Source organism: Roseburia sp. AF42-8 (assembly GCF_003435965.1).
In the GTDB taxonomy this organism is placed as follows: domain Bacteria; phylum Bacillota; class Clostridia; order Lachnospirales; family Lachnospiraceae; genus Roseburia_C; species Roseburia_C amylophila.
On record NZ_QTVB01000012.1, the window covers coordinates 1 to 57,671 of the forward strand.

At 41.7% G+C, this 57,671-nt stretch carries 51 protein-coding genes, 4 pseudogenes and 1 other annotated feature (1 of these 56 running past the window's edge); of the genes and pseudogenes, 11 read left to right on the forward strand and 44 right to left on the reverse strand.

Translation table 11 applies throughout. From position 1 onward, the window contains the following. Positions 1–118 precede the first annotated feature (118 nt). The 20 genes and pseudogenes from DW059_RS06805 to sigK form a co-directional block, all read right to left on the reverse strand. Entirely contained in the window at positions 119–1,825 is a 1,707-nt protein-coding gene (locus DW059_RS06805) for a flagellar hook protein FlgE (RefSeq protein ID WP_117698268.1), read from the reverse strand. 81 nt (positions 1,826–1,906) lie between these two features. Beyond that, positions 1,907–2,305, reverse strand: coding sequence for a TIGR02530 family flagellar biosynthesis protein (locus DW059_RS06810; protein WP_022243307.1), 399 nt, complete (start codon positions 2,303–2,305; stop codon positions 1,907–1,909). Continuing rightward, positions 2,302–2,508: a hypothetical protein gene (locus tag DW059_RS06815; protein ID WP_117698269.1), complete on the reverse strand. Its 207-nt coding sequence runs from the start codon at positions 2,506–2,508 to the stop codon at positions 2,302–2,304. Before DW059_RS06815 ends, DW059_RS06810 begins: the two co-directional genes overlap by 4 nt. Beyond that, entirely contained in the window at positions 2,505–3,056 is a 552-nt protein-coding gene (locus DW059_RS06820; protein WP_117698270.1) for a flagellar hook capping FlgD N-terminal domain-containing protein, read from the reverse strand. Before DW059_RS06820 ends, DW059_RS06815 begins: the two co-directional genes overlap by 4 nt. A 13-nt stretch (positions 3,057–3,069) precedes the next feature. After that, entirely contained in the window at positions 3,070–4,545 is a 1,476-nt protein-coding gene (locus DW059_RS06825; protein WP_117698271.1) for a flagellar hook-length control protein FliK, read from the reverse strand. A gap of 35 nt (positions 4,546–4,580) precedes the next feature. Further along, on the reverse strand, positions 4,581–5,405 hold the full coding sequence (locus DW059_RS06830; protein WP_117698272.1) for a MotE family protein: 825 nt from the start codon (positions 5,403–5,405) through the stop codon (positions 4,581–4,583). A gap of 15 nt (positions 5,406–5,420) precedes the next feature. After that, positions 5,421–5,867 (reverse strand): flagellar export protein FliJ, encoded by a 447-nt coding sequence (gene fliJ, locus DW059_RS06835; RefSeq protein ID WP_117698273.1) that lies wholly within the window; start codon positions 5,865–5,867, stop codon positions 5,421–5,423. A gap of 9 nt (positions 5,868–5,876) precedes the next feature. Beyond that, complete coding sequence (gene fliI, locus DW059_RS06840; RefSeq protein ID WP_117698274.1) at positions 5,877–7,184, reverse strand: flagellar protein export ATPase FliI; 1,308 nt, start codon at positions 7,182–7,184, stop codon at positions 5,877–5,879. 10 nt (positions 7,185–7,194) lie between these two features. Continuing rightward, on the reverse strand, positions 7,195–7,986 hold the full coding sequence (locus DW059_RS06845) for a FliH/SctL family protein (RefSeq protein WP_158552072.1): 792 nt from the start codon (positions 7,984–7,986) through the stop codon (positions 7,195–7,197). Next, on the reverse strand, positions 7,979–8,986 hold the full coding sequence (gene fliG, locus DW059_RS06850) for a flagellar motor switch protein FliG (protein WP_022243314.1): 1,008 nt from the start codon (positions 8,984–8,986) through the stop codon (positions 7,979–7,981). Before fliG ends, DW059_RS06845 begins: the two co-directional genes overlap by 8 nt. Beyond that, entirely contained in the window at positions 8,987–9,865 is an 879-nt protein-coding gene (locus tag DW059_RS06855; protein WP_442969768.1) for a flagellar M-ring protein FliF C-terminal domain-containing protein, read from the reverse strand. 135 nt (positions 9,866–10,000) lie between these two features. Continuing rightward, a pseudogene (locus DW059_RS16455) lies at positions 10,001–10,593 on the reverse strand (flagellar biosynthesis protein); the annotation flags it as partial. A 21-nt stretch (positions 10,594–10,614) separates the two neighbouring features. Beyond that, positions 10,615–10,926 carry a flagellar hook-basal body complex protein FliE gene (gene fliE / locus DW059_RS06860; protein WP_022243316.1) on the reverse strand — a complete coding sequence of 104 codons (312 nt, stop codon included), beginning with the start codon at positions 10,924–10,926 and terminating at the stop codon, positions 10,615–10,617. Positions 10,927–10,953: 27 nt separating this feature from the next. Further along, positions 10,954–11,397 (reverse strand): flagellar basal body rod protein FlgC, encoded by a 444-nt coding sequence (flgC, locus tag DW059_RS06865; protein ID WP_117698275.1) that lies wholly within the window; start codon positions 11,395–11,397, stop codon positions 10,954–10,956. Between the two features lie 22 nt (positions 11,398–11,419). Further along, the gene (gene flgB / locus DW059_RS06870) at positions 11,420–11,809 is read right to left on the reverse strand and encodes a flagellar basal body rod protein FlgB (RefSeq protein WP_117698276.1); all 390 of its coding nucleotides are present in this window, start codon (positions 11,807–11,809) and stop codon (positions 11,420–11,422) included. Positions 11,810–12,035: 226 nt separating this feature from the next. Continuing rightward, positions 12,036–12,809: a GTP-sensing pleiotropic transcriptional regulator CodY gene (gene codY, locus DW059_RS06875; RefSeq protein WP_022243319.1), complete on the reverse strand. Its 774-nt coding sequence runs from the start codon at positions 12,807–12,809 to the stop codon at positions 12,036–12,038. Between the two features lie 91 nt (positions 12,810–12,900). Further along, complete coding sequence (gene topA, locus DW059_RS06880; RefSeq protein WP_117698277.1) at positions 12,901–14,991, reverse strand: type I DNA topoisomerase; 2,091 nt, start codon at positions 14,989–14,991, stop codon at positions 12,901–12,903. A gap of 34 nt (positions 14,992–15,025) precedes the next feature. Continuing rightward, positions 15,026–16,120 carry a DNA-processing protein DprA gene (gene dprA, locus DW059_RS06885; protein ID WP_117698278.1) on the reverse strand — a complete coding sequence of 365 codons (1,095 nt, stop codon included), beginning with the start codon at positions 16,118–16,120 and terminating at the stop codon, positions 15,026–15,028. Between the two features lie 5 nt (positions 16,121–16,125). Further along, entirely contained in the window at positions 16,126–17,664 is a 1,539-nt protein-coding gene (locus tag DW059_RS06890) for a YifB family Mg chelatase-like AAA ATPase (RefSeq protein WP_117698279.1), read from the reverse strand. A 219-nt stretch (positions 17,665–17,883) separates the two neighbouring features. Beyond that, entirely contained in the window at positions 17,884–18,519 is a 636-nt protein-coding gene (sigK, locus tag DW059_RS06895) for an RNA polymerase sporulation sigma factor SigK (protein WP_117698280.1), read from the reverse strand. 119 nt (positions 18,520–18,638) lie between these two features. On the opposite strand from sigK, the gene DW059_RS06900 reads away from it, so the two are divergent. Further along, positions 18,639–19,607: an RluA family pseudouridine synthase gene (locus DW059_RS06900; protein ID WP_117698281.1), complete on the forward strand. Its 969-nt coding sequence runs from the start codon at positions 18,639–18,641 to the stop codon at positions 19,605–19,607. Here DW059_RS06900 and trpS read toward each other — a convergent pair. From trpS to DW059_RS06915, 3 genes are read right to left on the reverse strand one after another with little or no spacing between them, the layout of a single operon-like run. Continuing rightward, positions 19,604–20,608 (reverse strand): tryptophan--tRNA ligase, encoded by a 1,005-nt coding sequence (gene trpS, locus DW059_RS06905; RefSeq protein ID WP_117698282.1) that lies wholly within the window; start codon positions 20,606–20,608, stop codon positions 19,604–19,606. The genes DW059_RS06900 and trpS overlap by 4 nt on opposite strands. After that, the gene (locus DW059_RS06910; RefSeq protein WP_117698283.1) at positions 20,609–21,157 is read right to left on the reverse strand and encodes a DUF5662 family protein; all 549 of its coding nucleotides are present in this window, start codon (positions 21,155–21,157) and stop codon (positions 20,609–20,611) included. A 6-nt stretch (positions 21,158–21,163) separates the two neighbouring features. Next, complete coding sequence (locus DW059_RS06915; protein WP_117698284.1) at positions 21,164–23,011, reverse strand: glycogen operon protein GlgX; 1,848 nt, start codon at positions 23,009–23,011, stop codon at positions 21,164–21,166. A 206-nt stretch (positions 23,012–23,217) separates the two neighbouring features. Between DW059_RS06915 and DW059_RS06920 the strand changes: the two genes are divergently transcribed. After that, positions 23,218–24,237, forward strand: coding sequence for an HD-GYP domain-containing protein (locus tag DW059_RS06920; RefSeq protein ID WP_242986167.1), 1,020 nt, complete (start codon positions 23,218–23,220; stop codon positions 24,235–24,237). Positions 24,238–24,252: 15 nt separating this feature from the next. Next, a pseudogene (locus DW059_RS06925) lies at positions 24,253–24,560 on the forward strand (DUF1292 domain-containing protein). A 7-nt stretch (positions 24,561–24,567) separates the two neighbouring features. On the opposite strand, the gene DW059_RS06930 reads toward DW059_RS06925, so the two are convergent. The 5 genes and pseudogenes from DW059_RS06930 to feoB form a co-directional block, all read right to left on the reverse strand. Continuing rightward, on the reverse strand, positions 24,568–26,403 hold the full coding sequence (locus tag DW059_RS06930) for an ATP-dependent helicase (protein WP_117698286.1): 1,836 nt from the start codon (positions 26,401–26,403) through the stop codon (positions 24,568–24,570). A gap of 17 nt (positions 26,404–26,420) precedes the next feature. Beyond that, positions 26,421–27,884, reverse strand: coding sequence for a glutamate--tRNA ligase (gltX, locus tag DW059_RS06935; protein ID WP_022243331.1), 1,464 nt, complete (start codon positions 27,882–27,884; stop codon positions 26,421–26,423). Positions 27,885–27,908: 24 nt separating this feature from the next. Further along, positions 27,909–29,416 (reverse strand): annotated as a pseudogene (locus DW059_RS17580) (4Fe-4S dicluster domain-containing protein). Positions 29,417–29,563: 147 nt separating this feature from the next. Continuing rightward, on the reverse strand, positions 29,564–29,737 hold the full coding sequence (locus tag DW059_RS06945) for a FeoB-associated Cys-rich membrane protein (protein ID WP_117698287.1): 174 nt from the start codon (positions 29,735–29,737) through the stop codon (positions 29,564–29,566). A gap of 12 nt (positions 29,738–29,749) precedes the next feature. Beyond that, positions 29,750–31,988, reverse strand: a pseudogene (feoB, locus tag DW059_RS06950) (ferrous iron transport protein B). Positions 31,989–32,129: 141 nt separating this feature from the next. On the opposite strand from feoB, the gene DW059_RS06960 reads away from it, so the two are divergent. From DW059_RS06960 to DW059_RS06970, 3 genes are read left to right on the forward strand one after another with little or no spacing between them, the layout of a single operon-like run. After that, positions 32,130–32,345 carry a spore coat associated protein CotJA gene (locus tag DW059_RS06960; RefSeq protein ID WP_022243335.1) on the forward strand — a complete coding sequence of 72 codons (216 nt, stop codon included), beginning with the start codon at positions 32,130–32,132 and terminating at the stop codon, positions 32,343–32,345. After that, on the forward strand, positions 32,345–32,611 hold the full coding sequence (locus DW059_RS06965) for a spore coat protein CotJB (RefSeq protein ID WP_117698289.1): 267 nt from the start codon (positions 32,345–32,347) through the stop codon (positions 32,609–32,611). Before DW059_RS06960 ends, DW059_RS06965 begins: the two co-directional genes overlap by 1 nt. After that, complete coding sequence (locus tag DW059_RS06970) at positions 32,612–33,223, forward strand: manganese catalase family protein (protein ID WP_022243337.1); 612 nt, start codon at positions 32,612–32,614, stop codon at positions 33,221–33,223. A gap of 182 nt (positions 33,224–33,405) precedes the next feature. On the opposite strand, the gene DW059_RS06975 is transcribed toward DW059_RS06970, so the two are convergent. The 4 genes from DW059_RS06975 to DW059_RS06990 are packed head-to-tail and all read right to left on the reverse strand — an operon-like array spanning position 33,406 to position 40,162. Further along, complete coding sequence (locus DW059_RS06975; RefSeq protein WP_117698290.1) at positions 33,406–34,584, reverse strand: hypothetical protein; 1,179 nt, start codon at positions 34,582–34,584, stop codon at positions 33,406–33,408. A gap of 2 nt (positions 34,585–34,586) precedes the next feature. Then, positions 34,587–35,351, reverse strand: a complete 765-nt coding sequence (locus DW059_RS06980; protein WP_117698291.1) for a hypothetical protein — start codon at positions 35,349–35,351, stop codon at positions 34,587–34,589. Between the two features lie 11 nt (positions 35,352–35,362). Beyond that, positions 35,363–36,592, reverse strand: a complete 1,230-nt coding sequence (locus tag DW059_RS06985) for a DUF5716 family protein (RefSeq protein ID WP_117698292.1) — start codon at positions 36,590–36,592, stop codon at positions 35,363–35,365. A gap of 30 nt (positions 36,593–36,622) precedes the next feature. Further along, positions 36,623–40,162 carry a DUF5717 family protein gene (locus tag DW059_RS06990; protein ID WP_147326031.1) on the reverse strand — a complete coding sequence of 1,180 codons (3,540 nt, stop codon included), beginning with the start codon at positions 40,160–40,162 and terminating at the stop codon, positions 36,623–36,625. A 134-nt stretch (positions 40,163–40,296) separates the two neighbouring features. Here DW059_RS06990 and DW059_RS06995 point away from each other — a divergent pair, with 134 nt between their 5' ends. Next, entirely contained in the window at positions 40,297–41,388 is a 1,092-nt protein-coding gene (locus DW059_RS06995; protein WP_117698294.1) for a pyridoxal phosphate-dependent aminotransferase, read from the forward strand. 140 nt (positions 41,389–41,528) lie between these two features. Here DW059_RS06995 and DW059_RS07000 read toward each other — a convergent pair whose 3' ends face one another. The 12 genes from DW059_RS07000 to DW059_RS07055 all read right to left on the reverse strand — a co-directional run bounded on the left by DW059_RS07000 (position 41,529) and on the right by DW059_RS07055 (position 53,774). After that, positions 41,529–42,353, reverse strand: coding sequence for a hypothetical protein (locus DW059_RS07000; RefSeq protein WP_117698295.1), 825 nt, complete (start codon positions 42,351–42,353; stop codon positions 41,529–41,531). Continuing rightward, positions 42,347–43,045, reverse strand: a complete 699-nt coding sequence (locus DW059_RS07005; protein WP_022243344.1) for an ABC transporter ATP-binding protein — start codon at positions 43,043–43,045, stop codon at positions 42,347–42,349. The genes DW059_RS07000 and DW059_RS07005 overlap by 7 nt, the downstream gene beginning before the upstream one ends. After that, a complete protein-coding gene (locus DW059_RS07010) occupies positions 43,042–43,413 on the reverse strand; it encodes a GntR family transcriptional regulator (RefSeq protein WP_022243345.1) in 372 nt (123 codons plus the stop codon). The genes DW059_RS07005 and DW059_RS07010 overlap by 4 nt, the downstream gene beginning before the upstream one ends. Positions 43,414–43,763: 350 nt before the next feature. After that, positions 43,764–45,149: an NADPH-dependent glutamate synthase gene (gene gltA, locus DW059_RS07015; protein ID WP_022243346.1), complete on the reverse strand. Its 1,386-nt coding sequence runs from the start codon at positions 45,147–45,149 to the stop codon at positions 43,764–43,766. Next, on the reverse strand, positions 45,149–46,036 hold the full coding sequence (locus tag DW059_RS07020; protein ID WP_117698296.1) for a sulfide/dihydroorotate dehydrogenase-like FAD/NAD-binding protein: 888 nt from the start codon (positions 46,034–46,036) through the stop codon (positions 45,149–45,151). The genes gltA and DW059_RS07020 overlap by 1 nt, the downstream gene beginning before the upstream one ends. A 133-nt stretch (positions 46,037–46,169) precedes the next feature. Continuing rightward, a complete protein-coding gene (locus tag DW059_RS07025; protein WP_022243348.1) occupies positions 46,170–46,976 on the reverse strand; it encodes an ABC transporter ATP-binding protein in 807 nt (268 codons plus the stop codon). Then, positions 46,976–47,941: an ABC transporter permease gene (locus DW059_RS07030; RefSeq protein WP_022243349.1), complete on the reverse strand. Its 966-nt coding sequence runs from the start codon at positions 47,939–47,941 to the stop codon at positions 46,976–46,978. Before DW059_RS07030 ends, DW059_RS07025 begins: the two co-directional genes overlap by 1 nt. Positions 47,942–47,986: 45 nt before the next feature. Next, positions 47,987–49,042 (reverse strand): ABC transporter substrate-binding protein, encoded by a 1,056-nt coding sequence (locus DW059_RS07035; protein ID WP_117698297.1) that lies wholly within the window; start codon positions 49,040–49,042, stop codon positions 47,987–47,989. Between the two features lie 95 nt (positions 49,043–49,137). Next, positions 49,138–49,377: a binding site (T-box leader), on the reverse strand. A gap of 47 nt (positions 49,378–49,424) precedes the next feature. Further along, the gene (locus tag DW059_RS07040) at positions 49,425–50,372 is read right to left on the reverse strand and encodes a TIGR03943 family putative permease subunit (RefSeq protein WP_117698298.1); all 948 of its coding nucleotides are present in this window, start codon (positions 50,370–50,372) and stop codon (positions 49,425–49,427) included. A gap of 27 nt (positions 50,373–50,399) precedes the next feature. Beyond that, a complete protein-coding gene (locus DW059_RS07045; RefSeq protein ID WP_117698299.1) occupies positions 50,400–51,545 on the reverse strand; it encodes a CobW family GTP-binding protein in 1,146 nt (381 codons plus the stop codon). Between the two features lie 143 nt (positions 51,546–51,688). Beyond that, entirely contained in the window at positions 51,689–53,416 is a 1,728-nt protein-coding gene (locus DW059_RS07050) for an ABC transporter ATP-binding protein (protein WP_117698300.1), read from the reverse strand. 52 nt (positions 53,417–53,468) lie between these two features. Beyond that, complete coding sequence (locus DW059_RS07055; protein ID WP_117698301.1) at positions 53,469–53,774, reverse strand: hypothetical protein; 306 nt, start codon at positions 53,772–53,774, stop codon at positions 53,469–53,471. A gap of 288 nt (positions 53,775–54,062) precedes the next feature. Between DW059_RS07055 and DW059_RS07060 the strand changes: the two genes are divergently transcribed. The 4 genes from DW059_RS07060 to DW059_RS07075 all read left to right on the forward strand — a co-directional run. After that, a complete protein-coding gene (locus DW059_RS07060; protein ID WP_117698302.1) occupies positions 54,063–54,740 on the forward strand; it encodes a response regulator transcription factor in 678 nt (225 codons plus the stop codon). Between the two features lie 78 nt (positions 54,741–54,818). Then, positions 54,819–55,823: a sensor histidine kinase gene (locus tag DW059_RS07065; protein WP_158552075.1), complete on the forward strand. Its 1,005-nt coding sequence runs from the start codon at positions 54,819–54,821 to the stop codon at positions 55,821–55,823. 87 nt (positions 55,824–55,910) lie between these two features. After that, complete coding sequence (locus DW059_RS07070; protein WP_117698304.1) at positions 55,911–56,594, forward strand: ABC transporter ATP-binding protein; 684 nt, start codon at positions 55,911–55,913, stop codon at positions 56,592–56,594. Next, positions 56,591–57,671, forward strand: partial view of an ABC transporter permease gene (locus tag DW059_RS07075; protein ID WP_117698305.1) — the 5' portion only. Its footprint extends 1,529 nt past the window's final position; only the first 1,081 of its 2,610 coding nucleotides appear in the window; its start codon is at positions 56,591–56,593; its stop codon lies off the right edge, out of view. The genes DW059_RS07070 and DW059_RS07075 overlap by 4 nt, the downstream gene beginning before the upstream one ends.

Sequence of the window (57,671 nt, forward strand, 5' to 3'; positions counted from 1 at the left end):
ACAATTATTTTAGAAACAATTCCATTTTCTATTACACCATATATAGGGGAACTATCAAATATAGTCCCCCTATATGTACTGTTTTTATATTATTTTTCGCTATATCTGACTATTTTTATTATCGTTTCAGATTAATCAACTCCTCAAGAAGCGTATCGGATGTAGTAATTACTCTTGAGTTTGCCTGGAAACCTCTCTGCGTGGTAATCATCTCGGTAAATTCAGAAGCCAGGTCTACGTTGGACATTTCCAGTTCTCCGGAATTCATGGTACTTCCGTTTGAAGTAATTTCGACACCAATTCCATCAAATTCACCGGAGTTTAAAGTAGTACGGTAGCAGTTATCTCCTACTTTTTCAAGTCCGGCTGCATTTGCAAAGCGGGCAGATGCAATCTGGCCCAAAAGAACAGTATTACCATTATCGTAAGAACCGTAAATTTTACCATGGGTATCTACAGATACACCGGTTAATGCTCCAAGCTTCTTACCTGTTCCGGTTGTTCCATCAATTGCTCCCGCATCCATTCCAACAGTAGATGTTCCACCGTTATTAGAATTCTTACACTGTGTAAAATCAATGGAAATATTTTCAAACTGGTCGCCTAACTGTTTCATGTTCAATGTGACTGAGCCGTTAGTGCTGTCACCCACGGAAACAAATTTACCTTTTCCAGTACCAGTATCAAACTTCAGTTCGTAATTTACTGCTGTTGCTTCAATAGTAGGTGGATTACCATCAGTAATGCTGTTGATGGTTGCACCAGGCTGTAACCCGGTATAAATATCAGAAAGTGATACGTCCGTTACTGCTTCGTATCCTTTTACTACACCACCGGCTGAAGTAATTGCACGATATACTTTGCTGTCATACTGTCCGGTAGCGGCATTCTGTGTTGTATTGATATAGTACATTTCACCACTGCTGTTACGGAACTGATGATATGTATTTCCGCCAAAGGAATTAGATGCTCCGGTATCTGTCCACTCTGTACTGATTGCATTGTAAGCAGTCTGTGCATTAGTAATTCCACCGCTGGCATTTGCTCCAAATACATCAGAAAGATTTCCACCGTTTGCCAAAAACTCCTCTAAGATATTCTTATTGGAAGAATCATAAATAGCACTTAACTCAACAGTATAAGTTCCGGCATCGGTATCTACACCTTTGACTGCAAATTTTGCTGTATAGGAATATCCCAATGCATCAAAGAAATTCAAATTCATGGCATATCCACTTTCACTGGTTATTTCTGTACTGTTTTTATCTACAATACCACCACAAACTGCATTCGTTGTTGCTTCTGCCGGAGAAGTAAGATTGCTTTCCTGCATGATACGAAGTGCAGATACCTGGTCTTTTTTAATCTGTCCGGTGGTCGGGTCTACCTGCCATCCCATAACATTGTATCCGGTAGATGTCATGGCAAGATTTCCTGAGCCATCGATATAGAAAGAACCTGCTCTGGTAAAAAGATTTTCAGTACCGTTGCTTACAACAAAGAAACTTGTTGTATTACCCTTATCTGTAATTCTTAAGTCAAATGCTTTTCCGGTTGTCTGGGCTGCCCCACCGGAAGTAATGTCGATGGAAGTAGAACCTGTTGTTACACCAAGACCTATCTGCTTGGCATTAATTCCACCGGTTCCGGTTGTTGCATTTGCTCCGGATGCACCAGAAATTGTCTGATACATAATCTCGCTGAATGTTACACTGGACTCTTTAAATGCCACGGTATTTACATTGGCAATATTGTTACCGATAACATCCATCTTTGTCTGATGTGTCTTAAGTCCTGACACAGCAGAATACATTGCTCTCATCATAATGAAATGACCTCCTAAATTTGATATCTGACGCAGAACCCATCTGTCAGTCAGGGTTCTCACAGCCTCCATAAGGTCCGGCTATGCTATTACTGCACCATCAATATTTGTAAAAACATTATTTTCTGATTCATTCTGGTCCATTGCTGTTACAACTGTCCTGCTCGGTACATTTACAATGAATGCCAGCGAATCAACTACTACTAAGGATTCTTTGATTCCTTTCTTCTCAGCCATCTCCACACCCGCTTCCAAGCGTTCACTCTGCTGGTCTGAAAGACTGATATTCCGGGTAGACAACCGCATGCTTGCATGCTTCGAAAATTTCACTTCGGAAACATCTGCTGCTTTTTGCTTTTCTTTTAATACCTCCGCAAAAGAAGCTCCCTGCTCCGGCTGCGTTTTATTACTCTTCGAAGGATTGAGATACTGGTCTGCTACCTGTTCAATGGAAGTGAATTGATTTGCTATCTTATTCATGCTTTCATCTCCCTAATAACCTTCCGTGGTTTACTCTGTTTTCCCTGTTTCTTCTGTATCTTTTTTGTCTTCTGTACACCGTTACCTTCTGTCTTATCACCGTTTTCTCCTGCGGCAGCCTGTAACTGTTTCATTTTCTCTTCCAGTTTTACAAGTTTATCGATATCACTCTGTTTAATGAATGACTTCTGATAACTGGTCATGCTGTCATATGCTTTCCGAGGTTGGTCAGTGTACCTGCATTATCCAGTGTAAGTTCATCTGCTGAAGGTAATGATGCAATTGCAAGTGAAAATGATTTTGCAAGGCTGATTGCATCCATGTAACTGTCGTCCATAACAGAATATAAATCGTCAATGGAGTAAAGGTTGTTATTTACCATAAGATAAGTCTTATTGTTCTCATGGATTACACTGTCTACTGTTCCGGTAACATCGGATGTCTCGCCTGTTGCAGAAGATGTAACACGAAGTACTACCTGTTTTCCCACCAGTGAATTTGCTTCCATCTCCTGTAAGGATGCCTGCATATTCTGGGTTTCCTCTAACTGTGAGAATGTTGCCAACTGTGAAATATACTCTGTATTATCTGTTGGTTCCAATGGATCCTGATATTTCATCTGTGCTACTAACAGTTGTAAAAACGCATCTTTATCCAGACTACCTCCGGATTTTTTGGAAGTAGAGGATGAGGAATTTGATTCTGCACTGGTATCCACAACCTCTCCATTTTTTATAAGCTGTGTTATCATTTTGTGCTCCTTTCTACGCTGTTACATCCATGGTATTTCCATGGTCTTTCATAATCTGGGCTGCCAATGTTTCTTCTTCATTCATAAGCCCGGATAACTCGTCCAATTCTCCACGGAACAATCTTCTTCCGGCTGTTCTTCCAGATTCTTCTCTCTGACTGCCCTGCTGTTCTTCTCCAGATGCATTCTGCTCCAAGTTCCGTTCAAATTCATGACTTGCTATTGTAACTTCGACTGCATCTACTTTGATTCCCTGCTGGTTTAAACTGGTTCGAAGGTCTGCAATCTGTGCTTCCAAAGCGGTCTTTACTGTTTCACTGCTTACTGCCAGTTCTGCAGTTATATTTCCTTCTTTGGTTGCTGCAATGTGTAAATATACTTTTCCGAGATTTTCCGGATTCAGCTGCATCTCAATGGATGAATTTTCTGGGGAGAGATTCACTTTTGCGAATTCTGTAATCTGGTTCATAATATCCTGCACATCAATGGTTGTACGGGATGCCACCTTATTTACCTCTTCCGGTGCTACAGTCTGCTGTTCTGCTCTTACCTGAAATTCCATATTCTGCGCATGTTCATTTACACTGCTCTCTTTCGTTTTCTGTGACTGGGCTGCTGGCTCGCCCATTTCACCGGACGCATTCTCTGATACATTGTTTTCAGTCTGTGCATCCTCTGACGCATTCACCTGAATTACCGGCGCTGCATCTTCTGTCTCTTCTTCCGGCTGTACATTCTGTGTTTCTTCTGTAGTATGGGTCATCTGAACTGTAGCTGCCATTACTGTTGTATCCTGTGAAGTAATTGTCGCATCAGTCTGTGGAGCAATTTCCTGCACGCCGCCATCTGCCATATCCACTGTTTCGTTAAAATCCGCTGTCAGTTCTGCCAACTGATTCTGTAATGCTACCCACTCATCCTTAGAAATTCCAAGTGTCTCACTTAAGCTCTGAACCAACGCATCTGTATTCTGCATAATATTTGTGAATTCTTCACTCATAAGCAGTGAACAGGCATCCTCAGTTCCTGTCAGTTGTGTCACAAGCTGTGAAAGGCTTGCCGGGTTCAGTAAATCCATCCACTGCAATCCCAGTATAGACATAGCATCTTCTACCTGCTCATCCGAAACGCCAAGTTCATCTTTCAGAATTTCTTTTACACCAGTTTCAAATGCATCCTTTGTGTCTTCCAGTTGATTCTGCAGCTCTTCCACTTTCTGTGTAGGAGAATTCTCCTTTACATTCAGTTTCTTTGCGCTGTCTGCTACAGCTGCCGGCTGTGTGGTTGTTGCTGCAGGTTCTTTTCCTACCGGATTTCCACTGGTAAGCTGCTGGTTTCCATAACCGGATGTTTTCTGTTCCATCACAGAAGCAAAGCTTGCCTGTGCAGTTGCACATAACCCTTTTTCCACAGTGCCCGTCACTTTGGAAAGTCCTGTGTCTAAAGTTCCAGGGGTTGATACCATTCCCGAAATCTTTGCACTCGTCATGTATTCTTCCTCCTTTCTTCTTTATTCAATTTTATTTATTCTGAAGGATTCATGATTTCTGTCACCTTTGCGGCTGTATCAGAATTCATTTTCCCTAGAATATCAGCTCTTGACTGCGCATCCATATTTTCCAATATCTGTGCCACCAGATTCAGATTATCTGTCATGGTGTCAAATATGGCTGCTGCTTCCTTCGGTTTCATCTGGGAATAGCCCTTAACATAATCAGATATCTTACTGTCTGTCTGCTGCTGTTCCACTACCTGTTTATACAAAAGTTCCGCATTATCCGGATCAATGCTCTCATAATATTCCTTATATTGTTCTATATCGGGTGCCTGGTCCGAAAAAACAACCTCATTATAAAATTTTTCTTTTTCTTCTTCAAAAGCAGCCTCATTTGCTTCATATTCTTTCAGCTTCTGGGACTGTGCTTCCAAATCCGCGATATAAGCACTGTTTTCACTGCTCCCCTGCTGTGCCTGTGCCAGTTCCTGCTCCAGTTCTTTTATGTAAGCTACCGCTTCATCCATGTTCTTATATGGATAATCCTCTTCCGTAGAAAGATCGTCCTCAGAGTCCGGTAAAATCCGGTTGACATACGGAATATCTTTTAATAGTGGACGCATTACCGTAGAGCCAAATCCTCCAACATCCCATTTAATCAGCAGTGTCAGTATTGCCAGCCATACAATAATGATGACCAATGTTACCAGAGCAACTGCCAGTTTTGAAGAACTGCCTTCCTCTTCTTCTGTATTTTCCAAATCAGTTTCCATGTTCTTTGCAGCCTTTTTTTCTGCCTTCTTTCTTGCCTTCTCCGCTTTCTTTGCTGCTTTCTTATCCATTTCTTCTGCCATCGTTACACCACCTGTCTATTTTTTCGGTCTGCCATAGCTATAGCTTACCAGTTCGTCTACTACCTTGTTATCTTCCTGCGCCAGTTGTTGTTTGAAATCTTCAAAATCCTTTTCCCGTAGTTTTTCCTGCGTCTTTCGCTCTTTCATAACTTCTTCCAGTTTCTGCCTGGCGGCTTCCACATTTTTCTCTGCTACCTGCACCTGCATCATCTGTCTTCGAATCAACACCTTCATGCTTTCAATTGCCTGTCTGCATTTTTTTATTTCCAGCAAATCTATTTTGCCTTCAACCAACTCTTTTGCCCGGTTATCATATGCATTCTTCCGCTCAAAGAGTTTTAAAAGCTTTGCCTCTTCTTCCCGGAGTGCTGCATTTGCCTGGCTGTATGCAATCTTTGCCTGACTTTCCAGTTTTAATTTAATATCTAAAATATTCTGCATTCGGTAAATAAATTTTGCCATATCTCATTCCTACTTGAATACATCTTCCAACAATGTCAATTCTTCTTCAAATGTAAATTTTTCATCAGTCCTCTGACACAGAAACTCATTGACCGCTTTTATCTTAGAAACCGCATAATCAATTTCTTCATTGGAGCCGCTCTTATAAGCGCCAATATTAATCAAATCTTCTGCTTCCTGATAGGTTGCCAGTACATTTTTCAGCTTTCCTGCCACCGCCTTATGCTCCGCCGAAACAATGGAACTCATTACACGGGAAATACTCTGCAAAATATCGATTGCCGGATAATGATTCTTATGTCCTAATTTTCTGGATAACACAATATGTCCATCCAGAATACTTCTTGCTGTATCGGTAATCGGCTCATTAAAATCGTCACCGTCTACCAGCACCGTATAAAGTCCGGTAATAGAACCTCTTTCTGCTGTTCCTGCCCGCTCTAATAATTTCGGCATTTCCGAATACACGCTTGGCGGATATCCACGGGTAACCGGTGGTTCCCCGGTAGCAAGTCCGATTTCTCTTTGTGCCATGGAGAATCGGGTCAGTGAATCCATCATCAGCAGTACATCTTTTCCCTGATCCCTGAAATATTCCGCTACAGCTGTTGCAGTTTTGGCTGCTTTATTACGAATCAATGCCGGTTTATCTGAAGTTGCCACAATTACCACCGAACGGCGCATACCTTCTTCGCCAAGGTCCCGTTCAATAAATTCTCTCACCTCTCTGCCCCGCTCTCCAATCAGGGCAATTACATTGATATCCGCTTTGGTATTTCTTGCAAACATACCAAGCAGGGTACTCTTACCAACTCCGGAACCCGCAAAAATTCCAATACGCTGTCCCTTTCCAATGGTAATTAATCCATCCACTGCTTTAACTCCCAGTGGTAATACCTCACTGATGATTTCACGCTTCATCGGATCTGGTGGCGGGGCTTCAATCGGATATTCCTTATCGGTATGAATCTCATCCACATCTGTCGGTCGTCCAATTCCATCCAGAATATGGCCTAAAACCTCATCTCCCACCAAAACAGACAAAGGATGTCCCGTATTTGCTACGATACATCCAACACCCAGACCTTCAATACTGTCAAAAGGCATCAATAACAGCCGGTTATCCTTAAAACCGACTACCTCTGCCATGACATATTCTTTTTGCTCTCTATCCCGATATATTTTACACAAGTCATTCAGTTTTGCTTCCGGTCCGATAGATTCAATGGTAAGACCTACTACCTTAGACACTCTTCCAAGGCAGGTATAATATGTCTTATCCGAAAGTAACTGATATTTTTCCAAATCACATGTCACTCTTTTTTCCTCACATACACAATGACTGTATATCACGAATCAGATTATCCAGCTGTACATCCATTCCACACTCAAACACTCCTGTATCTGTCTCTATGATACATTCTCCTTCAGTCATGGAATGAATGGTAACTAAATCCAAAGTTGCATTCTGTCCCACGCATTCTAACAGCTCCTGTTTATGTTCTTCCAGATATGCTGCCTGTTTCGGACCTGCTTTGATTGTAAATTCTTTCGGTCCGTCAATGGATTCCATTGCCCGTTTTACAAGATAAAGTACAATCTCATCCTTATCATGGAACTGCACATGGAAAACATGGGAAACCACATCTGTAATTGTATGTACAAGCTTCGGTTCCAGTTCCCGCATCTGTTCCAGATAAGAATCCTGCAGCTGCTGTTCCCTTTTTCCAATGCTCTCTAACTTTGCATCATAAACCGCAGCACCTTCCTGCATTCCCTGTTCCAAACCTTCTGCCTGTCCCTGTTCCTGTGCCTGCTTACGAATTTCGTCTGCTTCCTCCCGGGCTGCTTTTCGGATTTCGTCTGCTTCGGCATTTGCCTGTGCTAAAATTTCTTCTGCTTTTTCCTTTGCCTCTGCTTCATAATCAATTGTTTCCACCTGTGGTGCAGCAATTCCTTCTACAAATCCACCTGACTCTGCCTGTGGCTGTTCCGGTTCTCTTGTCTTTGCAAGAGCCCGGGACTGTTCTTCTAAAATACGATACGCCAGCGTATTGGAATTAATCACGCGGCTCTCAGATTCATTCGTGATAAAACGCTGTTTATATAAATTAGACAATAATCTCATCACCTCCGCCACGGGAAATTACAATTTCTGCGGAGTCTTCCAGTTTACGAATAATACCAACAATCTTCTGCTGTGCTTCTTCTACATCCTTCATTCTTACCGGGCCCATGAATTCCATATCTTCACGAATCATGGCAGCAAGACGTTTGGACAGATTCTTAAAGATAACATTCTGAACCTCTTCGTTGGCACCCTTCAGTGCAACAGCAAGGTCATTGTTGTCCACATCACGCAGCACACGCTGGATTGCACGGTCGTCCAGCAACAGGATGTCTTCGAACACAAACATCTTCTTGCGGATTTCGTCTGCAAGTTCCGGCTCTTCGATTTCTAAGGATTCCATAATATGTTTCTCTGTTCCACGGTCTACCGTATTCAAAATACCAACGATAGCATCTACACCACCCACAATTGTGTAATCCTGATTGATCAGGGAAGAAAGTTTTCTCTCTAACACACGCTCTACCTCTTTGATTACATCTGGTGAAGTCCTGTCCATCTTGGCAATACGTTTTGCAACATCTGCCTGTTTCTCCGGTGTCAGGGCTCCTAAAATCATTGCAGACTGTGCCGGTGACAGATATGACAAAATCATGGCTATGGTCTGTGGATGCTCGTCCTGAATAAAGTTCAACACCTGACTTGGATCTGTCTTTCGTACAAATTCGAACGGACGAACCTGAAGGGATGCTGTCAGTTTTGTAATAACCTCCTGTGCCTTGTCGCTGCCTAATGCCTTATCCAGGAGTTCTTTGGCATAGCCAATACCACCTTCTGCAATATACTGCTGTGCAAGGCATACCTGATAGAATTCGTTTAATACGCTTTCTTTGGTCTGTGGTGACACGCTTCTGGTATTTGCAATCTCCAGTGTCAGTTCTTCTATTTCATCTTCTTTTAAATGTTTGAAAATACTGGCCGACTTCTCCGGTCCTAATGCTATCAGCAATATTGCCGCTTTCTGAATGCCATTATATTCTTCTGTTCCCATTTATTCCCACTCCTCATTCAGCCAGTTACGAAGCAACGACGCAACAGCCTCCGGATTTTCATCTACGAATTTTTCAATCAGGACACGAATCTCTGACTTCTCATTGTAACCAATATCTTCCAAATCTTCCTGTTCTGCCTGCTTGGTTGTCTCAAGTAACGATTCTACAGAAAGCTCCGGTTCAATCTCAGTTTCTTTTTCTTTTCTGGTACTGCGGAATACCACATATCCTAACAGTGCAAAAATCAGAACCGCGAGAATAATCTGCAGGTAATCCTGAAAGCCCCTGCCGCTGCCCTTAGAATATTCAAACATCGGAATATCATAGCTGACAATCGAAATATTAGATGCCGGGATACCGGTTGCATTGGATACCATAGTATAAAGATCCTGATCTACCGTTCCCTTTACCCGGTTGTTATTCTGTGTTACAAATTCATCAAAGGTCATATTATCCAGAGTACCATCTGCTTTTAAGGTATCCTCATTATAAGTCACATAACGGGCTACCGTTACAGATATGGATGACTGGTCATATTCTATATCTCCTACAGAGCCAATGGTCTGGGTGTTCTTTTCATCCAGTGCACGGTCAATGGAATCATCTGTAACAGAGCTTTCTGATGTGCTTCCATCCGGAAGTACATAAGTTGTTCCATCTCCATTAGAGTCTGTTCCCGGTGTTCCCGACGTACCACCGGTTGAGTCTGACTGATAACGGTCCTCATGGGTAATCAGTCCTTCATCCCTGTCTCCCTGCGCAGAATAATTTGTCTCATTAGTCGTAACCTGATCAAAATTCAGCTTTAAATTTAATCCTACATCAATCGTATCATAAAGGTCTGTCCCCTTAATTACATCTGTAACAGCCTTCTTCACCTGTGTTTCTTTCTTTGTCTGATAACTGAGCTGTGTGCTGGCAGTTCCGATTGCTGTACTCTCTTCTCCACCCGCAAATAAAAGGTTGGAATTAGAGTCAATAATCGTAATATTATCCGTGGAAGAATTGCCAATCTCAGTTGCTATATATCTTGCTAAAGATGCCGCCTGGTCTTCGGACATCTCTCCGTTCAGTTCCAGCTTAACGCTGGCATAGGCTCCTGATTTCTTGTAACTAAGGTTCCATCATCTTCCGGAATATTTAAGTTAACATCTGCCGACTTAATCAAATCCATATTTTCCAGTTCTTTTGCAAATTTATCTTCCAAAAAAACCTGATACCGTTTACTCTTATCAGCTTCCGTTGTGCTGATACTGCCGCTTAATGCATCATCAATGGTAAATCCGTTGGTCGGAATACTGTTTGAACCAAGCAAAATATTTGCATCTGCCTGATTCTTTGCATTTACCGAAAAAGTCATTCCGTCAGAAGAAACCTCATAATCTATGCTGTTTCCATCCAAAAGGTCTTTTACAGACGATGCCTGCGTTGCATCCTCACAGGTTATCAGCTGAACCATCGTAGGTTTCGTCATCACGACAGCCAGTATCACCAATGCAAGAATTACTACAGCCGTAATACTGATAAGAAGCGTCTTCTGCTTTGTTGTAAACTTCAGCCACCACTCTTTTATTTTTTCTAATATTGCTTTCAATCTGTCTGGCATAATCTACTCATCCTACCTATACTAAATCTGCATGTTCATAATTTCTTTATAAGCATCTATTACTTTATCCCTTACTGCAACTGTATACGATAATGCAATGTTTGCCTTTTCCTGCGCCACAAGCAATTCATGGGTATTGGTTGATTCTCCCAATGCAAATTTAATTTCCTCTTCCTCTGCATTGTTCTGATAATTATTTGTTTCCTTCACCATGTTCATTGCCGTTGCAAGAATATTATCAAAGCTTTCCGCACTGTTTGACTGCTGTGTTGCAGCTGCATTCTGTGTATTAAAAACATCTGACGAAACTCCTGTTAATACATTAACATTCATCGTTTATCTCACCTTTCCAAATATCTTTTATAATTTACCAATCTGTAATCCTGCCTGTGCAATCTGTTTGCTTGCATCAAAAGCTGTTACGTTCGCCTCATATGCTCTGCTGGCATCAATAAGATTCGTCATTTCTGTTACTATATTCACATTCGGATATGACACATAACCATTTTCATCCGCATCTGGATTGGATGGGTCATATTCCATAGTAAAATCAGTAGAATAATCTTCTGTCACTGAAGAAACCTTTACTCCGTTTCCCACATAGCCTTCCCGGGAATCAGAAAGCACTTTGCTGAACGGAGTTACACCTTTTTCCGAAAAAGTTACAATTTTTCTGCGGTATGGTGTTCCATTCTCTGTACTGGTTGTATTTACGTTTGCTACGTTCTCAGAAATGGTATCCATACGAAAACGCTGCGCCGTCATACCGGACGCACTGATATCAAACGACTGAAATAATGCCATTCTTTATTCCTCCCACACAATTTTATTTAATAACGGTTTTATACCGTGATATTTCCTGACTGATACTGTTGGTCAATCCCAGATAACGGATTGTTTCTGAGGCAAGCTCTACATTCTCCTGCTCCGGGTCAACATTGTTGCCGTCCAGACGGTAAGAATAAGAGGCATTGTCGATATATGTCTTTGCATTCAGATGGTCCATATGGATATTTGCCACCTTGTCATCCAGTGAAACATATTTGCTTTTGCCCAGTTCGGATTCCAATGTACTTTCAAAATCCAAATCCCGGCGTTTATATCCAGGTGTATCAGCATTTGCAATATTATTTGATATTAACTGTTCTCTTTCCCAGCTCGCACTTGCGGCCTTATTCAGCACATTCATATAGTCAAACGCATTTGAACTTATCATACTGCACCTCCATAGTTATCCATATTGTTATCGCATCATATTTTATTATAAATAATCTTGTAAAAAACACAAGTATTTTTTTCTTATTTTTACATTATCTAGTGTTTTTTTCCAATTGGCCACACAATATAAAAGGGATTTACAGCTTTTTCCCACTATAAATCCCTTTATCCGATGCACCATCCGTGTGCTCTTCTTTATATTCTGTTTGTTTATATTTCTATGGTTAATCTGCCTTTCGTATTCTGGCAAGTTCATCAAACACCACATCATTTACAACTTTGATATAAGTTCCCTTCATTCCGGAAGAACGGGATTCGATGACTCCTGCACTTTCGAACTTACGCAATGCATTTACAATAACGGAACGTGTAATTCCTACACGATCTGCAATCTTGCTGGCTACAAGAATACCTTCTGTTCCGTTTAACTCATCAAAAATATGAGTAATTGCCTCTAACTCTGAAAAAGAAAGTGTGCTGATTGCTGAACGCACAATCTGTACTTTTCTGGTCTCTTCCGCATTTTCCTCATTCACAGAACGCATCATTTCCAGTCCGACAACTGTTGTTCCATATTCACTGAGAATAATATCATCAATGTCATACTGGTTATCATAACGATATACAAACAATGTTCCTAACCGCTCACCAGCAATATCAATCGGTGTAATAATTGCAGAATATTTCTTAATATCTGATTCAAATCCTAATGTTTCCAGATTGACGTTTTCCTTTGTGGAAAGAATTCCAAGCAGTCTTTCATTCAGCATAGAATCAATAAACCCGCCTACTTCATCAACAATCAGTTCATGAATCTCATCAATTCCACGGCACTGGCTGCTTCCGAGTACCTTTCCTTTTTTACTGATAACAAGGATATTGGAATCCAATATCTCTGTCAAAACCTCACAGATATCATTGAACACAACCTTTGACGAATTATTATTGTGCAAAAGCTTATTTATTTTTCTTGTTTTATCCAACAGCTGAACGCTCATACTTATATCCTCCACGCTATATTCAGAATAACTAGACTGTTTAATATTTTATCATGTTTATTCTGATAATTCAAGAATTTGAATTGTACTTTTAATTCTTTTCATCCTTTTTTGGTTTTTCCTCTGAAAAGCCACACTGCTCATTGGCACAGGCAAGCTTATTGCCCTTTTCTACCATATAACTTCCGCACTTCGGACATTTCTCAGATGACGGCTTTGCCCATGACATGAAATCACATTCCGGATTATTCTCACATCCGTAATATCTTCTGCCTTTCTTGGTTTTACGTAGTACAATATCTTTGCCGCATTTCGGGCAGGCAACACCAATCTTCTCAAAATACGGTTTGGTATTACGGCACTCCGGGAATCCAGGACACGCCAAGAATTTACCATGCGGACCGTATTTGATTACCATATTTCTGCCGCACTCTTCACAAATTACATCGGTCACTTCATCCGCTATCTGCACTTTTTCCAGATCTTTTTCTGCCTGCTTTACTGCCGCATCCAAATCCGGATAGAAATTGCTTACTACAGTCTTCCAGTTTACGGTTCCTTCTTCCACGCTATCCAGCAGCGACTCCATATTAGCGGTAAAATGTTCGTCCACGATACTGGAAAATGCTTCTGTCATAATGGAATTTACTGCTTCACCAAGCTCGGTAACATAAAGGTTTTTATTTTCCTTAATCACATATCTTCTGGCAAGAATGGTGGTTATGGTCGGAGAATAGGTACTTGGTCTTCCAATTCCACGTTCCTCCAATGCCTTTACCAAAGATGCCTCGGTATAATGAGCAGGCGGCTGTGTAAAATGCTGTTTTTCATCCCATGCATCAAAACTTAATTCTGTATCCTTATCAATGGACTTAAGCATTACATTCTGTGTGCCCTTTTCTTCATCTTCATTGGTGTATACAGACATAAATCCTTCAAATACAAGCTTGGATGCTGCTACGGTAAAACAGTATTTTCCAGCACCGATTTTTACGGATGTTGTCTCATATTTTGCATCACTCATACGGCTTGCGGTAAAACGGTTCCATATTAACTGGTACAGGCGGAACTGGTCTCTGGATAAAGATTCCTTTACCATTACCGGTGTTCTTGTAATATCAGACGGACGGATTGCTTCATGGGCATCCTGAATCTTGTTACTACTCTTCTTTTCCTGTACATGGGAAGAAACATAATTCTCGCCATACTGCGCTGCGATAAAGCTGCGTGCCATAGCATCTGCTTCTTCTGAAATACGGACAGAATCTGTTCTCAGGTAAGTAATCAGACCAACCGTTCCGATTCCCTTTACATCCACACCTTCGTATAACTGCTGTGCCAAACGCATGGTTTTCTGTGTGGAGAAATTCAACACCTTGGATGCTTCCTGCTGTAAGGTACTGGTGATAAACGGCTGTGGAGCCTTTTTATTACGTTCCCCTTTTTTCACATCTGTTACGGCAAATTTTTCTTTTTCAAGCTCTGCCATAATAGCATCTGCCTGTTCTCTTGAGGTGATATTCATTTTTTCTTTTTCTGTTCCGTAAAACTTCGCAGTTAGTGGTTTCTTCTCACCTTTTACTTTCAGGCTGGCATCTAAGGTCCAGTATTCTTCCGGTATAAATGCATTGATTTCACTTTCACGGTCGCAGATCAAACGCAATGCCACAGACTGTACACGTCCTGCACTTAAGCCTCTTTTTACCTTTGCCCATAATAACGGGCTAATCCGGTAACCCACCATACGGTCTAACATACGGCGTGCCTGCTGGGCATTCACTAAATCCATATCGATGTCTCTCGGTTTTTTTAAAGAAGTTTTTACTGCATTCTTGGTAATCTCATTGAAACTGATCCGGTAAACCTTTTTATCAGAATTTGCCAGATTCAGAGCCTGATATAAATGCCAGGAAATTGCTTCTCCCTCACGGTCAGGGTCTGTTGCAAGATAAATGACATCTGCTTTTTTCACTTCTTTTCTTAATTTTGCAAGTACATCACCTTTTCCCCGGATGGTAATATACTTTGGTTCAAATCCATGCTCTGCATCAAATCCTAAGGTACTCTTCGGTAAATCACGCACATGTCCATTGGATGCATCCACTTCATAATTCTTCCCCAGAAACTTTTTAATTGTTTTAACTTTTGCCGGTGACTCAACAATAACAAGATATTTAGCCATAACCCTGCTCCTTTATTTTGTTCTCTCTATGCGGTTATTCATGTATTTTTATATAATAATTCTTATATACTTCTTTGATAAAACCTGCATTTTCCAGCGTCAGCAGTATCTCACACATCCGGTCTACCGGAAGCTTTGTTTCTTCCAAAATCTGCTGGGCACTTTTCGGTTGCAAATCGAGAACACTATACACCACCCCTTCATCTTTTTCAAGTACCTTTTTTGAAAAAGCATTGGAAACTACTATATTGGCAAGGTCAATTTCAAGATCCTTAAACCATTCCTCCGGAGACACTATGATGCCAGCCCCCTGCCGTATCAGGCGGTTACAGCCTCCACTTAACACATCTCCAACACGCCCCGGAAGTGCATAAATATCTTTTCCCTGCTCTAAGGCAAAGTCTGCCGTAATCAATGAACCGCTCCGCTCCTTTGCTTCTATTACAACTACCACATCTGAAAGCCCGCTGATTAACCGGTTCCGTTGCGGGAACAACTTTCCCAAAGGTTTTGTCTGTGGCATATATTCAGATAGAATTCCGCCTTTTTGTGTCATAGTCTGATAAAGACTCTGATTCTGTCTGGGATAACAGTAATCTGCCCCGCATCCCATAACAGCATAAGTTTCTCCCTCTGCCGCCATGGCACCACTGTGGGCTGCTCCATCAATTCCTGCAGCCAGTCCACTGATTATAATGCAGCCTGCTTTTACTGCCAGTTCCGCCAGATGTTTTGCATAGTAACGACCGTATTCACTGCATCTTCTTGCTCCCACAATAGCAATACTTTTCTTATCTTCCGGTGGCAGACTGCCCTTATAAAAAATTCCATAAGGTGGCTTATTGATATATAAAAGACGTTTCGGATAGTTTTCATCCTCTCTTGTTACAAGATACAGTCCGCTTCTTTTTAAATTCTCCCATGCTTCTTCTAAGTTCCATGCTTTTTTATAGGTAAGAACAGACTTCACATCTGCTTCGGTAATGCCCGGAATCTGCATTAATTCCTTTTCTGACATGTCATATAAGACTCCTGCACTTCCGGCAAAACGAAACAGTTTTTCCACTTTTCCGGTTCCAATGTTTTCTGCCATCTGTGCCATACACGCCAGCCAGTATTTATATTTCATTCCATTTATCCCTCCCAGAATTTCTTATCTACATTCCGATAACAGACCGCCTCACTTAAATGTCTGGTTAGGATTTCATCTGAACCGTCCATATCTGCAATGGTTCTCGCCACCCGCAAAATCCTATGATAAGATCTGGCTGTCAATTCCAGCTTCTGATAAATGCTTTCCATATACTGTTTTTGTTTTGTCGATAATCTGCAATATTTTGTCAGTAATGCCGCCGGAATTCTACTGTTATAGCGAATGTTAGTTCCGGCAAACCTTTGCTGCTGCCGCTCCATAGCTGCAACCACCCTTTTTCTAATTTCTGCCGAAGTCTCCTGATGCGGATTTTCTTTAATTAAATCCTGATATTCCACACGCTTTGTCTCTACACAGATATCAATTCTGTCCAATAAAGGCTGACTGATTTTCTTTAAATACTGTTCCACCATTCCTTTCGTGCAATGACAGCGGTTCAAATCCGGATAATATCCACACCGGCAGGGATTCATGGCAGCCACCAGCATAAAATCCGACGGAAATTCATAATTTCCGGCAAGCCTTGCAAGCTTTACACAGTGTTCTTCCATAGGCTGTCTTAAAATTTCCAAGGTTTCCCGCCGGAACTCCGCCAGCTCATCTAAAAAGAGCACACCATGGTGGGCGAGGCTGATTTCTCCCGGTCCCGGAACCATTCCACCACCTGCCAGTCCCTGTGGTGTTATGGTATGATGTGGATTACGGAAAGGACGTTCTGCTATCCATGCTTCACTTTCCGTCAGAAGTCCCCTTACACTGTATATTTTTGTTACCTCCAGGGCCTCCTCTTCTGTCATCTCCGGTAAAATACCCGGAATTCTCCTTGCAATCATTGTCTTTCCTGCGCCTGGTGGTCCAATCATCAGGAGATTATGTCTGCCGCTTACCGCAATCTCACAGGCTCTTTTCACAAACTGTTGTCCATTAATTTCTGAAAAATCCGGTACTTCTTTTCTCTTAACCTTTTTCTCAAGCCCGATTTCTTCTTTCTCAGGCTCCCAGAATTTTATTTCATCATTAAAGCCTTTTATCACTTCTTCCAATGTGTTTACACCAAACAGACGGATTCCTTTTACCAATGCAGCTTCTTTGGCATTTTCCACCGGCACCATACAGGCGTCCATCCGCTCCTGTGCAGCCTTTGTCACAATGGGCAATACTCCATGAATCGGTTTTATTCTTCCATCCAGTCCTACTTCTCCTACAATCAGAAGCTGTTCCAGCCTGTCTTTCGGAATAATCCCCATTGCAGCAAGCACTGCCACTGCTACCGGCAAATCAAAGGACGAACCGGATTTTCTTACATATGCCGGCGAGAGATTAATCGTAATCCGTTTTGGTGGGAGACGGTATCCACAATTTTTAAGGGCTGTCCGCACCCGCTCTCTTGCCTCCCGCACTTCTGCCGATAAAAATCCTACCATTTCAAACACTGGCATACCATCCGTCACATCTGCTTCCACGCGGATAGGAATGCTCTCAATGCCACGCACGATTGCCGTTGATACAATACTGTACATTAAATTTCACCTTTCTGTTTTGCAATTATTCTGTTTTTTGTAATTATTTCATTTTCTCTGTTCATTTTGTTTGTCCGGGATTTTTCTGCAGAAGAACTCTGCAATTTACATGAGCAGCCCCAAGATGGGTTATTCATCATTTATTTCGATAAAAAAGATGGACTCATCATATCATGAAATCCATCCTTTTCAAATACCAATTTAACACATTATAAAAATTTAATAATTGTAACCTTTTTCAAAATAAGCTTTCAGCTTCTCCAATGCCCTTTTTTCAATTCGTGAAACATAGGATCTCGAGATATTTAAATTTTTTGCAATCTCCTTTTGTGTCACCGGACAGTCCGTTTTCAAACCATAGCGCAGGTTTATGATAATCTGTTCCCGTCTGTTTAGTACCCGCGGCAGTATTTCATATAAGGTCTTCACATTTCTGTCATACTCCATCTGCTCCACCACATCCGGTTCGTTATGCTCTACAATATCCAGTAAATGTATCTGGTTTCCCTCTTTATCTGTTCCGATTGGCTCATAAAGAGACACTTCCCTGGCAATTTTACGCTTACTGCGCAGATACATCAGAAGTTCATTTTCAATGCATCTCGCTGCATAAGTTGCCAGCTTATTTCCTTTTTCTACCCGGAAGGTATCGATTGCTTTAATCAATCCAATGGTTCCAATCGATATCAGATCTTCCATATCCTCTTCCACATTCTGATATTTTTTTACCACATGTGCTACCAGACGCATATTATGTTCTATCAGAATATGTTTTGCTTCAAGGCTGCCTTCCCCAAGCTGTTTTAAATATTGCTTCTCTTCCTGTATAGTCAATGGAGATAAAAATGTTTTCAATACAGCACCCTTAAAAAGCGATTTATTATATTCTATGCGTCTGCCAGGTTCTTCGTGCCTTTCCTCTTTTTTTATCTCTATCCTTTTCTTCTGTGTCTTTTTCCTTTATAATTATCCTTATGAAGCGAATATTAGACTATACCATAACAAATGAATACAAAAACTATACGATAAGAGAATTTCTTACGGAAAAAGGATACCCGAAAGGGCTCCGGGCACATCTTTTCCGCACCAAAGATGTTCTTTTCCGAAACGGTGATACCGGGCACAGCAGTGACCGGCTGAAGGTTTCTGATAAATTAAAGATTATTTTAGAAGAATCTATGCCGGAAAGCTATCCCGCACCGGAAAACATTCCCCTTTCCATCCTCTATGAAGACGAAGATATTCTCGTTATCAATAAACCGGCACATATGCCTGTCCACCCATCCATGACACATTACGAACATACCCTCTCCAATGCTGTCTTTTATTATCTGGGCAGCAAAAACGAAGCCGGTCCTTTCCGCTGCATCAACCGGCTGGATAAGGATACTACCGGTATCACAATCCTTGCAAAAAACAGTCTCAGTGGCGGTATCTTAGGCAGACAGATGAATGAACGGAAAATCCACCGCACCTATCTTGCCATTGTCCGTGGTATTACCCCGGAATCCGGTACCATTACTGCGCCAATCGGCAGAAAGGAAGGTTCTATATTAGAGCGTCAGGTAGATTTTGGGCAAGGTGAATACGCCTGCACCCATTACCGCAGACTAGCTGTGAAAGAAATTTTTCCAAAAAATACTTTTTCAGGGGAGCCTCTTTCACCGGATGCACTCTCCCTTATTGCTTTGCGGCTTGACACCGGCAGAACCCACCAGATCCGTGTCCATATGAGCTACCTCGGCTACCCTTTAATCGGAGATTTTCTTTATTATCCGGATTTTTCCATGTTAAAAAGGCAGGCTCTTCATGCCTGCCAGTTAAAATTCGAACATCCAATCACAAAGGAACAGCTCTGCTTTACGGCTCCACTTCCTGCCGATATGCAAATGCTGTTCCCTGAATTTCATGTTCCAAATCTGGACAATCTATTTTCGGATTAACGGATTCTTTCGGTAAGTCCGACTTTCTTCTGCACCTTACGCAAGGTCTTATTAGAATAATAAGCTGCTTTTTCGTCATTCTTTTTAATCATACTGTCAAGATAGGTCTTGTCTGCCATCAGTTCCCCATAACGTTTCTGCAATGGCTCTAACTCTGCAGCAACTGCTTCTCCTACTGCCAGTTTGAAATCACCGTAGCCTTTTCCGTCAAATTCTTTTTCGGTTTCTTCTCTTGTCTTACCGGTTACACAACCATAAATATCAATCAGATTACTAATGCCCGGTTTATCTTCACGATATACAATTTCACTGCCGGAGTCGGTTACTGCACGTTTAAATTTGCGGATAACGGTATCTTTATCATCTAAAAGGCGGATGGTTGCATTCGGATTCTCATCGGACTTTGACATCTTTTTCTCCGGCTCCTGCAGACTCATAATCTTTGCACCTGCTTTTCCGATATATGCCTCCGGAATTGTAAATACATCTCCGTAAATAGCATTAAAACGCTGTGCAATATCTCTGGTAATCTCAAGATGCTGTTTCTGGTCTACGCCAACCGGAACCACATCTGCCTGATACAATAAAATATCAGCCGCCATTAATACAGGATAGGTATAAAGACCTGCATTGATATTATCTGCATGTTTTGCAGCCTTATCCTTAAACTGTGTCATTCGGTTCAATTCCCCCATATAGGTAAAGCAGCCTAATATCCAGCTTAATTCTGCATGTCCGGATACATGGGACTGATAATAAATACAGTTTTTCTCCGGGTCTAATCCTGCCGCTACATATAATGCATAAAGAGAACGTGCATTTTTACGGAACTCTGCCGGCACCTGTCTTAAGGTAAGGGAATGTAAATCCATAACACCATAGATACATTCATATTCATCCGTAAGATTTACCCAGTTTTTCAATGCTCCCAAATAATTTCCCAGGGTAAGGGTTCCTGTTGCCTGCATTCCACTATATAAAATCTTCTTTCCGTCTAACATTTATTTATCCTTCTTTCTTTTATTTTTCAATACTTCATATCGAATATATGCATAAGTCTCTTCTTCGCCGCATTCTGCCAGCATATGAAGAAGGCACTCTAAAAGTTCTCTTGATTCCTCATGAATAATATGATACTGCTTTCCATGTTCGTAATAAGCCAGAGGACTTTCGTCGGTATATTTTTCTCTCTGGTAATTCCTGCTTGCTGCCACCCGGTCAATAAACATCTCAACCACATATTTTGTCGGCATCTTCATTCCAGTGATTCCGGCACATTTATCCGGTCCGTAATCAATCCAGTATTCCATATGATGCTTGTTTCTGCCCTTATGGTGCAGCCAGGCTGCGGAATACCCCTTATCCTCACGTTCGGCATTGTTGGGACTCATATTTCCCTGAAAATACTTACAGCCCACTAAAAATTCCGTTGGTGAATATTTCGACAAATCATGCAATAAGCCCTGGCGGTAAAGTCCAACTTTAAAACAGCCTTTCATGACTAACATCTTGTGATGATTAATTGTGCAAAAATGTTTCCATGCTTTCATCTTACTTTATTTCCCTATTAATATCTGAATGGACATCCCGGCAATTTCCACCTGGACTGCATCCATTATCATTTCTTTCTCCAGAAAACCATTTTCATTTCCTGTATCCATTACTTTATACCATTTTTTGCTTTTTGGCAATTTTGGAAGTGCAAGGAACTGTTTTCCGGTGTGAAAATTATATGCCACATAAATCATTTCCTCACAATCCGCATACAGTCCGCAATAAAGCATCCCAACCGACTGGCGGTTCGGGCTAAATCCCACAGTCCATGCACTATCGCAATGAAAAGAAAGATCCGGATATCCCAGTCCCTTATAATCATTCATCCGCATCGGCTCTTCCATCCGAAGAACCGGGTGTGCCTTACGAAAGGCTGCCATTTTCTTTACAAACTGTTGTAAGGAAGCATATTTCTTATCATTTTTCCAGTTTACCCAGCCAACTGCATTATCCTGGCAATAAGCATTATTATTTCCCCTCTGGGAATTACCAATCTCATCACCGGCAGCAAGCAGTGGAATACCCTGTGCTAAAAATACTGCCGTAATCGCATTTCGAAGCTGTTTTTTACGCAGGCTTTCTATATATTTTTTGCGGGTTGGTCCTTCAATGCCATAGTTGTCACTGTAATTCCAGTCATTTCCATCCGCATTGTTTTCCCCATTTGCCTCATTATGTTTCTCACTGTACATAAATACATCTGCCAGTGTAAAACCATCATTAGATGCTGCATAATTCACAAATCCGGCATATTTCTTCTGCTTACGCATCTGGTTTACAAAATCGGTAAGACAGATTTCCTTATGATTTAACATTTTCCGCAACGGATAATAAAATTCATCCCGGTAAACAAATAAATGCGGATATGCATAATCCTGTTCCAGCAAATCCTCCGGAATCGTATCTGCAAACAGCTTACTACGGCACAAAATCAAATCCTGTGCCATAGCACGAATCGGAAGATTTGCTCCCATCAGTCGGAATCCATCCACATGATATTCCATCACCCAGAAGCGCAGGGCTTCTAACATCAGATTCTGATTGATGGTATCAGGAAAATAAATTTCCATAATACATTCCATGTCATTTTTATGCAATGCCTTAATTAATGATTTCAAGGCATGCTCCGGCTGTCTGCTTTTGGTAAATGCAGTCTTCGGTGCAAAATAATTGCCTTCGGTATAGCCCCAGCAATTTATCTTCTCAACTTCCGGCAGCTTCTTTGTATCTGTCTTCTGTTCTTCCTTCCAGGTCACATAATCCGGCAGTTCACAGGTTTCCGGTATCATCAGCTCTTCAAATTCATAAAAAGGCATAAATTCAACGGTTGTAACGCCCATATCACGAAGATATCCTATCCGGTTCTCTACTGCTTCAAAAGTTCCTTTTCTTGCTCCGCCATTACTACCCTCCATGGTAAAATTTCTCACATGAAGTTTGTACATGACCATATCCTTTTTGGCAATTTCCGGTGCCACATCCTCTTCCCAGTCAAAAACATCTGTGGAGAAACCGCTTTTCACCTGATAATCCATACCAAAGCGTTCCTTTTCTCCCCACTTTTCCCTGCCTACAATTCTTCTGGCATATGGATCTGTCATAACCTTACCGTCTATTTCAAAATTATAATCAAAAGAAGCCGGTTCAATGCCCATTACCATAATTGAGCGCAGTGCACCCACATAGTAAGTATCCGGAACCGGTATTTTTCCAATTTTCCCTGTTTTCTTTTCATACAGTACAATACTGCATTTCTGCTCTTTTCTCCCCTCAAAGGTAAATACAACCCCATCACTATGCACAACTGCTCCCATGGTTCTGTAATCGCCTTCCCGAACATTGTATTTCATTTCATCATCCTGCACTTTCCTATATTCAAGTCTCTTGAAAAGATTATAACACGATTCATTGACAATTGATATGTAAATTTTTATAATTATAGTGTAGTGTATTGTTAATTAGTGATATAAGAGGTATATTCAAGCATACAGTTGCAACAAAGGATTTACAACCTGGCATGGTGACTGCCACTCCTGTCATGAGCAGGCATGGGCAGATGATTGTAGAAGCACACAAAATGCTGACAACTCAGATGATTGCACACCTTGAGTTTTATGGAATTGAGAGTGCCAGAATAATAGACGGTGCTCTGCCTGTTGATGCCATTCAGTCAATGGCTGAAGAAAAGGAAGCGGTTGACCGGTATTCTGAACGGGTAAGAAACAGTAAAGAATTCAAAGTTTTTAAAGCAAATTACGAAAAAAAAGTACCTTTTTTAGAAAAATCCATCAATGATTTTGTCACAAAAAACATTCCTTTTGATCAGGAGGCTCTTTTATCCTGCGCTTTAGATCTTTTTGCCAGACATTCCACTACAATTTCCATGTTCGATATGCTGCACAATATGCGCAAAATTACCGATTCCACTTATGCCCACAGTCTGAATGTTTCTTTAATCAGCCGAATGATTGGTATGTGGCAGAATTATAATGCAGATGATTTAGAAACTCTGACTCTGGGTGGTCTCTTACACGATATAGGAAAAAGTAAAATTCCACCGGAAATCATTAACAAGCCAGGGCGCCTGACCCCGGAAGAATATGAACTGGTGAAAAAACATTCCGAATATGGTTATGAACTGCTGAAAAATCAGAATGTATCTGTCCGCATCAAAAAAATTGCTCTCACCCATCATGAACGCTGTGATGGAAGCGGCTATCCAATCGGACTTATCGGAGATGATATTGATGATTTTGCCAATATCGTTGCTATTGCAGATGTCTACGATGCCATGACTGCTGACCGCTGTTATCGCCGCGGCGTCTGCCCGTTTGAGGTCATTGCCACTTTTGAGCGGGAGGGTCTGGGTAAATACAAACCCCAGTTTATTACCAGCTTCTTGGAGCATATTGCCAATACATATATTAACAATGATGTCATGTTAAGTAATGGCATGACCGGTAAAATTGTGCTGATTAACAAGCATCGCCTGACTCGTCCGGTGGTTCGGTTAGAAGACAGTATATTTATCAATCTGGAAAAACGTCCGGAACTCTACGTTCAGACAATTATATAAAGAAAGAGGTATTTTATGGAAAACAAACAGTTAAAAGACGAAGACGATATCATGGTGACATTGAATTTAGACAATGGGCAGGATGTGGAATGCAAAATTCTTACTATCTTTGAAGCAGGAAAACAGGATTATATTGCGCTGATGCCCTTAGATGAAAAGGGAAATGAAAATGCAGATGGTGAAGTATATATCTATCGTTACTCCGAGGATGAGGATGGAAATCCTTCTTTAGATAATATTAACAGTGACGAAGAATACGAAGTTGTCTCCGACCGTTTGATGAATTATTAGATGAAGCAGAATTTGACGCAATGGACAACTAATCATCCATTACGTTTCCTGCAATTCTTTTAAGAACCGGGATGGTTCTGCACTGTGATTATTCAACAGCTCTACCGAGAAGAGGTAGAGCTGTTTTTTTGCTCTGGTCATCCCAACATAGAACATTCTGCGTTCCTCTTCCAGATCCGCATCTAAAACAGCTTTCTTATAGGGCATGATTTTCTCATTTACATCAATCAAAAATACCACATCATACTCTAATCCCTTCGAGCTATGTAAGGTTGATAAGACAACGCCCTCTCCCTTCGTCCGCTGCTTCTCCATGGCACGCTGTAATTCTTTTAAATATTTCTCTTTCTGTTTCTGCCAGTCATCAAAGCTATCGAACTCTTTGGTCATATCGGTAAGCTGTTCTAGAATATCCAAAAGTTCTTCCTCATTCATACCTCTCTGATCTGCATATTCTTTGATATAGTCATCGTAGCCGATTCCCTTGCGGATATAATTCACCGCTGCAAAAGGCTTCATTCCGGCTAACATTTTGCAGTCATGATAAAGCCGGTCGATTCTTCGTGCAATCCAGGACTGCTCCATTTTATCATAATAATCTGCCCAGACATCAAATGCTACAGTATCCTCTTCCAGGCTGTCCCGCCCAATATAACGGTTCGGCCGGTTCATAATCTGTAAGAAGTCTGCCCTTCTTCTGCTTCCATGGGCAATCCGAAGATAACTTTCCATATCTTTTGCAATCCAATGCTCATAAATATTAGGAATATTATCCCTTGTACGGAAAGGAATATTATATTCCATCAACTGCTGCATCAGAAGTCTTGGCTGTGTATTAGTGCGAAACAGCACCGCTGCGTCCGACCAGTCACCACCAGCTGCGGTATATTCCTTAAGTGCATGAATCAATCCTAAATTTTCTTCCCGCTGCGTCCGGTAAGTCTTACATACTACCGCTTCCTTTGCCGGATGAAATGCCTTAATATCCTTTGCAAACCGCCCTGTATTGTGGGCAATCAGTCTTCCTGCCGCTGCCACAATATTTCCATCGGAACGATAATTATAATTTAATACAATCCGCTTTGCATCAGCATAATCCTTCTCAAAGTTCAGCATAATCTCCGGTCTTGCCTGGCGGAACCTGTAAATAGACTGGTCATCATCCCCTACCACAAAGAGATTATTTTCCGGTGCTGCAAGCATCCTTATAATCTCATATTGCAATCCATTGATATCCTGAAACTCATCAATCAAAATATACCGGAACTTCTTCTGCCAGAGTGCTAAGATATCCTTCCGCTGGCTGAAAAGTTCATAGGTATAAACTAACATATCATCAAAATCAATCAGCCGGTTCTTCTGCAGCATCTTCTGATAATTCATAAATACATCCCGGAATGTATGCTCTGGAAAATTAGAAGAATAATAATGTTCAATGGGAATGTTCGAATTCTTTACACCGCTGATTTCAGATAACAGAGTCTGGATGCATTCATTTTCATCTTCATAGTCAATCGGAAAATGACGTAAAAGATTCCGGATAAATACCACCTTCTGCTCATCTCTTATAATATTTTCTGCCCGATAATGATAAGCATACTTTAATACCGTAAAAAACACCGCATGAAAAGTACCAAAAGTAGCCGTTGTGGATGTCTGATTCGTTAGCGAAAGAAAACGCTCCCTCATCTCCATAGCGGCTGCTTTTGTAAATGTCACCACCAGAATCTCTGATGGTGACACCCCATATTTTTCTATTAAATTTTTCGTTCGATGGGTAATTACGGCAGTTTTGCCTGAACCGGGCCCCGCCAGTGTAAGGCAGGGACCCTGATAAAAATCAACAGCTTCCTGTTGTGCTTCATTAAATTGCATGAAATGCCTCGTAACTTTTATTTCTCAAGTGCTTTCGTAAGAAGTGCAATTCCGGTACGGATACGTTTTAAGGACTCTTCCTTACCAATAATCTCCATAATTTCAGTTGCACCTGCCGGTGTCATCTGTTTACCGGAAACCGCTGTACGAACCGGCCATAATACATAACCATTCTTGCAGCCCTTCTCTGCCACAAAATCACAAAGTGTCTGATACAGTGCATCATTACTGTAATCCTGTTGAGCCTCTAATACCGGAAGAATCTCTGTCAAGACTTCCAAAGAGCTCTCTTCTGTGGTCTTCATCTTCTTATGGGTATACATTGCGGTATCATACTCCGGAAGTTCCTCAAAGAAGTCAATCAGATTCTCAATATCCGGGAAGATTTCAATTCTGGTCTTCACCATCTCTGCAATCTTGCGGATATCATAATCCCTGGTAATTACTTTCCGGATATATGGCTCTGCCATTTCAAAGTACGAATCAAAATCCATTGCCTTGATGTATTCGCCATTCATCCATTTCAGCTTTGTATAGTCAAATACAGCCGGTGATTTACTCATATGATGATAATCAAAGGCTTTTACCAGCTCCTCTAAAGAAAAGATTTCCCGGTTATCTGCCGGACTCCACCCCAGTAATGCCACAAAGTTTACAACTGCCTCTGTTAAAAATCCCTGTTCAATCAAATCTTCGTAGGAAGAATGTCCACAACGTTTACTTAACTTCTGATGCTCTTCGTTGGTAATTAACGGACAGTGTACATACACTGGCACATCCCAGCCAAAAGCTTCATACAGACGGTTATACTTTGGAGAAGAAGAAAGATATTCATTTCCTCTTACTACATGTGTAATTCCCATCAAATGGTCATCTACTACGTTGGCAAAGTTATAAGTCGGATATCCGTCTGATTTAATCAGAATCATATCGTCCAGCTCCGCATTATCAACGGTAATATCTCCATAGATTTCATCATGAAAGGTTGTTGTTCCTGTCTGAGGATTGTTCTGACGGATAACGTATGGAACACCTGCAGCAAGCTTTTCTTCTATTTCTTCCTTGCTTAAATGCAGGCAATGCTTATCGTAAACAATAATCTCTTTACCTGCAACAGTCTGACGCAGACTCTCTAAACGCTCCTTATCACAGAAACAATAGTATGCTTCTCCTTTTTCAATGAGTTTCTTCGCATACTCCAGATAAATTCCCTGTGCCTGACGTTCACTCTGCACATATGGGCCAACACCGCCATCCTTGTCCGGACCTTCATCATGCAACAATCCAGTCTTCTCAAGGGTACGGTAGATAATATCTACCGCTCCCTCAACATAACGTTCCTGGTCTGTATCTTCAATTCTTAAAATAAAATCTCCGCCCTCATGCTTTGCAATTAAATATGCATAAAGTGCTGTACGCAGATTTCCTACATGCATTCTTCCTGTAGGACTTGGTGCAAATCTGGTTCTAACCTTGCTCATTCTAACTAACCCGCTTTCTTACTATTAATTTAATTCGATTTCCCGCAATTCCTTTGGTGGAAGCTGCTTGGTAGAAGCTTTCTTAATCTTCTCGATTTCCTGTTTTGCCTTCGGAATCGGAAGAATAGTTCCTGCTCCGGCGATACATCCGCCAGGACATCCCATTCCCTCAATCATATATCCATTCATCTTACCGGCCTTGGCAAGCATCAGCATCTTCTTACATTCAGCAAGACCTTCTGCATGTTCAATCTTAACATCCACATCCGGATAATACTCATGTATACATTTTTCAATGGCATCTGCAACACCACCGGCACATGCATATCCACGACCTGCAGCAGTTGCATCATGCATGGAGCTTTCACCATCTGTCTGGTTCGGATCAATTCCTTTTGCTGCAAACATAGCGTCTAACTCTTCAAATGTAATTACAAAATCAACATCACTTCGGACAGTTCTTCTGCTTGCTTCCAGTTTCTTAGCAGCACACGGTCCGATAAATACTACTTTTGCATCCGGATGCTCTTTCTTAATGCTTCTCGCTGTAGCAACCATAGGTGTAAGCTCAGAAGATACGCTCTCGATCAAATCCGGAAACTGTGTCTTTGCAAGCATAGACCATGCAGGACAGCAGGATGTAAGTAAGAATGGAGCTCACCTGTTGCAACATGATTTGCATAATGATGTGCCTCTGCTACTGCACCGATATCAGCTCCAAGTGCAACTTCAACAACCTCTGAGAAACCAAGTTCTAATAAAGCTGCTTTTACATGCTTTGGAGTAGCTCCAGGTCCGAACTGACCTACAAATGCAGGTGCAATTTCAGCAATAACTTCTCCGCCTTCTTTCATACAACGGATCAACTGGAAAATCTGTGATTTATCTGCAATTGCTCCGAATGGGCAGCTTACCATACACTGACCACAGGATACACATTTATCTGCATCAATCTTTGCTCTTCCGTATTCATCTGTTCCAATTGCTCCAATTCCACAAGCCATGGAACAAGGTCTTTCTTTCTTGGAAATTGCATCATATGGGCAGGCTGCTTTACATCTTCCACATTTGATACATTTCTCCTGGTCGATTACAGATTTGCCATCTACCTGGGAGATTGCTCCCTTTGGACATACCTCCATACATGGATGTGCAATACATCCCTGACACATATTGGATACTTCATATTTCTTTTCTTCGCACAGATTACATGCAGATGGAATTACCTGCATAAGAGGTGGCTCATAATATTTTTCTGCCACATTGCTCTCTTCGAGGCCACTGGTAACATGTACCGGTTTATCCTGTGGCCGTAAAGACATACCCATAGCAAGTCTTACTCTTTCTGCTGCAATCGCACGTTCTCTATAAATACTTTCACGGTATGTAGGAACATCTCCAGGGCAAACTGTATATGGAACTGCCTCAACGGCATCGTTCAGGTTTGCACTGTCTGCTTCATAAGCAATTTTTGCTACCTCCGTAAAAATGCTTTTTCTCAAATCTGATACTGGTGTACGTAGTCCTCTCATCGTTTCCTCCTAGAAAAAAATTGTATTATATCATTGTTCATAACCACGCACAGTATTATCAATATATAACACTATGCTAACAATAATCTAGCACACCACTTTCAATAATACAAGTAGCCTGCTCTTATGTTCTAAAATAAATACTTTTTACAACTTTTTCCTCTGGGAACATTCTTTGCAGACCGCATCCGTATCTGTCCTTCCACTACATCCGCTGCAGCCAATGCAGCCTCCCTCTTTTTTCTTTTTCATCATAGCATATACTGCAAAGGCGCACCAGCAAAGAATCAGTAATAGCAAAATAATATCATTAACGCCCATACTATCTGCCTCCTAAAAAATCAGGCTGCCAATCTGAAAGACAACAAATGCTGCAATCCATGCAACCACGCACTGCATTACCACAACACCAAGTGCCTGAAGCTTTGAACCCATCTCCCGTCTGATTGCTGCAATCGCTGCTACACATGGTGTATAAAGTAACGTAAATACCAGGAAGCTGACTGCTGATACCGGCGTAAACAGAGTTCCAAGGCTGTTGCCCAAAGCAGTCACACTGGTTCCAAGAAGTACACTCATGGTACTGATTACTGCTTCTTTGGCAGTAAATCCGGTAATCAAAGAAGTGGATACTCTCCAGTCCCCAAATCCAAGCGGAGCAAAAACCGGTGCAATCACACGGCCGATTAATGCCAGCAGGCTGTCTGCGCTGTCAGATACTACATTCAGTCTGGTATCAAAAGACTGTAAGAACCAGATAATAATCGTTGCAAGGAAAATAACGGTAAATGCCCTCTCTAAGAAATCCTTTGCCTTGTCCCACATCAGGAGTACCACGCTCTTAAAAGATGGCAGCCGGTAATTCGGAAGCTCCATGACAAAAGGCATCGGTTTTCCACGGAATGCGGAATGCTTGAATAAAAGTGCCACCAGAATTCCCATTACCATTCCACCAACATAAAGTGCAATCATAACAAGTGCCTGATACTTTTTAAAAAATGCTGCTGTAAACACCGCATAAATCGGTATTTTCGCCGAACAGCTGATAAATGGTGTCAGCATAATGGTCATTTTCCGGTCTCTTTCGGATGCTAAAGTTCTGCTTGACATTACTGCCGGAACCGTGCAACCAAATCCAATCAGCATTGGAACAAAGCTTCGTCCGGAAAGTCCAATCTTACGCAGCAGTTTATCCATAACAAAGGCAACTCTTGCCATATAACCGGAATCTTCCAGAATAGACAGGAAGAAAAATAAAACCACAATAATCGGCAGGAAGCTTAACACACTTCCTACTCCGGCAAATACACCATCAATAATCAGGCTGTGAACCACCGGGTTAATTCCATAAGCAGTCAGCCCCTTGTCTGCAAGATTCGTTATGTATGCAATAAAAACAGCCAGATAATCGCTCAAAAATGCTCCAATCACACCGAAGGTCAGCCAGAATACAAGCAGCATAATCAGAAGAAACAACGGAATAGCAAGATATTTATTCGTTAATACATTGTCTATCTTCACACTACGAATATGTTCTTTGCTCTCATGGCACTTTGTTACTGATTTACTGCACACCTTTTCAATAAAGGTATATCTCATATCCGCCAGAGCGGCATTTCTGTCCATATGATGGTCTGTTTCCATTTCTTCAATACTGTGTTCCATCATATCCAGTTCGTTCTGGCTCAGCTTCAGTCTGTCAATAATGTCTGTATCCTGTTCTACAATCTTCGTTGCTGCAAAACGTGGTGACATTCCGATATTCTGTGCATGGTCTTCTACCTGATGGGATACCGCATGAATGCAGCGGTGCACAGGACCTTTCTCGCAAAAATCCGTTACCTTTGGATATATCTTCTGTCCTGCCACCTTCATGGCGCTGTGTACCAGATCTTCCACTCCCTCTCCCTTTACCGCACTGATTGGAATAACCGGAATTCCCAGTTCTAAAGACATCTGTTTTACATCAATACTTCCGCCGTTGTTACGCACCTCATCCATCATATTCAGAGCTAATACCATCGGAATATGCATTTCTAATAACTGCAGGGTCAGATAGAGATTTCGCTCAATATTTGTTGCATCTACAATATTGATAATTCCATCCGGCTTTTCATTTAAAATAAAGTCTCTTGTTACAATCTCCTCGCTGGTATACGGACGCAGTGAATAGATTCCCGGCAGGTCAACTACCGATGCATCCTTATGCTCTCTGATTTCTCCCATTTTCTGGTCAACCGTTACACCCGGAAAATTTCCAACATGCTGGTTGGAACCGGTGAGCTGATTAAATAATGTGGTCTTACCACAGTTCTGGTTTCCTACTAATGCAAATATCATTCTAGTTCTCCTCCGGTTCTACTTCAATTTTTCCGGCATCTTCTTTTCGTATGGTCAGTTCATATCCACGAATCCGGAGTTCAATCGGGTCTCCCATAGGTGCTACTTTACGCACCTGCACCTTTGTCTTTGGAATCAGCCCCATATCTAAAAATCTACACCGCAGTGCTCCTTCTCCCCCTACTTTGGTTATTACCGCTTCTCTTCCAATTTCAAGTTCATCCAGTGTCATCTATTTTCCTCTTCTCTTGTTATTGATATTTTTTCTCAATTAAGTATTTTACCGCAGGATTCTTTTTTTCACAATATAAAATCTCACATTCCTTTTCATCTGCACATATATTAATATGAATATTTTTATTGAGGTCAGCATATGAACAACTGTAATTGTCAGCCACAAAGCAGCCGTCCGGCTGTTCCGACACCTTATACGAAACAGTTTGCCTGTAATCAGGAACTTGCCATGGCTTATGTTCCATGGCAGCAGTTCGGCAATCTGTACGAACCTGACCAGGCTCTGCGTAATGGCACAGTCTTTCAGGATTTAAATAAACCTTTCCATGGTTCCATGAAAGGAGGCAGATTCTGATGAACAATATGCCAATGAACCAGTCCCAGCTTTTAGACTGGATTAATCAGGTCAGCTTTGTAGCTTATGATACTGCCCTTTACCTTGACACCCATCCTTATGATGAAGAAGCACTTTCCTTCTATAACCACTACCGTACCCTGCGGTTAAAAGCAGTGAAAATGTATGAAGAAAAATATGGTCCCCTGACTTTAGACGGTGCCGACACAGACGGTCACTGGAGCTGGGGAAGCATGAGAAATCCATGGGAAGGGGGAAATTGTTAAATGTGGCAGTATGAAAAAAGACTGGAATATCCGGTCAACATCAAACAGACCGATCCGAAAACCGCACAGTATATCTTAAGCCAGTACGGAGGTCCTGACGGAGAAATCAACGCATCCTTACGTTATCTCTCCCAGCGCTATTCCATTCCTTACCGTGAAGTAGCCGGACTGCTTACCGATATTGCGACAGAAGAAATTGCCCATTTTGAGATGATTGCAACCATCGTACACCAGCTTACCAGAGACCTGACTCCGGAGGAAATCAAAGCCTCTAACTTCGGTCCTTACTATATTGACCACACCCTTGCCGTATGGCCACAGGCTGCCGGTGGTGTTCCACAGAATGCCTGTGAATTCCAGTCCAAAGGCGATCCGATTACTGACCTTATGGAAGATATGGCTGCAGAGCAGAAAGCCCGCACCACTTACGATAACATTCTTCGTGTCGTAAAAGACCCGGACGTTGTAGATCCGATTCGTTTCCTGCGTGCCAGGGAGGTCGTACACTTCCAGCGTTTTGGCGAAGCACTCCGGATGGTACAGGAACACCTTGACTCCAAGAACTTCTATGCATGTAACCCGGCTTTCGATAAGAGCTGCGGCTGCAAATAAAACTGTGATAGAAAAGAATGTGCCTTGGCACATTCTCGTGCCTGCGGCGGTTGCTTGCGACATCTACCTTATACGCCGCAGTGTGCATCCTCGCGGAGCGTTTTTTACTTTACAGGAAAGCAATTTCCTGTAAAGTAAAAAATAGCGTATCACCGATATTTTCTATCGATGATACGCTATTTTCATTCTCCGGTTCCGCAGAGCCGGTCCACAGAATTAATAATCTCACGGACTTCCGGGATTTCCTCATGATACTCTTTCATGAGTTTTTCAATTTCTTCCTTCTGTTCTAATACTACATCCATGTTATATTCAATGGATGCCCGGATTTTCTGCCGCCGGCTCAATAATTCATGCTTGATTTCCACCATTTCACGCTTATCTACCAGTGCATTGGGCTGACTAATCCAGACCTTTGCATCATAAAGTTCATATTTTTGCAGCATGCGTACTAACTTTCCATTAAAATATTCCAAGTCATCACTATTCCGTTCAAATTTCTCTCTTTCCCGCTTGGCTTCTAAGTACTGCTCCCAGAGATAGGTCAGTTCATAGGAATTATGCACATGGTATTTCTCGCAGGCATAATCCACCGCATTCGTAGAATTTACATACTTTATTTTAGTACGGTTCAAAAGAGTAATGGCATGATTCATGTTCACTTCTGCCCGCTTGATTTCTCTTGTATTATTCTGATTCCGGAACAGCATAAAGAATCCACTGGCTGCCGCAGCTACCATCAGAATCGTAAATAGAATCCGTACATCCATTTCCAATGCCACATGAAGAACCAATATGACTGCAAGGAATGCCAGTACCATGCCAAATACTACATAGGATGCCTTCCGCAGAATCTTCTGTTCTTCCATTAACTCTTCCCGGTAATAAGCCCATTCATTCTTCTCCCCTTCCAGGTAATTCATATCACGCTTTACGGCCGCCTGATACATCTCATTTGCCTGCAGGGTCCGGATGGATTCCGTCAGAGTCTCCTCTTCCTGTTCCATCTGTGCATACTGCGTATCTGTCAGCTTCTTGGTTGCTTTCAGATAATCGGAACGGGACTGATCCAGTGTAAGAATACTGTTTGCAGTATCTCTTAAAGCAGCTGCCTCATCTTCCGGCAGTTCTTCAATAATCTGGATATCCTTTAAATAAGAAGTCACCACACGATATTCAGACTTTTCATTTTCCAGGGTCTTTGTGGTATCAATCATCTGTTCACAGTGACCCAGAACATAATGTTGTACTTTATGTTCATCCTTCCGGTCTTCTTCCGATAACGTATCCTCTGTGATACATTCTAAGACCTCCTCGATTGTTTTCTTTGGTTTCCTTTTTCTTCTAAAAAATTTTATCAATGTTATGCCCACCGTCCATTGCTTTCGTAAATATATTTTTTCTTATCCAGCACATCTCGAAATGCTTCCAGTACTTCTTCCTCATCATTCCATTGCTTATGAATATCCTCTAATGTCTTTTGCAGTTCTTCTGATACTTCATAAACCTGTTCCTTTTCATCCGGTGCTGCCATCCGCCATGCTTCTTCCATCTCCCGCATGCATGCCGGATTGTTATTATAGTCATAAGCTTTCTTAAAGCATCGTGCCGCATCCCGGTACAGGAATAACCCGGTATTTGCAACACCAATATTATTCCATATATTTCCTATGACAGAAGCATCAAGCTTCCCCGCCTCTTCCTTCTGCAGCAGACGCATATATTCCCTGATAGCCATGACATACCGATGATTCATAAGGCTTCTGTCTGCCCTGATTTTCATACATTCAATTTCTGATTTATTTTCTACTTCTGCCAGTGCATATTCGATTTCATCTTTTTCTTTCTTTGTGCAAAAGCCGCAGGCATCCATCAGAAGCCGGACTTTCTTTGCCAGCGTTATTTTCTTTCGGACAGCCTCTTTTAACTGCCCGGCTAACTCCCGGTCTTTTAACTCCTCTGCAATCCAGCTGATTAAATCATCCGACACAAAAGAATCGTCGAGATATTCCGTGTGGTTTAAAATATACCAGTTCAATTCCTCCAGGGAATAGATATTTATCATATTCTGTTCTAAATAATATGGCACATCGGTTTCTTTCCGATTGCATAAAATCAATTCTCCCATGAGGTCTCCTCCTACAGTTCCATTTTATATTCCCACACTTTTTCAGAGCTTTTATAAATCTCTCCAAATCCAAGGTCCCGTATGGTAACCTTTACAGCGGAATCCGACAGTGCTTCTGTCATAACAGAAAGTCTGGTCATACGTTCCGGCCGTTTTGGAATATCCGTAAGCTCTAAGGATTCTATCTTTGCTTCCCTGCTGTCCGGAAGCTGCAGCCAGAAATCAACGGTATTCGTACCTGCCAGTAAAATCTCGCACTGATTCTTTGCTTCATACCAGTTTTCTCCTGCACTTACCAGTGTATGGAAAATAAGTTCTTCCCGGTCTTTTACTTTAAGGCTGATATTTACCTTCATCTCATTCTCACCAATATAGACAAACTGCCATGGCTGCATTCCGGTATGGATGCAGGATGCATAACAGGCTCCCTTAGCATAAAGATTTTTGCCTAAGAAAACATGCCTTCCGTTGCAGAGAAATTTTAAGGATTCTCTCATCCATTCTCCATCAAAACCATCCCCGGTCAGATATACCGAAGAATAGATTTTACGGGAAACGGCATCTGTTACTACATCTAAAAACGCAGTGTCTCTATTGCCAATCAAAGGACCATAATCTTTCAGATAAATATGAACCAGCTGTGGTGTGGAATTCAGATTACGCTCCATGTAATAAAAACGCATACTGTTCTTGGAATAATCAAAGAGAACTGCATCATGCAGCCACAGTTCTTCCTTCTGGCTTAAAGCATAGTAATAAAAGCTTTCTGCATAATCGATGACATGATACTGCTCTTTTGTCCACTTCATCCGTCCGGCTATTTTTTCAATCAGTTCCATCTTCTCCCGGTTTAAAGTATCCATGGTAATGGTAATTCTTGCCAGCTTCATGGATGTGCCGAATTTCTGCGGTACCGTAAGAATTTTACGGACAAAGAGACTTAACAGTTCTACCGTATCATAAGTTTCCCCTTCCACGGTAACCTGTTCGCCTGCCAGTGCCCGGCTGAAGAGCCGGTCACAGCCACTTCCTTCGCCATTTTTCATGACAGTCTCTGCTTCTTTTCCGTAATACCACTGTCCGATTCCTCTCCGCTTACAAAGGCTTAATGGAATCTGGTACAATTCACTGCCTGCCACGGTACTGATGGTATCCGGCTCTGACATATCGGATGTACAATATGATACTAATGCGTATTTTTTTCCAAAATCAAGTCCTATTGAAAGGCTTTTTTCCTTCATACCATCACCCTGTTATTGTTTTCCCTGTTATTACATCAGTTGAAAACGTTCTTCATTCCTTTTCTTCATGCTGTCATATTTCCGTAAAAGCCGCTCTAACTTCTCATAATCCTTTAAGGTATATTCTAATTCCATTTCATTCAACATATCGTAGGTGCTTCCGTTTTCCCTGCCGCAGACATCCTTACAGGAAAGCCGTCCACTCTCAGTCACAACGGACTCCCGTGGTGCTTCCTCTGAAATATAATACGGAATTTCTTCTCCAAAGAATACGATAAATTCTTTTACGAAAATGCCCTCATACATCTCATTCATATCTTCATCCACATAGGATTCACCCTTCTGGTAGTGAATCACCACACGCTTGCTCGGATTTGTCCGGTATTCCACAAACTGCCGGTCGTAAAAATGGAATCGATAGCGAATCTCTTCCGGCATCTGCTGATAAAATGCGAAATAAAGATTCTGAACCAGCTGCTCCTGTAGAAGCTGCTCTGTCATCTCCGTTACACCTTTTTCTTCTATGGACAAATCTCTCTTCGCCACTGCATAAAGCAGTGCCAGCTTCATCACCTGGCTTAATTCTTCCTGTTTCTCATAATTTTTCTTTAAGCCTCTGATGACATTTTCCGGCACAATGCCCTGATGCACAAAATAGAAATGTGCAAAATAATTTACATATGCTTTCCGCAGAAGATGTGGTGCTCCGTGTGACACAAAGCTTTCATAAATGCTCTGCACCTGTTCTACAAATTCTGCCGTATATAACATCTGCATCAATAACCGTTCTTCCAAGTCTCTGGTATCTATATCAAAGGTCTGCGCTGCTGACCAGACCGCCGCCATTACACGGGTCGGACCGCAGTAGAACTGTGCTAAATACTGCAGCATCTCTTTACTGTATTTCTTCGCCTGAAAAGTCACTGCACAAAGTGCCAGCAGGAAATCATCACTTTCATAATCCGCTTCTTCTATTTCATAAGTCAGAAGTGCCGTCAGTTTCTCCAGCCGGATGCCTTCCCAGCCAAATTCCCGGATATCCGGATATGCAATCTCATATAGCCGGTATTCCAACATCAGATTCAAAAGATAGGCTCTGTCATCCCGCTTCATAGAAGAAAGCGGTGCATGACGCAGACACTCTTCCACCAGTTCCTGATTATCTTCCTGCTCATAGAAATGTACTGCCTTTGCATAAAGCTCTGCCCGGTAACTTTCCCGCAGTGCTTCCTCTTTTAAGAAGATGCGTAAATACTCACTGTCCTCCGGCATAAATGCACGGTGGGTATCCCTGGATGTAAAATGATACAAAAGATATGAAATCTCATATGGTGCATATTCCATGCAGGTACGGTAAAAGGCACCAGGCCTCATCAGCTTTTCCAGCTGGTATGAAATCTCACTGCCATACCGGTATCCCTTCGTATCCTCAAATACAATGACATAGTCCTTGCTGTATAACTCAAAATAAGCACTGCCATTTACTATCGGCACACACTGCACTTTTCGCAGCTGGTCATGCAAAACATACATCCGCACAATATTCGGTGCAAAGCAGTTCATTTTATGGGTAAAGAGAATCTTCGCCAGTGGTCCTGCCATCTCTTTTTGTATCATGCCTTTATTTAATAAATCAGAATAGATAATCGCCAGATTATCATCGATATGACCTTCTTCTATCTGGGCAATTGCGAATTCTTCCATCCGCTTCCGGTAACTGGAATATACCTCCGGCTCTTTCTCCTTTAACGCTACTACATTTGCAAGCAGAGCCGCCTTCTGTTTGTATGGAATGCTGCTGTTATACTGAAAATACATCTGTATCATCCGTGGAATTTTCTTAATGGCAAGTAAATCCATGGACATTAAATATGCTTCATTTAATCCTGCCAGCCGCAAATCTTCTTCCACGCCACGTTCAAACCAGATATGATAATGCAATCCAAAACGCTGTCCTCTTATCAGGTAAGCACAGATTGCTGACAACATCTGATTATTCTGAAATTTATCATATGCCACGCACATAGTCTTATAAAGCAGCGGATGAAATACCCGTTTTTCCGATACCAGCGTCGTAATCTGCATGGCAAGGTCACTGGTCAACACACCTTTTTTTGCCGCCCAGTAAAGAATGCGGATTTCAAAATCAGTAAGTCTCGTTAAAAGATACGGATTCTGCCAGTATAAATAGAATCCTTCGATATAGAAAAACGGACTGTTACAGCCGTCTAACATCTGGCTCTCAATTGCCCGGATTTTCCTGGTATCATTTTCGCAATATTCTTTCTTTAAGAAAAGCAGCATCCAGAACACCCGGATATCATCTGTTTTCTGATAAATTTCTTCAATCTCTGCAGTCAGCCGGTTCACATAGGATTCTTCCCGCTCCCACAACGTACGGAGATAGAGGAAATATGCATAAAGCGGTGTATCTTTTGCTTCCTCTTTCCGCCGGAACTCATCAAATAACCACTCTGCCTCCTGCCTCTGTCCGCTTACCAGTAATGCCTGTATTTTCATCAGAAGATACCAGTCATTTTCCGGCCGCATTGCAATCAGATGATTCAGTGCATCTAACATTCCTGATGCAAAAAGTCCTGCACCAATCTTTTTCATACGATAATTGAGATAGATTCCGGTGATATGTGCAAGTGTTCTCTGCTCTTCCAGATAATCGATATGCTCCTGTTCTCTGCGCTCCGGCGTCCTGATTATGGTAATCTCATAAGTAAGATGCTGATAAATATTTTCTAAAGTAATTCTTCCATAATTTTTTCCGGTATGAAGTTCTGCCGGGTCAATATAATAAATAAGGTCGCAGATACTTCCGGTAAAATCATCTGAAGTATAAACATTCTTTTCCAGTTTTAAGAAGCTGCTGTCTGTCTGTGCTTCAAAGCTTATATACCCCCAGCCATTCTTCTGCACAAAAAGCGTTTCCTTCTGCTCCTCTTTGATATCCTGATAGGTAATTTCCTGTTCTTTTAACGCAAGCTCAATGCGTGGCTTGGCATTGATCGTAACCAAGAACTCCTCCATACCGGAAATCAATGCTCCCGGTCCGCCAAAGCCGGCATACCATAATAGTTCTTTTCCTTTTTCTTCTTTTAATACATGTTGAAAGCCCTGGGAAGCAAACAGGCGGTAAGCTTCCATATAATCCGTCTGTGCCAGTTTGATAAAATCACTGAGATTTCGGATTCTTCCGGTAGACGCATTTCCATAAGGCCGGATTATAGACACAACAAAAGAAAGGCTGTATTCCAACTGATTACAGATAATACAGAATTCACCCTTTTGTATATCACCAACCCGGAAACCCTCACTATGGAACTGAAATCCGATTCGGACTTCTTCCCCTTCAAATTCCGGTGTCAGACATTCCATATATGGATTAGAGGAATAAATCAGCCCCTTTACCGGAACATGGTTGGATACTTCAATCACAAATTCTCCCGTATAATCCTGTCCCTCTAATACCTCAATTTCAATCTTCTCTTCCGAAAGAGATAAAACCGGCTGTTCCTGTTCAAATTTTCCTGCTGCAAGTCTCTGAATCCGTCTACGCAAAATGTCACCTGCTTTTCCTTCTCCGATATGAGATTTTGTTGCTTTTTCTCTCATTACAGTTATAATAGATTATAAACTATTTAAAACACACATGCAACTTTCTTTCCGTTGTATTTTAACAGGAGGTCTTTTTCATGATAACACCAAAAGAACATTTTCACGGAAGTGATTTAGAGAAAATAGAAGCCGTTTACGGTATCAAAAAAGAGGATATTACAAGCTTTTCCGCCAATGTCAATCCCTTAGGCGTATCTCCGCTGCTGCGAAGTACTTTGGCTTCCCATATTGATGCCATTACATCCTACCCGGACCGGGAATATACTTCTTTAAGAGAATGTATTGCTGCCTATACCGGCACCGATGCCAGCCAGGTCATTGTAGGAAATGGTTCCACGGAATTAATCTCTCTTTTTATTCAGATTGAGCATCCGAAAAAAGCCATGATTCTCGGTCCGACTTATTCGGAATATGAGCGCGAAATTTCCTTAGGCGGTGGTACTACACTCTACTATCCACTCCGTGAAAAGGACGATTTCGTCCTTGATGTGGATGATTTTACCGCTCACTTAAATGAAAGCATCGACCTTTTAGTACTCTGCAATCCCAATAACCCTACCTCATCCTGCATCAACCGGACGGATATGCGCCGGATTTTAGATATCTGCAAGCAATATGATATCTTTGTCATGGTGGATGAGACTTATGTGGAATTTGCCGATAACATGGATGAAATTACCGCAGTTCCACTGACCCACTACTATAACAATATTATTATCCTGCGTGGAACATCCAAATTCTTTGCTGCTCCGGGGCTCCGCCTTGGCTACGCTATCAGCGGCAATCAGGATTTAATCAAATCCATCAATACCAGAAAAAATCCATGGACCATTAACTCTCTTGCCGTAATTGCCGGAGAATTGATGTTTACCGATGAAGAATACATCCAGCAGACAAAATCTCTTATTTCTTCAGAGCGTGCCCGGATTTATGAAATCTTTAAAAATCACCCGGATTTCAAACCATACAAGCCATCCGGCAACTTCATGCTCCTTAAAATCTTAAAAGAGGACGTTACTTCTGCAGATTTATTTGATAAAGCAATCCGGAAGAATATGATGATTCGCGACTGCTCTACTTTTCCTTTCTTAGATAACAAATACATCCGCTTCTGCTTTATGATGCCGGAGATGAATGATAAGCTGATTGACTGTCTTCTTTCGAAGTAATTTCTTATTTTTCTCCGCTAATCTATGCCAGCCGAAACTGCCACTGGCAGTTTCTATGGAATTCATGGCGACGTAAAAAGGCGAAACCAGTCTATTTTTGATTGGTCCCGCCTTTTCTTATATACAAATAGTTTTCTAATTTATTCCAGATTTAATTTCTTATGGGTAATCACTGCTGTTATGATATAGCATACAATTGATACCCCGATGGAAAGTATCATGCTCTTTGAAAATATATTTCCATACATATTTGCAATGGCCAGGGTAAAGAAGCTGTCATCTCCCATTGCAGCCTGTTTCTCAACAAATCCATTTGCTGAATTAATGGATATCACAAAATATATAATCTGAAGAATCGCATAAAGCACACCATACATCACAATCGACATTGCAACTTTGTGGCGGAACAACTGACCGATTGCCATGCTGGCATATACCATAAGCATAGCGGAAAACGCAGAAATCACACTATATAATATTGCCCAGCCAAAGAGTGCCGGAATCGGAATTCCTATCATATCTCCCAGCTGCTGCAGCAATTCTCCCAGTTTAATTCTTTCCCCTTCATTACCCAGATTCAATCCTGCTGTCACTATTAATGAAAATGCCGAAACATAAACAAGTATTGTCGTAATTGCATCCCAAAATACCGCCACCAAAAGCTTTCCGTTAATCAAGGAAAAAGTGGTTACCGGAAGAGTATGTGACAAATAACCTTCTGCACCATACATGCTGTGGTAAAATCGAACCAGCAGAAAAATAAATGCCGTAACGCTCAATGCAATCAGCCCAATGATATACAAAAGAAGCATTGCCAGCCCAACTAAGGCTCCCATATCTGTTTCGAAAACCTGCATATTCATCATCAGCATGCCAATTAACGTAACGCCGACCAAAACCATTGCCAGTGGAAATAATACTTTCCAGGTTGCTTTCATTTCATGTTTCATTACTTTTCCTAACATCTAAACACCTCCCGGAACAAAGCATCCACCGATTTACCCTGATTAATTCTAATATCATCTACTGATGAAGTCAGGCTGATTGTTCCATTCTGAATAAAGACTACCTCATCTAATACATTCTCAACATCTGCAATCAGATGGGTTGAAATCAGAATCGTTGCATTCTCATCATAGTTGGTAAGAATCGTCCGCAATATATAATCTCTTGCCGCCGGGTCTACTCCTGCAATCGGCTCATCCAGAACATATAAGTCCGCACGACGGCTCATTACTAAAATAAGCTGCACCTTTTCTTTAGTTCCCTTGGACATGGATTTTAATTTATCATTGGGATTAATGGATAATTTTGCCAGCATATCATAAGCTCTTACCACATCAAAATCCTGATAAAAATCTTCAAAATAATCTAAAATATCACGTACCCGCATCCCCATGTTAAGATACGTATGATCTGGCAGATAAGAAACCACCTTCTTTGTCTCTACGCCAATCTTCATTCCTTCCACCAAAATCTCGCCCTCATCCGGAGTAAGGATTCCGTTAATCAGCTTAATCAGTGTTGTCTTTCCACTTCCGTTCGGTCCTAAGAGGCCAACAATATGTCCGCTCTCTAAGGTCAGATTCAGATGGTCAAGCGCAGTTTTCTTTCCATATCGCTTGCATACATCTTTTACTTCCAATAATGTACTCATGCCTGCTCTCCCTCCAAAATCTCCTGAATCAAAGATAATGTTTCTGATTTCTTATAACCAAGCTTGCTCATATTTTCCAAAAATTCCTTAATCTGTTCCTGTGCCAGATTATTCTTTAACTCCTCAATCATTTTTGCATCCTCCGTTATAAATCTCCCGCTTGTACGCTGGGAATACACAAGTCCTGTCCGCTCTAACTCTGTCAGTGCTTTCTGCATCGTATTCGGATTTACTGCAGCTACCGCCGCCAGATCCCTGACAGAAGGTAACTTATCTCCCGGACTGTATTTACCGGATATTATTTCCATCTGAATCCGCTCCACAATCTGAATAAAAATAGGACGATCCGAATCCAATTCCCATGCCATGCAATCACCCCTTTCCGTATTTTTGTACTATATAAGTAATACAATATATTCTTACGACGGATTTGTCAAGAGGATTTTCATTACCAATCCTTAATTTATTCCTCATGTCAGAAATAGTGGTCACCAGGTGGACACCAGTAACCAATAAGGTGGTCACTTAGTAACCTGCTTAAAACAAAGAATGTGCCTTGGCACATTCTCGCGCCTGCGGCGGTCGCTTGCGACATCTACCTTATACGCCGCAGTGCGCATCCTCGCGGAGCGTTTTTTACTTTACAGGAAAGCAATTTCCTGTAAAGTAAAAAGGGACGCAGAAAAATCCTGCGTCCCTTAAGCTATATTATTATGCTTTATTTATTGCGTAAGAATTCATCAATTCCCTTTGCTGCAGTTTTTCCTGCACCCATGGCAAGGATAACGGTTGCTGCTCCGGTTACTGCATCTCCACCGGCGTATACGCCATCTTTGGAGGTTGCTCCGGTCTCTTCTTCTGCAATGATACATTTTCTGCGGTTGATGTCCAGACCCTTGGTAGTGGATGAAATCAATGGGTTTGGAGAGGTACCAAGAGACATGATTACGGTATCTGCCTCGATTTCGTATTCAGAACCTGGAATCTCTACCGGGCTTCTTCTTCCGGATGCGTCCGGCTCACCTAATTCCATCTTAATGACACGACAGCCTTTTACCCAGCCGTCTTCGTCTACTAAAATTTCAGTAGGATTCTGCAGAAGGTCAAAGATAATGCCTTCTTCTTTTGCATGATGTACTTCTTCTTTTCTTGCCGGAAGCTCTTCCTCGCCACGACGGTATACGATATGTACCTCTGCGCCGAGACGTTTTGCAGTACGGGCTGCATCCATTGCAACGTTACCACCACCAACTACAACAACTTTTTTACCGGCTTTGATTGGCGTATCATAGTCATCACGGAATGCTTTCATCAGGTTATTTCTGGTTAAGAATTCGTTTGCAGAGAATACTCCCATTGCCTGCTCGCCAGGGATTCCCATAAATCTTGGAAGTCCTGCACCGGAACCGATAAATACAGCTTCGAATCCTTCTTTTTCCATTAATTCATCAATGGTAACTGCTTTACCAATGACAACGTTGGTCTCAATCTTAACGCCTAAAGCTTTTACATTTTCTACTTCTGCTGCAACTACTTTTGACTTTGGAAGACGGAATTCCGGAATACCGTAAATTAATACTCCACCGGCTTCATGTAAAGCTTCAAAAATAGTAACATCATAGCCAAGCTTTGCCAAATCACCGGCACAGGTAAGACCTGCAGGGCCGGAACCGATAACTGCTACTTTATGTCCATTTAATTTTTCTGCTTTCTTAGGCTTGATTCCATGCTCTCTTGCCCAGTCAGCTACGAAACGCTCTAATTTACCGATTGCAACCGGCTCACCCTTGATACCACGGATACATTTTCCTTCACACTGACTCTCCTGTGGGCATACACGGCCACATACAGCAGGAAGTGCAGATGATTCACTGATAATATGATAAGCTTCTTCGAAGTTGCCTTCTTTCACCTGTGCAATAAATGCCGGAATATTAATGGAAACCGGACATCCTTTCATACACTGTGCATTTTTACAGTTTAAGCAGCGTTTTGCTTCCGCTACTGCTTCTTCTTCATTATAGCCAAGACAAACTTCTTCAAAGTTTGCTGCACGTACCTCTGGCTCCTGTTCACGTACAGGTACTCTTGTTAATCCTTCCATTATTTGTCACCTCCGCACTGACCGCATCCGCCATGATGGGTATTGCCTTCCTGCAATTTTAACATTGCACGGCCTTCTTCTGTCTTATACTGAAGCTGTCTCTTCATTGCCTGGTCGAAATCTACCTGATGTCCGTCAAATTCCGGTCCATCCACGCATGCGAATTTTACTTCGCCGCCAACCATAAGACGACATGCTCCACACATTCCGGTTCCATCTACCATAATCGGATTCATGGATACAATAGTTGGAATGCCAAGCTCCTTGGTCAGTTTACAAACAAATTTCATCATAATCATTGGTCCGATAGCAACACAATGGTCGTAACGGACACCTTTATCCCATAATTCCTGTAACTGGTTGGTTCCCATTCCATGGAAGCCATAAGTACCATCATCGGTTGTTACATAAAGATTGGTTGCAACCTTACGCATTTCTTCTACCAGAATCAAAAGGTCTTTTGTCTTAGAACCCATAATAACGTCACAGTCCACACCATGCTCATGCAGCCATTTTACCTGCGGATATACAGGTGCAGTTCCAACACCACCTGCAATAAATACGATCTTCTTTTTCTTTAAATCTTCTATATCTTCCTCAATAAGGTCGGATGGGCAGCCCAGTGGTCCAACGAAATCCTGGAATGCATCTCCTTCCTCTAAATATGCCATACGCTCTGTGGAAGCTCCAACTGTCTGGAATACAATTGTTACAGTTCCTGCTTTTTCATCATAATCACAGATAGTAAGCGGAATACGCTCACCTTCTTCATCGATTTTCACGATTACAAATTGTCCTGGCTTTGCAGACTTTGCAACACGCTCTGCTTTGACATCCATAAGATAAATCTTATCTGCCAGCTTTTCCTTTTTTATAATAGGATACATACTATACCTCCATACTTTGTTTACATCAACTCGTGGAATTCCAGACCACTAGATTTAATCATATAGGAAAAGTGTCAGAAAATCAACATTTTCCGACACTTGTTTCTTAAAAAAAATTTACCAATTTCAATTTTTACTGTGCAGACATCAATATTCTGTCATTATCAAGACGCTTTCCTGCCTGGATGCGGAACTGCTCCAAAAGGCTGTCTACCGTCATTTTCTTCTTCTCTTCATCCTTTAAATCAAGGACAATATTTCCGGAATCCATCATCAGAATCCGGTTGCCAAGCTCTAGTGCCTGATGCATATTATGGGTTACCATAAGACAGGTAATATGATGCTCTGCAATAATTTTTTTCGTCAGTTCCAATACTTTCTCTGCGGTTGCAGGGTCAAGTGCTGCCGTATGCTCATCCAAAAGAAGAATCTTCGGGGTCACCATCGTTGCCATCAGAAGGGTAAGTGCCTGCCTCTGACCGCCGGATAACAATCCCACCGGCTGCTTCATTCTGTCTTCCAGACCCATATCAAGCTGGGATAACAGTTCTCTGAATTTTTCTTTATCGGATTTACGGATTCTGCTGAAAAATGCATTTTCTTTTCCGGATGCACGAAGATATGCCAGTGCCATATTTTCTTCAATGGTCATATGTGGAGCTGTTCCCTTTAATGGGTCCTGAAACAGATGACCAATGACTTTACTGCGCAAAAATTCTTTCTTATATGTAATATCCTCTCCATCGAGAATAATCTGTCCTTCGTCTACATAGAACGCACCTGTAATCGCATTAAATGTAGTTGATTTTCCTGCCCCATTACTTCCTACGATTGTTGCAAAATCTCCATCTTCAAGAACCAGGTTCAAATCACACAATGCTTTCTTTTCATTTACGGTTCCCGGATTAAATGTCTTAGATACATGCTTCATTTCTAACATTATCGGTCACCTCCCATTTCCTTTGTATTTGCTTCTGCCAGACGCATATTGTCTTTTAATTTCTTCTGTGCTGCGCTCTTCTGTCTGACAAACGCTACCTTCTTCTTTAAGAACGGGAATGCAATTGCAATTGCTACGATAATTGCTGAAACCAGTTTCAATGCCTCTGCCGGAACATTCAGTCTTAATGCAACGGCTACTAAGAAACGATAGAGACAGCTTCCTAATACAACGCCTAATACTCTGCGGAACATGGAGCCTTTTCCGATAATGGATTCTCCGATAATCAGGCTGGCAAGTGCGATGGTTACCATACCGGTTCCAAGGTTGATATCGCAGGATTTCTGGTACTGTGCCAGTACACCGCCGGATAATGCAGTCATTGCATTGGCTACACAAAGACCTACGGTAATCGTAAAGGATGGATTAATGCTGGAGGCTTTTACCATGTCAGCATTATCACCGGTTGCCCGGATGGAAAGACCTAATCTGGTATTTAAAAATGCGGATAAAATCACGCCGATTACCAGTACGATTAATGCTGCCACAATCAGTTTATACCAGCCACCACCAATGGCATTTTTTGCCATGGTAAATATGGTATTGCAGTTAAACAGGTTCACCTGGGAAGCAAATCCCATGACTGCAATATTAATGGTATAGAGTCCCGTATTTACAATGATTCCTGCCAGAATTGATTCAATTCCAAGCTTTGTCTGCAGAAATGCTGTGATAAATCCGGAACATACACCGGCTAACATTGCTGCTGCCAGTGCCAGAATCGGATGACCCTGTATCGTTACCATGGCACATACGGCACAGCCTAAGGTAAAGCAGCCATCGGTTGACAAATCTGCAATATTTAATATGGAAAATGAAACAAACAATGCCAGTGCAACCAGGGCGTATATACACCCTAGCTCTAATGCACTTTGTAAAATGGATATTGTAAATATGGAGCCCATTCTTTAATCCCCCTGACTATCTTATCATACTATCGTTTTATCTTTTTATTCAAACTCTTCTGCGGTCTGAATCTCTACTACTTTTTCACACATACCGTCAAATACGCTGTAATCAATTCCAAGCTGGCTTGCCACATCTGTATTTACAGTTGCGATTCCGTTGCTCATGGTCTGTACTGCTGTTGTTGCAGGATCTTTCCCATTTACTAAAATATCTACTACAATATCTGCTGTTGCAGTACCAAGATCAACATAGTTTACACCGAATCCACAGAAAGCTCCGTTTAATGCGAAGGAGTCAGCTCCTGCATAATGCGGAATGCCTGCTTCTGCAAATTTCTCATAAATTGCAAGTTCTGCTGTCATTACGGTGTTATCGGTTGGTGTAAATACGGCATCTACACCGGCTGCAACTAATGCATCTGCTGCAAGAGAAATTTCATCATTGGTTGTTCCTGTTTTTTCTACATATTCAACGCCTTTTTTATCAAGATAATCTTTTGCGTCCTGAATTGGAACAGTGGAAGAATCCTGACTCTTATTATATAAAAGACCTACTTTTTTAATGTCTTTATTTGCTGCAAACATTAAGTCCATTACTGCTTCTGTATTTAATGCATCCGATGTTCCGGTGATATTGGAACCAGGTTTATCCATACTTTCAACAAGTCCTGCGGTAACCGGATCACTGACTGCAGAGAATACAACCGGAATCTGATTTTCTTCTGTTGCTGCCTGCATAATCATTGCGGTTGGTGTTGCGATTGGAATAATCACATCTACATCTTCTGCAACCAGGTCTGTTGCAATCTGGTTTAAGGTAGAAGAATCTGCCTGACCATTGTAAGTATAATCTTTATAATCAAAAGTAACACCGAGCTCTTTTGCTTTTGCATCCAGCTCTGCTTCTACTGCTTTCTCAATCTGATTTAAAGAAGCATCATCTACATACTGTACGATACCTACTTTATAAACTTTACCATCTGCTGCAGCCTTCTCTGTTGTTGCTGCATCATTGGATGCACTGTTGCTTCCGCATCCTGCCATTGCTGCTACTGCCATAGCCATTGTTAATACTGCTGCCATCATTTTCTTCTTCATAATTACTACCTCTTCTTTCTTATATGATTTATTGTTGTTCATAAGAGAAAGCGCTTTTACTATTTTCCAACAGTAAAAAACCGCCTCAAGCTTATGCTTGAGACGGTAATAAAATCTTATTATCGCGGTACCACTCATATTGACGAATTGTCCACTCATTCATGTACGAATCATACATGCCGGATTGGTAACGGGTTCGGTTCCCGGTGACGCCTACTGTTAATTCAGGCCACCCTCGAAAGTCCATTCAGCAAAATCTTCCATACTGCAATTCCACCACCTGCAGCTCTCTTTGATTTCCAATCAAGCTTACTACTCTTTCTCAACGGTTTCTCTTATTGAAGTTAGAATAATACTTTTCTTTCACATTGTCAACACTTTTTTATGAGAAATATACCAGTTCATCTTCCGGCTTCTCTGCCGGCTCGATGAATACCGGATAAAGGACAGGTCCTTTTCCTCTGTATTCCTTGGCAAATTCCACATGAACTTCTGCGGTAATATTTATCCATGATTTGTGACCGATTTCTTCCGACTTCGGATATTTGCATTTAAATCCTAAGAACTGTACATCCTCTACACAACAGGTCATGGCAAAACGTCCCGGCACGAACATGCCCTTCCTGCTCATCTTTTCCGGATTATATACCAGTGCAAGGAATTTGATTTTCTTGCCATCGTATTTCTTCGGATTATCCTGTGCATCCATATACCAGATTGCATAATCTGCATCCGTAATATCAATGACATCTGCATTGATGTCAAATGGCAGTTCTTCATCGGCACTCTCATCAATCGTTCCATCGGCACGCTCGTATACAATCTGTGCCGGACGGTTCTGTGCTTTTACGGCACGGCGGAACTTGCCCTTTGGTGTATTGTCATCACAACGGTTAAAGATTACTACATCTGCCTTAAACAACTGCTCCATAATCATGGCACGCATATTGGCAAGATACATTTCAAATGTAGTGGCATCTACAGTCGCCAGGGACTGGACAATTACCCAGCCATCCGGCATCTTTGTCTCAAGCAATGTGGCGATATCCCAGGTACCGTTATACTCAATAAAAATCTGCTCCGGTTTGTATGTCTCCTGAATCTTCTGCAATGTCTCTGTTGTAAAATCTTCCTGCTCCTCAATCATTGCAACCTTCGCATTAATAGTATTTAATTTTGCTTCATCATATTCTTCATCACCATCTTCACAGACAATAATTACCGTACGGTTGTCCCCGCCGAAATCATTTTCAAAGAGTGTTTCTTTGATTAATGTGGTCTTACCGCTGTCCATAAATCCGGTAAATAAATATACTGGAATCTCCTGCATGGTTTCCCCTTTCCTGTCTGACGGGCATTATGCAATGCCGAATAATTCTTCAATCTTGTGTTCATCAATCTTAGAACCAATGACACAGAGTCTTCCGGTGTAATCCGGCTCTCCATCTCTTAATTCATACTCGCCCGGAACCATATCAAAGTAAATCCAGGAACCATTGACATCCTCTACCATTCCTTTTGCACGGAGAATCATGCCATACTCTTCGCTCTCGGATAAGGTCTTTAATACCTCTTCAATCTTCTCACGGGTAAATTTATGCGGAGTCTCTTTGCCCCAGCTTGTAAATACCTCATCTGCATGATGGTGATGATGATGTTCGTGGTCATGGTCATGGCATCCGCAGGTGCAGTTCTCGCCATGCTCATGATGATGTTCATGCTCCTCATGGTCGTGATCGTGATGGTGTTCATGCTCCTCGTGGTCATGGTCATGATGGTGCTCATGCTCTTCGTGGTCGTGTTCGTGGTCATGGTCTTCGTGGTCATGGTCATGATGGTGCTCATGCTCATGTTCTTCCTCTTCTGCTTTATGATGTGCCTCTGCAAGAAGTTTCATCTCAAGAGAATCCTGTCCTTCCATAACTTTGAGAATCTGCTCACCCTTAATTGCATCCCAAGGTGTTGTAATGATAGCAGCCTTGCTGTTGAGTTCCTGCATCTGTTTTACACAAAGTTCCAACTGTTCCGGTGTTGTATTCTGGGTTCTGCTTAATACAATTGTTGTTGCAAATTCAATCTGATTATTGAAGAATTCGCCAAAGGCTTTCATCTGTTTGGATGCTTTCTTTGCATTTACAACTGTAACCAGTGCATTTAATTTCACATCCTGCTCTTTTTCCACATCAATAACAGATTTCATTACGTCAGAAAGTTTACCAACTCCTGACGGCTCGATTAAAATACGGTCCGGATGGAATTTAGTAATTACTTCATTTAAGTTCTTTCCAAAGTCTCCTACCAGGGAACAGCAGATACATCCTGAGTTCATCTCGGTAATCTCAATGCCGGAATCCTTTAAGAATCCGCCGTCGATACCAACTTCACCAAATTCATTTTCAATCAGTACCAGCTTCTCACCAACAAAAGCCTCTTCTATCATTTTCTTGATAAATGTGGTCTTTCCAGCTCCTAAGAAGCCTGAAATAATATCAATTTTTGTCATTTTAACATCCTTCTTTCTAATAATTAAAGTGTATTTCACACTGAATTGATTTGTCTACCTATTGCAATATAGCAGAAAAAGTAAAATTTCTCAAGCAAACCGCGTGAACTTCATACAAATTTTATAAATAGCTTTTCTCAATATCAATGGGTATGATAAAGCCCTGCATAAATTCCATTCCGTGCAAGCAGCTCCTCATGGGTGCCCTCTTCTTCGATTCCCTGCTCAGTCAGCACCAGAATACGCCCTGCATTTTCTATCGTAGAAAGCCTGTGGGCAATTACAAATGTTGTCCGGTTCTTCGCCAGTTTCTCAAGCGATTCCTGTACCACTTTTTCACTTTCATTATCCAGTGCCGATGTTGCTTCATCAAAAATAAGAATCGGTGGATTCTTTAAAAATACCCGGGCAATGGAGAGCCGCTGTTTCTGACCGCCGGAAAGTTTTACACCCCGCTGTCCGATATCTGTATCATAACCATCCGGCAGTGATAAAATAAATTCATGGGCATTGGCATTCTTTGCTGCCTCAATGACTTCTTGCCTTGTCGCATCCGGTTTGCCATAAGCAATATTTTCAAAAATGGTTCCGGCAAACAAATAAACATCCTGCTGGACAATGCCAATGTGGTCTCTTAAACTTTTTAATTTATAGTGGCGGATATCACAGCCATCAATTAAAATTCTGCCTTCTGACACATCATAAAATCTTGGTATCAGGCTGCAAAGGGTTGTCTTTCCGGCACCTGAAGTTCCCACCAGTGCCACATAGCTTCCAGCCGGAACTTTCAGATTTATATGCCTTAAAACGCGGCTTAAATGTTCTTCATACCGGAAGGAAACATCCTGAAATTCTACCTCTCCCCGCACATTTTCCATGACAATGGCATTTTCCTCATCCGAAATATCCGGTTCAATGGAAAGAATCTCCATAAACCGTTCAAAACCGGAATATCCATTCTGGAACTGCTCGGTAAAATCAATCAGTGTCTTAACCGGCTCGGTAAATACATTGATGTATAAAAGAAACGTAATCAAATCCGTAATGCTCACACTGCCGCCCGGAATCCACAGTGCTCCGGCAATCACCACTACTACGGTAATCAACGTGGTAAATGCAGTCAGTCCCGCCTGATAGCCGCCCATAAAGAGATAACTGTTCTTCTTGGCATCTAAGAAACCTTTGTTTCCGCGGCTGAATTTTTCCTGCTCGACTTCTTCATTAGCAAAGGATTTTACTACGCGGATACCGGAAAGGTTGTCCTCAATCTGGCTGTTGATATCCGCTATCTTAATACGGTTCTGCCGGAACGCCTTTTTCATACGCTTATTAAAGAAATATGCATACGCTATCATAAACGGTACCAGTGCAAATGCCGCCACTGTAAGCTTCGGACTGATTCCCATCATAATAGCAAATGCACCAATTATCTTAATCAGGGAAATCACGATATTTTCCGGTCCATGGTGCAGCAGTTCACTGATATCAAAAAGATCCGTGGTAATTCTCGCCATCAGTTGTCCTACTTTCTGATTATCATAGAATGCAAAGGACAGTTTCTGATAATGTGCAAATATTTCTGCCCGCATATCATATTCTATTTTTGCACCCATTACATGACCATTATTAGAAATATAATAATTACTGTAACACTGAATGGCTACCAACGCCACCATAAACAAAGCAAGCTTTCCGATTGTCTTTACTGCATCCTGCTCCGGCAGATAAACCACTGTTGATGTAATATAACGCACAATCAGCGGAATCACCAGTGCTGCCACCGCTGCTAACAATGCAAAAAACATATCGGTAAAAAATACGCCAAGATATGGTTTATAATAAGAAATCATTTTCTTTAAATTCTGTTTCATCTGTCTATCCCTCTTGCCTTTACCAGCTTATTTTTCATCACAACTGTCCATCTTATACTGTTTCTTTTGCAAATGCAAGTTTCTTTATGCTACAATGACTTTTATAAACGTGGCGGATTGAAAAAGCTGCCTGCATAAAATAATTTCGGTTATCCGAAGGATATTTGTTTATGGGATGGAAAATGCCAGTTGTTCTTAGCTGCATGTTTTGCTTGATGATAAACTGTCTTTCCGCTTGCTTTGACTGGATATCTGCACTGTCCGCCGGGTGCGGATGCGGTATAAGACCTGCAAGGGGCACTAGGAATTTCGACAGGCAAAACATTTTGTCCGGCAACCGGTGCAAATTCACATCCATGTTCATATGCACCTCGCTGGCACGTCCATGTGCCAGCGTTGCCTGTTGCCGGACGAAATTCCAAGTGCCCCTAACAGCCCTTCTTAGGCATCCGCACTTCGACGGACGGTACAGATAGACTGTCAAACATTGGAAAGACGGTTTTTACAGGCAAAAGCAAAATATGCAGCTTAGAACTACGGTATTTTATATCCAAAACAAATATCCTTTGGATAACAGAATTATTTTAGCAAGTGCTCCCGTTGTCAATCCGTGCCTTCTATAAATTAATTGTAAGGAGAAGAAAACATGACACATGTACTTCTTGTAGATGATGATACAAGTATTGTTTCCAGTTTACGCACTTTCCTGAATCAGGAGGGTTTTCAGGTTACTTCTGCAAATAACCAAAAGGAAACCATCGATTTATTAGATTCCGGGCAGTATCACTTTGACTTAGCGCTGCTTGATGTCTCCCTGCCGGATGGAAGCGGCTTTTCTTTGTGCAGTGCCATCAAGGCAAACTCTGATATTCCTGTCATTTTTCTGACAGCATCGGATGATGAATACAGTGTGGTTGCCGGACTTGACCTTGGTGCCGACGATTATATTTCCAAGCCCTTCCGGCCGAGAGAACTGATTTCCAGAATGAACAGTGTTCTCCGCCGCTATCACCGTGGCAGCCAGCCGTTGGAATATCATGAACTGAAAGCTGATACCGTACGTGGACTGGTCTATAAGAATAATGTGGAACTGACGCTTTCTGCTTTGGAATACCGGCTGCTCCTACTCTTTCTTTCCAACCAGGGCATCGTCCTTACACGAAGCCGGCTCTTAGATGAACTTTGGGATATGGCAGGGGAATTTGTAAATGATAATACCCTTACCGTCTACATCAAAAGGCTCCGGGAAAAAATCGAAGCCGACCCGGCACACCCGGAATATATCAAAACCATCCGCGGACTGGGCTATAAGCTTGGTGACTAATTGAACTGCAGAAAACGCCAGTTATAAATTTGAGTACCATAATAACCGAAGAAAATGTATTTTCCCAAAGGAGTCTTTATGAAATTTTTACGCAATCCCGAAATCAAAAAATGCCTGTTTCTGCAACTGCTTGTATGCTTTATCTTTGCAGGCATCGGATTTTATTTTGATACCATCTGTGGTGTAATCATCCTTTTTGCATCACTTATTTTCATTCTTATTTTTATGATTTTCACCAAAAAGCGTTACCGGAAGGTGGAATCCTTAAGTCAGCAGTTAGATGCGATGCTGCACAGTAACAGCAGTGGTGATTTCAGCGACTATATGGAAGGAGAACTTGCAATTTTACAAAATGAGCTTGCCAAGCTGACCAGACGCCTTGCGGAACAGAATCAGGCTCTTGAAAACGATAAAAAATATCTTGCGGATGCCATGGCTGATATTTCCCATCAGCTCCGCTCTCCCCTTACTTCCATCCGCCTTTTGCTGACTCTCTTAAAAGAGCCTGCTCTTTCCGATGAGAAGCGAAGGGAATCCCTGCGGGAATTATCCATGCTAATTGACCGGATGGACTGGCTCATTGAAACTTTGCTGAAATTATCTTCCATGGACGCAGGAACCATTACTTTTCACCAGACCAAAACCTCTGTCAAAGAACTGCTCTCCGCTGCGGCTGCACCTTTGCTCATTCCACTAGAGCTTCGCGACATCCAGTATCATGAAACCATAGAGCCGAAGGATTTTTCTTTTTCTACGGATTTACGATGGACGGCTGAAGCCCTTGGAAATATCTTAAAGAACTGCATGGAGCACACGCCTTCCGGTGGCAGGATTGATGTTACGGTTACCGACAATCCAATCTATGTTTCTATCGTGATTGAAGATAATGGAAGTGGTTTTCTGCCAGAAGATATTCCGCATCTTTTTGAACGCTTTTACAAAGGAAAAAATGCCACCGGCCAGAGCATTGGCATCGGTCTTTCCCTCTCCCGTATGATTGTTTCCAAAGAAAACGGAACCTTAAAAGCAGAAAACCGTAAAGAAGGCGGTGCACGTTTTATCCTGAAATTCTATAAAAAGTGACAGAACTGTCACTGAAAAGTCATGCTCCTGTCATCCGGGATGCTTATACTTCTCATTAGAATCGCATCAAATGGAAAGGAGTTACTTATGGAAATCTTACGAGCTGAAAATCTTACCAAAATCTATGGAACAGGAGAAAATCAGGTGGTTGCCCTAGACCACGTTTCTTTTTCTGTCAACAAAGGCGAATTTCTCGCTATCATCGGGCCATCCGGTTCCGGCAAATCCACACTGCTTCACATTTTAGGCGGTGTCGATACACCAACCTCCGGCAAAGTCTATATGGAGGGCACCGATGTCTACGCGCAAAAGGAGGAACAGCTTGCCATCTTCCGCAGACGGCAGGTCGGGCTGATTTATCAGTTCTATAATCTGATTCCGGTACTGAATGTCATTGAAAATATGACACTTCCTGTCCGCATGGATGGACGCCCGGTCAACAAAGAGCATTTAAATGAGCTGCTGGAAATTCTCTCTTTAAAAGGGCGGGAAAATCATCTTCCAAACCAGCTTTCCGGTGGTCAGCAGCAGCGTGTCTCCATCGGCCGTGCTTTAATGAACGCTCCTGCTGTGGTTTTAGCCGATGAGCCTACCGGAAACTTAGATTCCAAAAACAGCCAGGAAATTGTGGAACTCTTAAAATATTCCAACCAGAAATTTAACCAGACCTTAATTGTCATTACCCATGATGAAAACATTGCCCTTCAGGCAGACCGCATCATTGCCATTGAAGACGGCAAAATTACACGGGATGAGGTGATTCGTGCATGAATATCTTCCACAAAATCACACTCACCAACTTAAAGAAGAATAAAACCCGTACCATCGTCACGATTATCGGAATTATTCTTTCTACTGCCATGTTTACCGCAGTTACCAGCAGCATCAGCTCTCTTCATGCATTTATGAAGGAATATACCATTGATACCGAAGGAAGCTGGCAGGGTGCCGCTTTTCGTGTCACCCAATCAGAGTCAAAAGATTTTCTCTCCCATGATGAAATCGACTCTTCTGTTTCTTTAAAATATATTGGATATGCCAATCTTACCGATTCTGCTAACCAATACAAACCATACCTTTATATCTGTGGTGTAACGGATGATGTTACTACTCTTCTTCCGGTACACATCACGAAAGGACGGATGCCGGAAAACGATTCTGAGCTTCTGCTTCCTGAGCACCTTACCTATGACGGTGGCATTGCTTATAGCTTAAACGATGAAATTACCCTGGATGTTGGGGAACGTGTGGATGAAGATGGTTCTATTTTAGATAATAACACTTCACTGCTTGGTAATAAGTCAGAAAAATCCAAAGACGGAAAAGTGATTCCATTAGAATCCATTACAAATACGGAGTCAAAAACCTATCAGGTAGTAGGTTTTTACAGCAGACCTTCCTTTGAAAGCTTTCAGGCTCCGGGTTATACAGCACTGACTCTCTCTTCTGCCCGGACATCCTATCAGGATATTTACTTCTGTCTTCATAACAGCAAGGATGTATCCAGTTTTTTAGAGCAGAATGCACCATATTCTTATACCATGAACTATGATTTACTGCGGCTTGACGGAGCATCCATGGAGGATTCCTTAAACCGCACCGTCACCAGTCTTGCGGTTATTTTGATTGCAATTATCGTACTTGGGTCTATCTCACTGATTTATAATGCATTTTCCATTTCTATCAGCGAAAGAACCAGACAATTTGGTCTGCTTTCATCCCTTGGTGCAACCAGACACCAGATGATTCACAGCATCCTGTTTGAAGCGGCTTTCCTGTGTCTTATCGGTATTCCGCTTGGAATCTTCTTCGGTTTAGTTGGGATTGGCATTACCTTCTATTTCACTG

Coding starts and splice junctions, on each gene's coding strand:
- trpS (WP_117698282.1), bottom strand. CDS start 20,608: ATGTTAGACGGAAAGAAGATTTTATATAGTGGAATGCAGGCAACAGGA.
- DW059_RS06920 (WP_242986167.1), top strand. CDS start 23,218: ATGATTGTAGAAGCACACAAAATGCTGACAACTCAGATGATTGCACAC.
- DW059_RS06805 (WP_117698268.1), bottom strand. CDS start 1,825: ATGATGAGAGCAATGTATTCTGCTGTGTCAGGACTTAAGACACATCAG.
- DW059_RS06965 (WP_117698289.1), top strand. CDS start 32,345: ATGAACAATATGCCAATGAACCAGTCCCAGCTTTTAGACTGGATTAAT.
- DW059_RS06930 (WP_117698286.1), bottom strand. CDS start 26,403: ATGCAATTTAATGAAGCACAACAGGAAGCTGTTGATTTTTATCAGGGT.
- DW059_RS06890 (WP_117698279.1), bottom strand. CDS start 17,664: ATGTACAGTATTGTATCAACGGCAATCGTGCGTGGCATTGAGAGCATT.
- DW059_RS06820 (WP_117698270.1), bottom strand. CDS start 3,056: ATGATAACACAGCTTATAAAAAATGGAGAGGTTGTGGATACCAGTGCA.
- DW059_RS06825 (WP_117698271.1), bottom strand. CDS start 4,545: ATGACGAGTGCAAAGATTTCGGGAATGGTATCAACCCCTGGAACTTTA.
- DW059_RS07045 (WP_117698299.1), bottom strand. CDS start 51,545: ATGACAAAAATTGATATTATTTCAGGCTTCTTAGGAGCTGGAAAGACC.
- DW059_RS07050 (WP_117698300.1), bottom strand. CDS start 53,416: ATGAAACAGAATTTAAAGAAAATGATTTCTTATTATAAACCATATCTT.
- DW059_RS07055 (WP_117698301.1), bottom strand. CDS start 53,774: ATGGATGTGAATTTGCACCGGTTGCCGGACAAAATGTTTTGCCTGTCG.
- gltX (WP_022243331.1), bottom strand. CDS start 27,884: ATGAGCAAGGTTAGAACCAGATTTGCACCAAGTCCTACAGGAAGAATG.
- flgB (WP_117698276.1), bottom strand. CDS start 11,809: ATGATAAGTTCAAATGCGTTTGACTATATGAATGTGCTGAATAAGGCC.
- DW059_RS06985 (WP_117698292.1), bottom strand. CDS start 36,592: ATGAAGGAAAAAAGCCTTTCAATAGGACTTGATTTTGGAAAAAAATAC.
- DW059_RS06970 (WP_022243337.1), top strand. CDS start 32,612: ATGTGGCAGTATGAAAAAAGACTGGAATATCCGGTCAACATCAAACAG.
- DW059_RS06915 (WP_117698284.1), bottom strand. CDS start 23,011: ATGAAATACAATGTTCGGGAAGGCGATTACAGAACCATGGGAGCAGTT.
- DW059_RS07065 (WP_158552075.1), top strand. CDS start 54,819: ATGAAATTTTTACGCAATCCCGAAATCAAAAAATGCCTGTTTCTGCAA.
- DW059_RS07005 (WP_022243344.1), bottom strand. CDS start 43,045: ATGAGTACATTATTGGAAGTAAAAGATGTATGCAAGCGATATGGAAAG.
- DW059_RS07030 (WP_022243349.1), bottom strand. CDS start 47,941: ATGGGCTCCATATTTACAATATCCATTTTACAAAGTGCATTAGAGCTA.
- DW059_RS07040 (WP_117698298.1), bottom strand. CDS start 50,372: ATGCAGGAGATTCCAGTATATTTATTTACCGGATTTATGGACAGCGGT.
- DW059_RS06910 (WP_117698283.1), bottom strand. CDS start 21,157: ATGAAAGCATGGAAACATTTTTGCACAATTAATCATCACAAGATGTTA.
- DW059_RS06900 (WP_117698281.1), top strand. CDS start 18,639: ATGAAGCGAATATTAGACTATACCATAACAAATGAATACAAAAACTAT.
- fliG (WP_022243314.1), bottom strand. CDS start 8,986: ATGGGAACAGAAGAATATAATGGCATTCAGAAAGCGGCAATATTGCTG.
- fliJ (WP_117698273.1), bottom strand. CDS start 5,867: ATGGCAAAATTTATTTACCGAATGCAGAATATTTTAGATATTAAATTA.
- codY (WP_022243319.1), bottom strand. CDS start 12,809: ATGAGCGTTCAGCTGTTGGATAAAACAAGAAAAATAAATAAGCTTTTG.
- DW059_RS06810 (WP_022243307.1), bottom strand. CDS start 2,305: ATGAATAAGATAGCAAATCAATTCACTTCCATTGAACAGGTAGCAGAC.
- gltA (WP_022243346.1), bottom strand. CDS start 45,149: ATGGAAGGATTAACAAGAGTACCTGTACGTGAACAGGAGCCAGAGGTA.
- fliE (WP_022243316.1), bottom strand. CDS start 10,926: ATGAATGTTAATGTATTAACAGGAGTTTCGTCAGATGTTTTTAATACA.
- DW059_RS07025 (WP_022243348.1), bottom strand. CDS start 46,976: ATGTTAGAAATGAAGCATGTATCTAAGACATTTAATCCGGGAACCGTA.
- DW059_RS06830 (WP_117698272.1), bottom strand. CDS start 5,405: ATGGCAGAAGAAATGGATAAGAAAGCAGCAAAGAAAGCGGAGAAGGCA.
- topA (WP_117698277.1), bottom strand. CDS start 14,991: ATGGCTAAATATCTTGTTATTGTTGAGTCACCGGCAAAAGTTAAAACA.
- DW059_RS07010 (WP_022243345.1), bottom strand. CDS start 43,413: ATGGCATGGGAATTGGATTCGGATCGTCCTATTTTTATTCAGATTGTG.
- DW059_RS07070 (WP_117698304.1), top strand. CDS start 55,911: ATGGAAATCTTACGAGCTGAAAATCTTACCAAAATCTATGGAACAGGA.
- DW059_RS06815 (WP_117698269.1), bottom strand. CDS start 2,508: ATGACCAGTTATCAGAAGTCATTCATTAAACAGAGTGATATCGATAAA.
- DW059_RS06945 (WP_117698287.1), bottom strand. CDS start 29,737: ATGGGCGTTAATGATATTATTTTGCTATTACTGATTCTTTGCTGGTGC.
- DW059_RS07020 (WP_117698296.1), bottom strand. CDS start 46,036: ATGTATCCTATTATAAAAAAGGAAAAGCTGGCAGATAAGATTTATCTT.
- DW059_RS07000 (WP_117698295.1), bottom strand. CDS start 42,353: ATGTTAGGAAAAGTAATGAAACATGAAATGAAAGCAACCTGGAAAGTA.
- DW059_RS07035 (WP_117698297.1), bottom strand. CDS start 49,042: ATGAAGAAGAAAATGATGGCAGCAGTATTAACAATGGCTATGGCAGTA.
- DW059_RS06995 (WP_117698294.1), top strand. CDS start 40,297: ATGATAACACCAAAAGAACATTTTCACGGAAGTGATTTAGAGAAAATA.
- DW059_RS07060 (WP_117698302.1), top strand. CDS start 54,063: ATGACACATGTACTTCTTGTAGATGATGATACAAGTATTGTTTCCAGT.
- dprA (WP_117698278.1), bottom strand. CDS start 16,120: ATGAAATATAAATACTGGCTGGCGTGTATGGCACAGATGGCAGAAAAC.
- DW059_RS06960 (WP_022243335.1), top strand. CDS start 32,130: ATGAACAACTGTAATTGTCAGCCACAAAGCAGCCGTCCGGCTGTTCCG.
- DW059_RS06980 (WP_117698291.1), bottom strand. CDS start 35,351: ATGGGAGAATTGATTTTATGCAATCGGAAAGAAACCGATGTGCCATAT.
- flgC (WP_117698275.1), bottom strand. CDS start 11,397: ATGGCATTATTTCAGTCGTTTGATATCAGTGCGTCCGGTATGACGGCG.